The 54,609-nt window shown below is 71.4% G+C and carries 61 protein-coding genes, 1 pseudogene and 1 riboswitch (2 of these 63 only partly in view); of the genes and pseudogenes, 30 read left to right on the top strand and 32 right to left on the bottom strand.

Annotated features, from left to right (window positions below; translation table 11 throughout):
• The 6 genes from O3438_RS25085 to O3438_RS25060 all read left to right on the top strand — a co-directional run.
• Positions 1-275: the end of a maleylpyruvate isomerase family mycothiol-dependent enzyme gene (locus O3438_RS25085; protein ID WP_269682186.1), read on the top strand. Its footprint begins 484 nt before the window's first position; only the last 275 of its 759 coding nucleotides appear in the window; its start codon lies beyond the left edge, outside the window; the stop codon is at positions 273-275.
• Between the two features lie 185 nt (positions 276-460).
• Positions 461-1,768 carry an ABC transporter substrate-binding protein gene (locus O3438_RS25080; protein ID WP_269682185.1) on the top strand — a complete coding sequence of 436 codons (1,308 nt, stop codon included), beginning with the start codon at positions 461-463 and terminating at the stop codon, positions 1,766-1,768.
• Between the two features lie 70 nt (positions 1,769-1,838).
• Positions 1,839-2,828 carry a carbohydrate ABC transporter permease gene (locus O3438_RS25075; protein WP_269682184.1) on the top strand — a complete coding sequence of 330 codons (990 nt, stop codon included), beginning with the start codon at positions 1,839-1,841 and terminating at the stop codon, positions 2,826-2,828.
• Entirely contained in the window at positions 2,825-3,658 is an 834-nt protein-coding gene (locus O3438_RS25070) for a carbohydrate ABC transporter permease (RefSeq protein ID WP_145778754.1), read from the top strand. Before O3438_RS25075 ends, O3438_RS25070 begins: the two co-directional genes overlap by 4 nt.
• On the top strand, positions 3,655-5,034 hold the full coding sequence (locus O3438_RS25065) for a GH1 family beta-glucosidase (RefSeq protein ID WP_269682183.1): 1,380 nt from the start codon (positions 3,655-3,657) through the stop codon (positions 5,032-5,034). The genes O3438_RS25070 and O3438_RS25065 overlap by 4 nt, the downstream gene beginning before the upstream one ends.
• Positions 5,035-5,055: 21 nt before the next feature.
• Complete coding sequence (locus O3438_RS25060; protein ID WP_269682182.1) at positions 5,056-6,063, top strand: LacI family DNA-binding transcriptional regulator; 1,008 nt, start codon at positions 5,056-5,058, stop codon at positions 6,061-6,063.
• 70 nt (positions 6,064-6,133) lie between these two features.
• Here the strand turns inward: O3438_RS25060 and O3438_RS25055 are convergent, their stop codons facing one another.
• Positions 6,134-6,814, bottom strand: a complete 681-nt coding sequence (locus O3438_RS25055; protein ID WP_269682181.1) for a hypothetical protein — start codon at positions 6,812-6,814, stop codon at positions 6,134-6,136.
• 224 nt (positions 6,815-7,038) lie between these two features.
• Here O3438_RS25055 and O3438_RS25050 point away from each other — a divergent pair, with 224 nt between their 5' ends.
• Positions 7,039-7,452, top strand: a complete 414-nt coding sequence (locus O3438_RS25050; protein WP_269682180.1) for a RidA family protein — start codon at positions 7,039-7,041, stop codon at positions 7,450-7,452.
• Between the two features lies 1 nt (position 7,453).
• Positions 7,454-8,350 (top strand): GNAT family N-acetyltransferase, encoded by an 897-nt coding sequence (locus O3438_RS25045; protein WP_269682179.1) that lies wholly within the window; start codon positions 7,454-7,456, stop codon positions 8,348-8,350.
• Positions 8,351-8,357: 7 nt separating this feature from the next.
• Here the strand turns inward: O3438_RS25045 and O3438_RS25040 are convergent, their stop codons facing one another.
• Positions 8,358-8,738, bottom strand: a complete 381-nt coding sequence (locus tag O3438_RS25040) for a hypothetical protein (RefSeq protein WP_269682178.1) — start codon at positions 8,736-8,738, stop codon at positions 8,358-8,360.
• A 46-nt stretch (positions 8,739-8,784) separates the two neighbouring features.
• Here O3438_RS25040 and O3438_RS25035 point away from each other — a divergent pair, with 46 nt between their 5' ends.
• The gene (locus O3438_RS25035) at positions 8,785-9,522 is read left to right on the top strand and encodes a helix-turn-helix domain-containing protein (RefSeq protein WP_269682177.1); all 738 of its coding nucleotides are present in this window, start codon (positions 8,785-8,787) and stop codon (positions 9,520-9,522) included.
• A gap of 118 nt (positions 9,523-9,640) precedes the next feature.
• On the opposite strand, the gene O3438_RS25030 is transcribed toward O3438_RS25035, so the two are convergent.
• Both O3438_RS25030 and O3438_RS25025 read right to left on the bottom strand, forming a co-directional pair.
• Positions 9,641-10,159, bottom strand: a complete 519-nt coding sequence (locus tag O3438_RS25030) for an O-acetyl-ADP-ribose deacetylase (protein WP_269682176.1) — start codon at positions 10,157-10,159, stop codon at positions 9,641-9,643.
• Position 10,160: 1 nt separating this feature from the next.
• Complete coding sequence (locus tag O3438_RS25025) at positions 10,161-10,952, bottom strand: EI24 domain-containing protein (RefSeq protein ID WP_269682175.1); 792 nt, start codon at positions 10,950-10,952, stop codon at positions 10,161-10,163.
• 68 nt (positions 10,953-11,020) lie between these two features.
• Here O3438_RS25025 and O3438_RS25020 point away from each other — a divergent pair, with 68 nt between their 5' ends.
• Positions 11,021-11,989, top strand: a complete 969-nt coding sequence (locus O3438_RS25020; protein ID WP_269682174.1) for a helix-turn-helix transcriptional regulator — start codon at positions 11,021-11,023, stop codon at positions 11,987-11,989.
• Here O3438_RS25020 and O3438_RS25015 read toward each other — a convergent pair.
• The 6 genes from O3438_RS25015 to O3438_RS24990 form a co-directional block, all read right to left on the bottom strand.
• Positions 11,980-12,894, bottom strand: coding sequence for an SDR family oxidoreductase (locus O3438_RS25015; protein ID WP_269682173.1), 915 nt, complete (start codon positions 12,892-12,894; stop codon positions 11,980-11,982). The genes O3438_RS25020 and O3438_RS25015 overlap by 10 nt on opposite strands.
• 53 nt (positions 12,895-12,947) lie before the next feature.
• Positions 12,948-13,685 carry an alanyl-tRNA editing protein gene (locus O3438_RS25010; protein WP_145778745.1) on the bottom strand — a complete coding sequence of 246 codons (738 nt, stop codon included), beginning with the start codon at positions 13,683-13,685 and terminating at the stop codon, positions 12,948-12,950.
• A gap of 11 nt (positions 13,686-13,696) precedes the next feature.
• A complete protein-coding gene (locus O3438_RS25005; RefSeq protein ID WP_269682172.1) occupies positions 13,697-14,584 on the bottom strand; it encodes an alpha/beta fold hydrolase in 888 nt (295 codons plus the stop codon).
• Positions 14,581-14,895: a DUF2516 family protein gene (locus O3438_RS25000; RefSeq protein WP_088950380.1), complete on the bottom strand. Its 315-nt coding sequence runs from the start codon at positions 14,893-14,895 to the stop codon at positions 14,581-14,583. The genes O3438_RS25005 and O3438_RS25000 overlap by 4 nt, the downstream gene beginning before the upstream one ends.
• Positions 14,896-14,966: 71 nt before the next feature.
• Positions 14,967-15,644, bottom strand: coding sequence for a hypothetical protein (locus O3438_RS24995; RefSeq protein ID WP_269682171.1), 678 nt, complete (start codon positions 15,642-15,644; stop codon positions 14,967-14,969).
• Positions 15,641-16,273 carry a helix-turn-helix domain-containing protein gene (locus O3438_RS24990; RefSeq protein ID WP_269682170.1) on the bottom strand — a complete coding sequence of 211 codons (633 nt, stop codon included), beginning with the start codon at positions 16,271-16,273 and terminating at the stop codon, positions 15,641-15,643. The genes O3438_RS24995 and O3438_RS24990 overlap by 4 nt, the downstream gene beginning before the upstream one ends.
• Before the next feature lie 112 nt (positions 16,274-16,385).
• Here O3438_RS24990 and O3438_RS24985 point away from each other — a divergent pair, with 112 nt between their 5' ends.
• Complete coding sequence (locus O3438_RS24985; protein ID WP_269682169.1) at positions 16,386-17,183, top strand: alpha/beta fold hydrolase; 798 nt, start codon at positions 16,386-16,388, stop codon at positions 17,181-17,183.
• A 9-nt stretch (positions 17,184-17,192) separates the two neighbouring features.
• Here the strand turns inward: O3438_RS24985 and O3438_RS24980 are convergent, their stop codons facing one another.
• The 4 genes from O3438_RS24980 to O3438_RS24965 all read right to left on the bottom strand — a co-directional run bounded on the left by O3438_RS24980 (position 17,193) and on the right by O3438_RS24965 (position 20,635).
• Positions 17,193-18,152 carry an asparaginase gene (locus O3438_RS24980; RefSeq protein ID WP_269682168.1) on the bottom strand — a complete coding sequence of 320 codons (960 nt, stop codon included), beginning with the start codon at positions 18,150-18,152 and terminating at the stop codon, positions 17,193-17,195.
• A 94-nt stretch (positions 18,153-18,246) separates the two neighbouring features.
• On the bottom strand, positions 18,247-19,074 hold the full coding sequence (locus O3438_RS24975) for a 3-keto-5-aminohexanoate cleavage protein (protein WP_269682167.1): 828 nt from the start codon (positions 19,072-19,074) through the stop codon (positions 18,247-18,249).
• 23 nt (positions 19,075-19,097) lie between these two features.
• Positions 19,098-20,210, bottom strand: a complete 1,113-nt coding sequence (gene ygfZ, locus O3438_RS24970) for a CAF17-like 4Fe-4S cluster assembly/insertion protein YgfZ (RefSeq protein WP_269682166.1) — start codon at positions 20,208-20,210, stop codon at positions 19,098-19,100.
• A complete protein-coding gene (locus tag O3438_RS24965) occupies positions 20,207-20,635 on the bottom strand; it encodes a Fur family transcriptional regulator (protein WP_088987421.1) in 429 nt (142 codons plus the stop codon). The genes ygfZ and O3438_RS24965 overlap by 4 nt, the downstream gene beginning before the upstream one ends.
• Before the next feature lie 68 nt (positions 20,636-20,703).
• On the opposite strand from O3438_RS24965, the gene O3438_RS24960 reads away from it, so the two are divergent.
• Positions 20,704-21,582: an aminotransferase class IV gene (locus O3438_RS24960; RefSeq protein ID WP_269682165.1), complete on the top strand. Its 879-nt coding sequence runs from the start codon at positions 20,704-20,706 to the stop codon at positions 21,580-21,582.
• Between the two features lie 21 nt (positions 21,583-21,603).
• Here O3438_RS24960 and O3438_RS24955 read toward each other — a convergent pair whose 3' ends face one another.
• Positions 21,604-22,191 (bottom strand): FABP family protein, encoded by a 588-nt coding sequence (locus O3438_RS24955; protein ID WP_269682164.1) that lies wholly within the window; start codon positions 22,189-22,191, stop codon positions 21,604-21,606.
• Positions 22,192-22,255: 64 nt separating this feature from the next.
• Positions 22,256-22,360, bottom strand: a complete 105-nt coding sequence (mtfM, locus tag O3438_RS24950; protein WP_030327764.1) for a small membrane protein MtfM — start codon at positions 22,358-22,360, stop codon at positions 22,256-22,258.
• Positions 22,361-22,372: 12 nt separating this feature from the next.
• Between mtfM and O3438_RS24945 the strand changes: the two genes are divergently transcribed.
• The 3 genes from O3438_RS24945 to O3438_RS24935 are packed head-to-tail and all read left to right on the top strand — an operon-like array spanning position 22,373 to position 25,239.
• On the top strand, positions 22,373-22,747 hold the full coding sequence (locus O3438_RS24945) for a DsrE family protein (RefSeq protein ID WP_269682163.1): 375 nt from the start codon (positions 22,373-22,375) through the stop codon (positions 22,745-22,747).
• Positions 22,748-22,807: 60 nt separating this feature from the next.
• Complete coding sequence (locus O3438_RS24940) at positions 22,808-23,188, top strand: SCP2 sterol-binding domain-containing protein (protein WP_269682162.1); 381 nt, start codon at positions 22,808-22,810, stop codon at positions 23,186-23,188.
• Positions 23,185-25,239: an amylo-alpha-1,6-glucosidase gene (locus tag O3438_RS24935; protein WP_269682161.1), complete on the top strand. Its 2,055-nt coding sequence runs from the start codon at positions 23,185-23,187 to the stop codon at positions 25,237-25,239. The genes O3438_RS24940 and O3438_RS24935 overlap by 4 nt, the downstream gene beginning before the upstream one ends.
• A 19-nt stretch (positions 25,240-25,258) precedes the next feature.
• Here O3438_RS24935 and O3438_RS24930 read toward each other — a convergent pair whose 3' ends face one another.
• From O3438_RS24930 to O3438_RS24905, 7 genes and pseudogenes are all read right to left on the bottom strand, one after another.
• Complete coding sequence (locus O3438_RS24930) at positions 25,259-26,125, bottom strand: hypothetical protein (protein WP_269682160.1); 867 nt, start codon at positions 26,123-26,125, stop codon at positions 25,259-25,261.
• Positions 26,126-26,238: 113 nt separating this feature from the next.
• Positions 26,239-26,361, bottom strand: a pseudogene (locus tag O3438_RS24925) (winged helix-turn-helix domain-containing protein); the annotation flags it as partial.
• Positions 26,362-26,569: 208 nt separating this feature from the next.
• Positions 26,570-26,890: a DUF1416 domain-containing protein gene (locus O3438_RS24920; protein WP_088987414.1), complete on the bottom strand. Its 321-nt coding sequence runs from the start codon at positions 26,888-26,890 to the stop codon at positions 26,570-26,572.
• A 2-nt stretch (positions 26,891-26,892) separates the two neighbouring features.
• Complete coding sequence (locus O3438_RS24915) at positions 26,893-27,741, bottom strand: sulfurtransferase (protein WP_145778729.1); 849 nt, start codon at positions 27,739-27,741, stop codon at positions 26,893-26,895.
• A 205-nt stretch (positions 27,742-27,946) separates the two neighbouring features.
• Positions 27,947-28,024, bottom strand: coding sequence for an Ms5788A family Cys-rich leader peptide (locus tag O3438_RS34210; protein ID WP_310503780.1), 78 nt, complete (start codon positions 28,022-28,024; stop codon positions 27,947-27,949).
• Between the two features lie 94 nt (positions 28,025-28,118).
• Entirely contained in the window at positions 28,119-28,907 is a 789-nt protein-coding gene (locus O3438_RS24910) for an LmeA family phospholipid-binding protein (RefSeq protein ID WP_269682159.1), read from the bottom strand.
• Between the two features lie 104 nt (positions 28,908-29,011).
• A complete protein-coding gene (locus O3438_RS24905) occupies positions 29,012-30,058 on the bottom strand; it encodes a hypothetical protein (protein WP_269682158.1) in 1,047 nt (348 codons plus the stop codon).
• A gap of 242 nt (positions 30,059-30,300) precedes the next feature.
• Between O3438_RS24905 and O3438_RS24900 the strand changes: the two genes are divergently transcribed.
• The 7 genes from O3438_RS24900 to pstB all read left to right on the top strand — a co-directional run bounded on the left by O3438_RS24900 (position 30,301) and on the right by pstB (position 37,494).
• Positions 30,301-31,020 carry a winged helix-turn-helix transcriptional regulator gene (locus tag O3438_RS24900; protein ID WP_181518701.1) on the top strand — a complete coding sequence of 240 codons (720 nt, stop codon included), beginning with the start codon at positions 30,301-30,303 and terminating at the stop codon, positions 31,018-31,020.
• A 225-nt stretch (positions 31,021-31,245) separates the two neighbouring features.
• On the top strand, positions 31,246-32,112 hold the full coding sequence (locus tag O3438_RS24895; protein ID WP_269682157.1) for a polysaccharide deacetylase family protein: 867 nt from the start codon (positions 31,246-31,248) through the stop codon (positions 32,110-32,112).
• Between the two features lie 61 nt (positions 32,113-32,173).
• A complete protein-coding gene (mshD, locus tag O3438_RS24890; RefSeq protein WP_269682156.1) occupies positions 32,174-33,097 on the top strand; it encodes a mycothiol synthase in 924 nt (307 codons plus the stop codon).
• 280 nt (positions 33,098-33,377) lie between these two features.
• Positions 33,378-34,484 (top strand): phosphate ABC transporter substrate-binding protein PstS, encoded by a 1,107-nt coding sequence (gene pstS, locus O3438_RS24885; RefSeq protein ID WP_269682155.1) that lies wholly within the window; start codon positions 33,378-33,380, stop codon positions 34,482-34,484.
• A gap of 39 nt (positions 34,485-34,523) precedes the next feature.
• Positions 34,524-35,615 (top strand): phosphate ABC transporter permease subunit PstC, encoded by a 1,092-nt coding sequence (pstC, locus tag O3438_RS24880; RefSeq protein WP_269682154.1) that lies wholly within the window; start codon positions 34,524-34,526, stop codon positions 35,613-35,615.
• Positions 35,612-36,700, top strand: coding sequence for a phosphate ABC transporter permease PstA (gene pstA, locus O3438_RS24875; protein WP_269682153.1), 1,089 nt, complete (start codon positions 35,612-35,614; stop codon positions 36,698-36,700). The genes pstC and pstA overlap by 4 nt, the downstream gene beginning before the upstream one ends.
• A gap of 17 nt (positions 36,701-36,717) precedes the next feature.
• Positions 36,718-37,494: a phosphate ABC transporter ATP-binding protein PstB gene (gene pstB / locus O3438_RS24870; RefSeq protein ID WP_088987405.1), complete on the top strand. Its 777-nt coding sequence runs from the start codon at positions 36,718-36,720 to the stop codon at positions 37,492-37,494.
• A gap of 195 nt (positions 37,495-37,689) precedes the next feature.
• Here the strand turns inward: pstB and O3438_RS24865 are convergent, their stop codons facing one another.
• A complete protein-coding gene (locus O3438_RS24865; protein ID WP_269682152.1) occupies positions 37,690-38,523 on the bottom strand; it encodes an NUDIX hydrolase in 834 nt (277 codons plus the stop codon).
• A 259-nt stretch (positions 38,524-38,782) separates the two neighbouring features.
• Here O3438_RS24865 and O3438_RS24860 point away from each other — a divergent pair, with 259 nt between their 5' ends.
• Positions 38,783-39,751, top strand: a complete 969-nt coding sequence (locus O3438_RS24860) for a Gfo/Idh/MocA family protein (RefSeq protein ID WP_269682151.1) — start codon at positions 38,783-38,785, stop codon at positions 39,749-39,751.
• Between the two features lie 51 nt (positions 39,752-39,802).
• Here O3438_RS24860 and O3438_RS24855 read toward each other — a convergent pair whose 3' ends face one another.
• The 3 genes from O3438_RS24855 to O3438_RS24845 all read right to left on the bottom strand — a co-directional run bounded on the left by O3438_RS24855 (position 39,803) and on the right by O3438_RS24845 (position 42,517).
• Entirely contained in the window at positions 39,803-40,810 is a 1,008-nt protein-coding gene (locus O3438_RS24855) for an inorganic phosphate transporter (protein ID WP_269683747.1), read from the bottom strand.
• Positions 40,811-40,820: 10 nt separating this feature from the next.
• On the bottom strand, positions 40,821-41,447 hold the full coding sequence (locus O3438_RS24850) for a DUF47 domain-containing protein (RefSeq protein ID WP_074314917.1): 627 nt from the start codon (positions 41,445-41,447) through the stop codon (positions 40,821-40,823).
• A 128-nt stretch (positions 41,448-41,575) separates the two neighbouring features.
• Complete coding sequence (locus O3438_RS24845) at positions 41,576-42,517, bottom strand: PPK2 family polyphosphate kinase (RefSeq protein WP_269682150.1); 942 nt, start codon at positions 42,515-42,517, stop codon at positions 41,576-41,578.
• A gap of 144 nt (positions 42,518-42,661) precedes the next feature.
• On the opposite strand from O3438_RS24845, the gene sigJ reads away from it, so the two are divergent.
• The gene (gene sigJ / locus O3438_RS24840; protein ID WP_269682149.1) at positions 42,662-43,627 is read left to right on the top strand and encodes an RNA polymerase sigma factor SigJ; all 966 of its coding nucleotides are present in this window, start codon (positions 42,662-42,664) and stop codon (positions 43,625-43,627) included.
• A gap of 21 nt (positions 43,628-43,648) precedes the next feature.
• On the opposite strand, the gene O3438_RS24835 is transcribed toward sigJ, so the two are convergent.
• Entirely contained in the window at positions 43,649-44,155 is a 507-nt protein-coding gene (locus tag O3438_RS24835; protein WP_269682148.1) for a DUF402 domain-containing protein, read from the bottom strand.
• 102 nt (positions 44,156-44,257) lie between these two features.
• Here O3438_RS24835 and O3438_RS24830 point away from each other — a divergent pair, with 102 nt between their 5' ends.
• A complete protein-coding gene (locus tag O3438_RS24830; protein WP_269682147.1) occupies positions 44,258-46,465 on the top strand; it encodes an ATP-dependent DNA helicase in 2,208 nt (735 codons plus the stop codon).
• Here the strand turns inward: O3438_RS24830 and O3438_RS24825 are convergent.
• Positions 46,462-47,772, bottom strand: coding sequence for an AI-2E family transporter (locus tag O3438_RS24825; RefSeq protein ID WP_269682146.1), 1,311 nt, complete (start codon positions 47,770-47,772; stop codon positions 46,462-46,464). The two genes, O3438_RS24830 and O3438_RS24825, sit on opposite strands and share 4 nt — an antisense overlap.
• A gap of 160 nt (positions 47,773-47,932) precedes the next feature.
• Between O3438_RS24825 and O3438_RS24820 the strand changes: the two genes are divergently transcribed.
• Together O3438_RS24820 and O3438_RS24815 are read left to right on the top strand one after the other, a co-directional pair.
• Positions 47,933-48,271 carry a GroES family chaperonin gene (locus O3438_RS24820; protein WP_269682145.1) on the top strand — a complete coding sequence of 113 codons (339 nt, stop codon included), beginning with the start codon at positions 47,933-47,935 and terminating at the stop codon, positions 48,269-48,271.
• An 81-nt stretch (positions 48,272-48,352) separates the two neighbouring features.
• The gene (locus O3438_RS24815) at positions 48,353-48,520 is read left to right on the top strand and encodes a hypothetical protein (RefSeq protein ID WP_167393609.1); all 168 of its coding nucleotides are present in this window, start codon (positions 48,353-48,355) and stop codon (positions 48,518-48,520) included.
• 79 nt (positions 48,521-48,599) lie between these two features.
• On the opposite strand, the gene O3438_RS24810 is transcribed toward O3438_RS24815, so the two are convergent.
• Entirely contained in the window at positions 48,600-50,078 is a 1,479-nt protein-coding gene (locus O3438_RS24810) for a PrsW family intramembrane metalloprotease (RefSeq protein ID WP_269682144.1), read from the bottom strand.
• Positions 50,079-50,101: 23 nt separating this feature from the next.
• Positions 50,102-50,222: riboswitch (SAM riboswitch) on the top strand.
• Between the two features lie 46 nt (positions 50,223-50,268).
• On the opposite strand from O3438_RS24810, the gene O3438_RS24805 reads away from it, so the two are divergent.
• Positions 50,269-51,558 carry an aminotransferase class V-fold PLP-dependent enzyme gene (locus O3438_RS24805; RefSeq protein WP_442929651.1) on the top strand — a complete coding sequence of 430 codons (1,290 nt, stop codon included), beginning with the start codon at positions 50,269-50,271 and terminating at the stop codon, positions 51,556-51,558.
• A 4-nt stretch (positions 51,559-51,562) separates the two neighbouring features.
• Here the strand turns inward: O3438_RS24805 and O3438_RS24800 are convergent, their stop codons facing one another.
• Positions 51,563-52,795, bottom strand: coding sequence for an FUSC family protein (locus O3438_RS24800; protein ID WP_269682143.1), 1,233 nt, complete (start codon positions 52,793-52,795; stop codon positions 51,563-51,565).
• 108 nt (positions 52,796-52,903) lie between these two features.
• Between O3438_RS24800 and O3438_RS24795 the strand changes: the two genes are divergently transcribed.
• Positions 52,904-53,560, top strand: coding sequence for an HD domain-containing protein (locus tag O3438_RS24795; RefSeq protein ID WP_269682142.1), 657 nt, complete (start codon positions 52,904-52,906; stop codon positions 53,558-53,560).
• Here the strand turns inward: O3438_RS24795 and O3438_RS24790 are convergent.
• Positions 53,532-53,816 carry a DUF4031 domain-containing protein gene (locus O3438_RS24790; protein ID WP_269682141.1) on the bottom strand — a complete coding sequence of 95 codons (285 nt, stop codon included), beginning with the start codon at positions 53,814-53,816 and terminating at the stop codon, positions 53,532-53,534. The two genes, O3438_RS24795 and O3438_RS24790, sit on opposite strands and share 29 nt — an antisense overlap.
• A 68-nt stretch (positions 53,817-53,884) precedes the next feature.
• Between O3438_RS24790 and O3438_RS24785 the strand changes: the two genes are divergently transcribed.
• On the top strand, positions 53,885-54,609 hold the 5' portion of the coding sequence (locus O3438_RS24785) for an FAD-binding oxidoreductase (RefSeq protein WP_269682140.1). 676 nt of this gene lie beyond the right edge of the window; only the first 725 of its 1,401 coding nucleotides appear in the window; the start codon lies at positions 53,885-53,887; its stop codon lies off the right edge, out of view.

Here is a 54,609-nt window from a genome sequence, read left to right as displayed (position 1 = left end):
TGCCGGCCGGCCGGCGGCAGGTGCCGGGTGACTGGCACGGCGTGGTGCAGCTCTCCGCGACCGACGCGGCCCAGGACTGGTATCTGCGGCTCCGCGGCGAGGGGGTGGCGCTGCTCGACACGGCGACCATCTTCGACCACGACGACCACCACGCCCGCGCGCAGGTCAGCGGCACCGCAAGCGACCTGTTGCTGGCTCTCTGGGGTCGGGTGAGCTTCGAGACGTTGGACGTTGCCGGCGATCCCAACCTGCTGAACGGTCTGCGTACGGGCTGACCGGCTCCACCGCTCCGCGAGGGCGTCACCCATCGACGGGTGGCGCCCTCGCGTACGTCGTCGGTCACGTCGGGATATCAAAGAGAGCGCTCTCTTGACACCGGGTGGAGTGCCCACCACCCTGTCGTGAGAGCGCTCTCTTGCCTATCGATCACCACCGACCACCTTGAGAGAGGTCGAAACCCATGGCTGTCTTCCCGCGCCGCCGCCTCGCCGCGGTGGCCCTCGCCGCGACCACCGCCCTGCTCGTCACCGCCGGCTGCGGCGGCGGTGACGAAGAGGGTGGGGACGGTCCGATCACCCTCACCGTCGACGTCTTCGGCCAGTTCGGCTACGAGCAGCTCTACAAGGACTACATGGCCGCGAACCCCGACGTGAAGATCGTCGAGCGCGGCACGGGCACCAACCTCGACGAGTACTCGCCGAAGCTGACCCAGTGGCTCGCCGCCGGCCGGGGCGCCGGCGACGTCGTGGCCATCGAGGAAGGGCTGATGGTCGAGTACAAGGCGAACCCCGGCAACTTCGTCAACCTGCTGGACCACGGCGCCGCCGACCTCAAGGGCAACTTCCTCGAATGGAAGTGGAACGCCGGGCTGACCGCCGACGGCAAGCAGCTCATCGGCCTCGGCACCGACGTGGGCGGCATCGCCATCTGCTACCGCAAGGACCTCTTCGAGAAGGCCGGCCTGCCCACCGAGCGGGACGCCGTCTCCCAGCTCTGGCCGACCTGGCAGGACTACATCGCCACCGGCGAGAAGTTCGTCGCGGCCAAGACCGGCGCGTCATTCCTCGACGCGGCCACCAACACCTTCAACACCATCCTGCTCCAGACCGCCGGCAACACCACCGGCTACAGCTACTACGACACCAGCGACAACCTCGTCGTCGACAGCAACCCGGCCGTACGGCAGGCGTGGGACACCACGATGGACATCGTCGACTCGGGCCTCTCCGGCAAGTACGGCTCGTGGTCCGAGGAGTGGGTCTCCGCGTTCAAGCAGTCGAAGTTCGCCACCATCGCCTGCCCCGCCTGGATGACCGGGGTGATCGAGGGCAACGCCGGCCCGGCCGCCCAGGGCAAGTGGGACATCGCCCGGGTGCCCGGCAACGGCGGCAACTGGGGTGGGTCACACCTCGCCGTGCCCAAGCAGAGCAAGCACCAGGCCGAGGCGATCGAGCTGGCGAAGTTCCTGACCAGCGCCAAGGGCCAGATCGGGGCGTTCAAGGAGAAGGGCCCGCTGCCCTCCTCGCCGCAGGCGTTGGACGACCCGGCGATCGCCGGCGCGACCAACGCGTACTTCTCCGGGGCACCGGTCGGCACCATCTTCGGAACCGGCGCGAAGAGCCTCAAGCCGGTCTACATGGGCCCGAAGAACCAGGCCGTCCGCACCGAGGTGGAGAACGCCGTCCGGACTGTCGAACTCGGCCAGCGCAACCCGGGGCAGGGCTGGACCGACGCGGTGACCAACGCGAAGAAGGCCGCCGCCAAGTAGCCCAACCCAGCGTGCGGGCGGGCTCCGGTGACCGGAGTCCCGCCCGCACGGCGGAAAGGAGTTCCCGGGCATGACCGTCCAGCTCGACGCCCGTCCGCCGGTCGTACCGGCACCCAAGCGTTCGACGGGTCGCCTCAGCCGGCTCGACACCCGGCTCTCGCCGTACCTCTACATCGCCCCGTTCTTCCTGCTCTTCGCCGTCTTCGGGGCCTACCCGCTGGCGTACACCTTCTGGGTGTCGCTGCACGACTGGGACCTGCTGGGCAGCGACCACCCCTTCGTCGGGATGGAGAACTACACCCGGCTGCTGGCCGACGTCGACTTCTGGCACGCGCTGGTCAACACGCTCGGGATCTTCGTCATCTCGACGGTGCCGCAGTTGCTCGCCGCTCTCTGGCTGGCCAACCTGCTCAACCGGGGCCTGCGGGCGCGTACCGCCTGGCGGATGGCAGTGCTCGTCCCCAACGTCACGTCCACCGCAGCGGTGGCGATCGTGTTCGGGGTGATCTTCGGCCGCGATTTCGGCATGGTCAACTGGCTGCTCGACATGGTCGGGGTGGACGCCATCGGCTGGAAGTCCAACCGGTTCGCCTCCTGGGTGGCCATCTCCGCCATGGTCGACTGGCGGTGGACCGGCTACAACGCGCTGATCCTGCTGGCCGCCATGCAGGCCATCCCCCGCGACCTGTACGAGTCGGCGTCGATCGACGGCGCGAACCGGGCCCGGCAGTTCTGGTCCATCACCGTGCCGCTACTCAAGCCGACGATCATCTTCTGCGCCATCATCGCCACCATCGGCGGGTTGCAGCTCTTCACCGAACCGCGCCTGTTCCACTCCGGCACCAACCCGATCCGGGGCGGACCGATGCGCGAGTCGCAGACGCTGACCATGTACATGTTCGAGAACGCCTTCGCGCCGCACTACAACTTCGGGTACGGCTCGGCCGTGGCCTGGCTGCTCTTCGCGCTCATCGCGATCGTCGCGGCGGTCAACGTCCTGGTCCTCCGCCGCCTCGGCGGCGACTCGGGCCCCGAAACCCGGAAGGGAGCGGCCCGATGAGCCGGCTCTGGCGGGCCAGCCCGCTCACCTACCTCGCTCTGATCGTCGCCGGTGGCCTGTCGGTCTTCCCGATCTGGTGGATGTTCGTGGTCGCCAGCCGGTCCAGCGACGCGATGGGGCAACTGCCGCCACCGATGACGCCCGGCGGCAACCTCGGGGCCAACATCGCCCGACTGTTCGACAACACCGACGCGTACTTCCTGACCGGGCTGATCAACTCGACGATCGTGGCCACCACCGTCACGATCTCCGTGGTCCTGTTCTCCAGCCTGGCCGGGTTCGCCTTCGCCAAGCTGCGGTTCCGGGGGCGCAACGCGCTGCTGCTGGTCATCATCGCGACCATGATGGTGCCGACCCAGCTCGGCGTGATCCCGCTGTATCTGCTGATGACCAAGCTGGAGTGGAACGACCGGCTCCCCGCGGTCATCGTGCCGGCGCTGGTCACCGGTTTCGGGGTGTTCATGATGCGGCAGTACGCCGGCCAGGCGGTCAGCGACGAGCTGATCGAGGCCGCCCGGATGGACGGCTGCGGCACCGCCCGGATCTGGTGGCACGTCGTCCTGCCCGCGCTGCGTCCCGCCGCTGCCGTCCTCGGCCTGCTCACGTTCATGACCACTTGGAACGACTTCCTGTGGCCGTACGCTGTGCTGAACGATCCGGCGAATCCAACAGTGCAACTCTCCCTGCGGGCACTGTCGGACGGGTACTACCAGGACATGTCGCAGGTGTTCACCGGGACAGCCATCGCGACGCTGCCCCTGCTGTTGGTGTTCGTGTTGTTCGGCCGGCAGATCATCGGCGGGATCATGGAAGGTGCGGTCAAGGCGTGAACCAACTCGTTTTCCCTGACAATTTCCTCTGGGGGGCGGCCACCGCCGCATACCAGATCGAGGGCGCGGCCCGCGACGACGGTCGCGGACCGTCCATCTGGGACACCTTCAGCCGTACGCCGGGCCGCGTCTACCAGGGCCACACCGGCGACGTCGCCTGCGACCACTACCACCGGTACGCCGACGACGTGGCGCTGATGGCCGAGCTGGGCCTGCAGGCGTACCGTTTCTCGGTCGCCTGGCCCCGGATCCAACCGGACGGCACCGGCCCGGCCAACCCGCGCGGGCTGGACTTCTACGACCGGCTCACCGACGCGCTGCTCGATCGGGGAATCGACCCGATCGTCACCCTCTACCACTGGGACCTGCCCCAGGCCCTGGGTGACCGGGGCGGCTGGACCAACCGGGACACCGCCGAGCACTTCGCCACGTACGCCACGGCCGTGTACGCCCGCCTCGGTGACCGGATCGACACGTGGACCACCCTCAACGAGCCGTGGTGCTCGGCCTACCTCGGCTACGCCAACGGAATACACGCCCCCGGCGAGCAGGACCCGGGGGCGGCCTTCAGCGCCGTACACCATCTGCTGCTGGGGCACGGCCTCGCGGCGCGGGCGCTGCGCGCGGCCGGCGCGCGCAGCGTCGGCATCACCCTCAACCCCGCCGATGTACGCCCGGCCGACCCGGAGAGCGCGGTGGACGCCGCAGCGGTCCGCCTGGTCGACGGCCTGCACAACCGGATCTTCCTCGACCCGCTGCTGGCCGGCGGCTACCCGGACGACGTTCGCGAGCACGTGGCCCGGATCGTCGAACCGACCTTCGTCCGCGACGGTGACGAGAAGCTGATCGCCGCCCCGATCGACCTGCTCGGCATCAACTACTACGCCCCCGGTTACGTGGCAGGTCGACCCGACGGCGCCGGCAACAGCGCGTACCCCGGCACCGAGGGCACCGTGCACTTCGTGCCGCCGACCGGGCCGCTGACCGACATGGGCTGGATGATCGAGCCGGCCGGGCTGACCCGGCTGCTGGAACGGATCGCCACCGACTACCCCGGCGTGCCGCTGCTCATCACCGAGAACGGTGGGGCGTTCCCCGACAAGCCCGGCGCCGACTCGCCCGACGGGCCGACCCAGGTGATCGACACCGATCGCATCGCCTACCTCGACGGGCATCTGCGCGCGGCGCACGAGGCGATCTCCCGGGGCGTAGACCTGCGCGGTTATCTCGTATGGTCATTACTGGACAACTTCGAGTGGGCGGAGGGTTACCGCAAGCGGTTCGGGATCGTGCACGTCGACTACCTGACCCAGCGGCGCACACCGAAGGCCAGCGCCCGGTGGTACCAGGAGGTGATCTCCCGGAACGGGCTGTGACGAGCGGGGGGGGAAGGCGCGATGACGACGGCGCAGCGGCCGACGCTCGAAGCGGTGGCGGCGCGGGCCGGGGTGTCCCGCGCCACCGTGTCCCGGGTGGTCAACGGCTCCACCACGGTCGCCGAGCCGATCCGGGAAGCGGTCACCCGGGCCGTCGCCGAGTTGGGGTACGTGCCCAACCTCGCCGCCCGCAGCCTGGTCACCCAACGCACCGACTCGGTCGCCCTGGTCATGCCGGAGGCCGCCACCCGGGTCTTCTCCGACGACCAGGTGTTCCCCGGCATCATCAGGGGCGTCAGCCAGGAGTTGGAGGCGGCCGACAAGCAACTGGTGCTGATGCTCGCCGGCTCGCCCGCCGGGCATCAACGGGTCGAGCGCTACACCACCGGCCGGCACGTCGACGGGGTGCTGTTCGCCTCGCTGCACGGCGCCGACCCGCTGCCCGGCACACTGGCCCGCCTCGGCATTCCGGTGGTGGTCAGCGGTCGGCCGCTCGGCGACGTGCCGGTCCCGTACGTCGACGTCGACCACGTGGCCGGCGTGACCGCAGCCGTCCGACACCTGATCGACAGTGGTCGCCGACGCATCGCCACCATCGCCGGGCCGCAGGACATGGTCGCCGGCATCGAACGGCTCAGCGGTTACCGCAGCACGGTCACCGACGCCGGGTTGCCCGAGCTGATCGCCGTCGGCGACTTCACCCGGGAGTCCGGGGCGGCGGCGATGCGGCACCTGCTCACCGAGCACCCCGACCTGGACGGCGTCTTCGCCGCCTCCGACCTGATGGCACACGCCGCCCTGCGAACGCTGCGCGAGGCCGGCCGGCGGGTGCCGGAGGACGTGGCGGTGATCGGCTTCGACGACATCGAGACCGCCGCGTACACCGAGCCGCCGCTGACCACCGTCCGGCAGCCGATCGTGGAACTCGGCCGCGCCATGACCCGCCAACTGCTCCGGCTCGCCGCCGGGGAGACCATCGAGCAGAGGGTCATGCTCCCCACCGAGTTGATCCGCCGAGCCTCGGCGTAGCCCGGGGGCCCTCCTCGTCGAGAAGGGCCCCCGTTGTCCGGTCCGAGGATCGGTGCGGCGCGTCAGCCGATCAGCTCTCCGCGTCCCGGCGGCGTCGTACCGCGATCAGCGTGGCGCCGAGCGCCACCGCGACAGCACCGAGGATGGCCATCGGGATCAGGGTGCCGCCCGCCGACGTGCCGGTGATCGGCAGGTGACTCTTCGTCGGGGTCGCGGTGGGCGGCGCGCTGGTCGGCGGCTGGGTGGTCGGCGGCGGGCTGGTGGGCGGCGGGGTGGTGGGCTGGCCGCTGGCCGCGCAGGTGGCGGTCAGCACGAAGAAGTCCGCCGTACCGGTGATCACCGCGGTGGCGTCGGTCAACGTCCAACCGGCGGGCAGCCGGATCCACGCCTTGCTGGTGCCCATGTCGTTGACGATCGCCCCGCCGTCGGTGGGGATCGTCCGGGTCACGGTGCCGTCGTTCGGGATGCTCCAGGTGCCGGTGACAGTGACGAACTCACCGGAGGTCTCCGGGTTGCCCGGCAGGTTGAACACCCACACGTCCTGGTCCGGGTACGGGCCACCGCCGAGGTTCGGGTCGCAGTCCTGGGTGAACGCCGCCGCGGTCGTGGGGACGTTGCCCGGGTTGATGTCGATGGTGCTGACCTGAGGTGCTGGCTGGGTCGGCTGGGCGAGCGCGCCGCCTGCCGTCCCGATCAGGAGCGCACCGGCTGTGGCGCCGGTTGCGACGAGTCTTACGAGCAGTGCTTGCAACGTTTCCCTCCATGGGCCTTCGGCGATTGCGATTCTCGCTCCGACAGAGGGAGTTAGAACACTCTGCCCCGTTTTAGGCACTTTTACGCCATTCTCCTCCTCGGGAGGTATTCGCAGACACGTCCGCACCGTTGTCTGCGATCACGACCACGAACAGGTCAGGAGGGTTCCCGGCACCGGTTAATCCTTCGCCCCGAGGAAAGATCGTCGCTAGCCTCGCCGGCATGCCGGATCCTGTCGCGCTGCTGCACGTTCCCGCTCTCTCCGACGTCGCCGAGTACGCGTACGCCGCCACCGTGGAGTCGCCCGCCCGGCTCGTCTTCACCGCCGGCGCGTGCCCGCTGGACGCCGACGGACGCACCGTCGCACCGGGCGACCACGCCACGCAGGCCCGGCAGGTGATGGCGAACCTGGAGACCGCCCTCGCGGCGGCCGGCGCGACCCTCACCGACGTGGTCAAGACCACCGTCTACGTGGCGTCGGCCGACCGGGCGGACCTGGTGACGGTCTGGGGGGTGGTCCGCGACTTCTTCGGCGACCACGATCCGCCGAGCACCCTGCTGGGGGTGGCCGTGCTCGGCTATCCCGACCAGCTCGTCGAGGTCGAAGCCGTCGCGGCCGTACGGATGGGGGCCTGACATGCGGATTCGTGTGGCACAGCCGGACGACGCGCCGGCCGTGGTGGCCCTGCGGGCGATCGTCTACCCCTACCTGGTGCGCGGGGTCGAGTCGACCCGGAAGATGCTCGCCGAGCCACCACCCGAGGAGGGCTGGACGGCCTTCGTGGCCGAGGTCGACGCCCAGGTGGTCGGGTGGGTGTCGGCGCAGTGCGCCAGCTGGACGTCCACGCCGGACTTCGGCGACATCTCGATGCTGCACGTACATCCGCAGTACCGGCGACGAGGCGTCGGCACGGCCCTGCTGACCGCCGCCACCGATCATCTCCGCCCGCTGGGAATCCGCCGGGTCCGCGCCACGGTCCTGCCGGACGCGCTGCCGTTCGCCCGCCGGCACGGGTACGAGCCGAGCCGCGAGGTGCGCTACTCAGCACTCGACCTGAACACGGCACCCGCGCTACCCGCGTTGCCCCCGGGCGTGCGGCTGCTCCCGATCGCCGACCTGGACCCGCGCCTGCTGTACGAGGCGGACGTGGCCGCGGCGGCCGACGAGCCGAGCGACGTGCCGGTCGACACGATCAGCTACGAGAGCTGGCAGTACGACGCCTGGGACAACCTCGGTCTGGACAAGGCGTCCAGCGCTGTGGTCGAGGTCGATGGCAGGATCGTGGCCTTCAGTCTGGTGAAGCGGGACGGAGACCGGATGTGGTCGGACTTCACCGGCACCATTCCGACGTACCGGGGACGAGGGCTGGCCCGACTGGCCAAGACGGCGGCGCTGCACCGGGCCGCCGCCAACGGGGTTCGGACCGCGTACACCTCGAACGACGAGGCGAACGGGCCGATGCTCGCGATCAACACCCGGCTGGGCTACCGGCCGGTGGCCTCCCAGTGGACCTGCCTGGCCGACCTGGCCTGATCGTCAATCACCCTGCCGGGCGCGATCGGCGGGCCAGGGACAACCACCCGAGAAATCGGGTGTGCATCACGGCGAGATCGGGGCGACCGCCCAGGGCGTACATGTCGTCGACGGCCTCTTGCATCGACGAGGCCAGGTAGAATGCCAGAGCGATCGAATGACCGTAGAACTCGGCAATGAGGTCGAGTTGAGCTGGACCGCAGGGCCACGGCGCAGCGCAGTTGCGACACAGCCACGCAGGGCGCATCGGCAGGTGCGGCCGGGGACGGGCGTTCATCGGCCGCATCTCGGGCATGTCTTCCTCTCCGATCATCAGCAGAGGCCGCTGTGCGCTTTCAGCAGTGGTACAGATACCTGCACGGTTCCAGCGGGTATCGGACGCCTGCACCGTCCGTGTGCGACCATCGGGGACGTCTAGGAAAGGTCCCCTTGCGATGACGCGAAACGACGTTCTCGGGCACGCCCTCAAATCCGCGGGGCTGACCGTTAATGACCTCGCCGAGAAGTGCAGTGTGGACGCGAAGACGGTTGAGCGGTGGATCAGCAGGGGCCGCGTCCCTCACCCTCGCTCCCGGATGCGGGCCGCTGGGGTGTTGGGTCAGGATGTAGAGGTGCTATGGCCCGAAGCTGTCCGCCGCGCCGTCAAAGTCGGCTCGGACCGTGAGGTGGTTGGCGTGTACGCACGCCGATCCGACCTTCCACGTTCTCTGTTTCGCGAGTTGATCGACAAAGCGGGCACCCGACTGTGGTTCGGCGGATACACGAGTTATTTCGTGTGGCTCGAGGTGCCCAACGCCGCCACCACGCTCGGCAAGAAGGCCCAAGACGGTGCCGATGTGCGTTTCCTGCTAGGCGATCCCAGCAGCGAGGTCACGACGGCGCGAGAGCGCATCGAGGCCACTCCCCTCACGCTCGCGACCCGCATCGCGATGACCCAGGCGGAGATCTCGAAGTCTCCGCAACCGCTTGCCATCCGAATGTCAGAACGACACGTTGCCATGTCCGTCTGGGTCTTCGACGACGAGGCGATCGTGGCTACGCACATAGGTGCGGGACTGGGGCAGGATTCGGTGACGATGCACCTGCGACGCCGAGAGAGTGGCGGCCCGTTCGATCGTTATGTGGAGCACTTCGAGTCCCTGTGGGAAGACGCGCGGGATTCGGGATCGTGATGACGGAACCCCGGCCCTCGGGCGTCGGCGGTGTCGCTCGGGTAAGCGATATACCTCTGAGGCATAAATATGACTCTGAGGTATACGGCTCATCAGCGACTCCCGAAGGGCTGCGCTCCTAGGCTGCGGCGGCGAAGATCCGCCGTGCCCTCTCGTGAGTGTCCGCCCCGAACAGCACCAGGCGCGCCTCGGTGACGGCGGTCGGGGTGGCCGAGCGCAGCACGCCGAGGGCCTGGCGGACCGCGTCGTCGATCGGCCAGCCGAAGATGCCGGCGGAGATCAAAGGAAAGGCCACAGTCGACGCGCCCAGATCGTCGGCAACGCGCAGGCTGTTCGCGTAGCAGTCGCGCAGCAGCGCCGACCGGTCCTCGCTGCCGGACCAGACCGGCCCGACAGTGTGGATCACCCAACGGGCCGGCAGCTCACCGGCAGTGGTCGCCACCGCCTGCCCGGTCGGCAGCCCTCGGCCGTAGTGGGATGCCCGCAACGCCCGGCACTCGGCGAGGATGGCAGGACCGCCGCGCCGGTGGATGGCCCCGTCGACGCCACCGCCACCGAGGAGGGACGAGTTCGCGGCGTTCACGATGGCGTCCACCTGCTGGGTGGTGATGTCGCCCTGGACCAGGGTGATCTCCATGTCAGCTCTCCTCGATCGGCTGACCGAGCGAGCGTCGGGCCAGCAGGGTCGCGCCGGCGACCGCAGCCGGCATGATCAGTACCGCGCCGAGCGGAATGAGGAAGCAGAGGAAGACCGCCACCCCGAAGCCGAGCGAGGTGGGTCGGTCGGCCTTCAGGATCGTCCGGCGCTGCGGCAGCCGCATCCCACGCCGGTAGAACGGTGCCCCGACCAGCTCCACGGCGAGGAACCAGCCGCCGACAGCCGCCCCGATGACCGGGACGACCGTCTGCCCGACGACCGGGATGAAGCCGGCGAGGAAGAGCGGAATCCCGACCAGGGCGGCGAGCGCCACCATGCGTACCGAGTCCGCGGAGCTGCGGCGCAACGACGACCAGAAGGGTACGTCCACAGCGCCGGGCGTGCCGCCGTACCGCTGCTCGACCTGCTCGGAGATCTTCTCGTAGAACGGGTCGCCGATGACCAGGGTGACAGCGGTGAAGCTGACCACCGCGAGCAGGCCGCCGAGCCCCAGGAAGGCCAGCCCGGCGACCACCCGGACCAGGCTGCGGCCGGTCTTCGACCAGTCGTCGGCGAACGGGGTGACCAGCGCGGCGAGGTCGTCCACGAAGTACACCAGGGTGGCGAACGCACCCACGAAAAGGGCACCGGAGATCAACGCCGGCACGATGCCGAGCAGCATCAGCCCCGGGCTGCGCACATAGAGACCGAGCCCCCGCAGGAGCAGCCCCGCCCCGGCGAGGAAGCGGCCGACGGCCCCGGTCACCGGGCTGGCGATTCTGCTGGCGTCCACGATCGAGCAGCCTAACGACCGGTGATCGAATCCGCCGGGCGGCGAGCGGTACGAGGCAGGATGGGCTGGTGCGCGCCTCCCGACTGATCTCACTGCTGCTGCTGTTGCAGGCTCGCGGCTCGATGACGGCGGGCGAGCTGGCACGGGAGCTGGAGGTCTCCGAGCGGACCGTCTACCGGGACGTGCTGGCGCTCTCGGCCGCCGGGGTGCCGGTCTACGCCGACCGGGGTCGGGACGGCGGATACCGGCTGCTCGGCGGTTACCGCACCCGACTGACCGGGCTCACCCGGGACGAGGCGGAAGCGCTCTTCCTCTCCGGGCTGCCCGGGCCGGCTGGTGACATGGGGCTCGCCGACGCGGTCGCCGCCGCCGAGCTGAAGGTGCTCGCCGCCCTGCCGCCGGCCCTGCGGGACGCCCCGACACGTGCGGGGCAGCGGTTCCACCTGGACGTGCCGGGCTGGTTCCGGGAGACCCCGCCGCCACCGTTGTTGACCGAACTGGCCCGCGCGGTCTGGCGCGACCGGGTGGTGGAGTTGCGCTACCGGCGCGGCAACCGGGAGGTGACCAGGCGGGTCCAGCCGTACGGGCTGGTGCTCAAGAGTGGGGCCTGGTATCTGGTCGGTCGGGTCGACGACGACACCCGCACCTACCGGGTGGACCGGGTGACCGGAGTCGAGGTCGGCGAGGAGAGCTTCGCGCGGGACGAGGGCTTCGACCTGGCCGGGCATTGGCGCGAGCAGACCGGGTCGTTCCTGCGGACCATCCTGCGGGCCGAGGCCACCGTCCGGCTCAGCCCGGCGGGCCTGCGCCGGCTCCGGCACCTGGTCGATGCCCCCTTCGTGTACGACGAGGTGGTGGCCGCCGCCGGCGAACCCGACGGGCAGGGCTGGGTGGTGGCCCGGCTGCCCGTCGAGTCCGTCGAGGTGGCGTACCACCAACTGCTGGGGCTCGGCCCCGAGGTGGAGGTCCTCGACCCACCCGCGCTGCGGCAGTTGTTTGCCGAGGCGGCCGGCCGGTTCCAGGCGCTCTACCGGTAGCCGGTGACGTCCGACGGTTTGCCCGCGTCGACCACCTCGGTGATGTAGCGGAAGCCCTCGGGTTGGCTACCGTCGAGGTCGGTGAACCCGTACACCTTGGACAGCGTGCCGGCGTCGACGGACTGGCCGTTCCAGCGGGCCTTCTCCTCGTCGGCGGCGAGCGCGGCCACCGCCCGGCCGACGAAGGCCGGCGTCTCGGAGATGAGGAAGTTCGGGTCGGTGGCGGCTCCGTCGCGCCAGTTGTCCTCGGTCACGCCGAAGTGCTCCAGCATCGCCTCGGAACGGATCCAGCCCGGGGTGAGCGCGACGGCGGTGCAGTCGTGCGGCTTCAGCTCGTGCGCCTGGATGAAGGCGAGCCGGTTGACCGACACCTTGGCCAGGTCGTAGAAGAGCGACAGCCGGTAGTTGTCGTCGTTGTACGCCTTGGTGCCGTCGCCCATCTCCACCACCAGGCCGCCGGGCTTGCGGATCAGCAGCGGCAGGGCGAAGTGGCTGGTGATGATGTGGGTGTCGATGGCCAGTCGAAGGGTTCGGAAGCCGGCGTCCAACGGCTGTTCCCACACCGGCTTTTCCCAGGTGACCAGTGGGTCCCCACCCCAGATGTCGTTGACCAGCACGTCGAGGCGGCCCTGCTCGGCGTCGATCCGGGCGACGAGGTCGCGGACCTGCTCGGGCACCAGGTGGTCGACCTGGACGGCGATGCCGGTGCCTCCGGCCCTGGTGACCAGCTCGGCGGTCTCCTCGATGGTCTCCGGTCGGTCCATCTCCGAGCGGCCCGCCCGGGTGCTGCGGCCGGTGGCGTACACGGTGGCGCCGGCAGCCCCGAGTTGCACGGCGATCTGCCGCCCGGCGCCTCGGGTGGCACCGGCGACGAGCGCGATCTTTCCTGCGAGCGGTTGTGTCATGCCTGCGAGGCTGCCAGCGATACCTGACAGCCGACGTCCGAATTATCGAACTGTCAGTCCACCAGGCGGACGCGGACCCGGCGGTTGGCCCGGCCCTTGCTCTCCACCTTGACCACCTGCACCTTGCCGATCTGCGCGGTGGATGCGACGTGGGTGCCGCCGTCGGCCTGAACGTCCAGCCCGACGATGTCGACGATCCGGACCTCCTGCTCGTCCGGCGGGATCAGGTTGGACTGGGTGCGGATGATGTCCGGCAGGGCCAGCGCCTCGGTGCGCGGCAACACCCGCACGGCGACCGAACGGTCAGCGGCCACCTCGGCGTTGACGAGTTCCTCGATGCGGCTCTTGAAGTCCGGTGGCACCTCGGGGAGGTTGAAGTCCATCCGGGCCTCACCGGGCTCCATCGAGTTGCCGGTCACCAGCGCGCCGAAGTCGCGGAACACCACGCCGCAGAGCACGTGCAACCCGGAGTGGGTACGCATCAGCCGGGTCCGACGCTCGTCCTCCAACGCACCGACGACCTCGGTGCCGACCGGCGGGAGCGGGTCACCCTCGGCGGGGATCAGGTAGAGGTCGTCGCCCTTGCGGGTGCCGACGATCCGGGTCTGCACGCCCTGCCACAGCAGAACGCCGTGGTCCGGCGGCTGACCACCGCCGCCCGGGTAGAAGGCGGAGCGGTCCAGCACGATGCCCTGCTCGGCGTCGGCGTGCAGGACCGTGCACGTCCATTCGCGCAGGGTCGGGTCGGCGAGGTCGAGCCGGTGTGTCCGGCCATGCTGTGTGACGCCCATGACAGGGCACGTTACTCGTTGAGGAAGCCGGCGATGCGGTCCCGCAGGTCGGCGCGTTCCGACCAGAGGACGCCGGGCCGGTCGTACACGTGGAGGGTGGCCTGCGGCAGTGCGGCGGCGAGCCGCTCGGCGACGTCGACCGGGTGCAGCTCGTCGCCCGCGTTGGCGATGACCAGCGCCGGCGCGGTGACCGCCGCGAGGTCGCTCGTGGCGCGCAGCGGCGTCTGGTCCGCGAGGCTGGCCAGGCTGCCGGCGAGTCCGTCGCGGAGCAGCTGGTCGAGTCTCTGCCGCAGGTACGCCCAGCCGGCGGGAGTGTTGCGCACCGCCGCGGGCAGCTCCAGGGTGACGACGTCGGCGACCACCGAGGCGTCTCCGCTCTCCACGGCCTCCAGCAGGTCGGTGATGCGGTCACCAGCCACCGGGCCGCGCGGCTGGTCGAGCACGGCGGGCAGGAAGAAGACCAGCTTCTCGAAACGGTCCGGGCTCTCCGCGAGCAACCGGCAGAGGGCCCCGGCGCCGAGGCTCGCGCCGAAGGCGCGGCTGGCACCGCCCAGGTCGGCGATCGCCCGAAGGTCGCGGGCCAGGTCGGAGTACGTCCACGGCCCGTCCGGCGCCTCGGATCGGCCGTGCCCACGGAACTGGAAGAACACCTTGCGGCCGGTCACCCCACTGCCGAACGGGCGGGTGGTGGCGATGCCGTTGCCCAGCCCGTGCGCGAACACGGTCACCGGGTCACCGGTGCCGGTGACCAGCCGTTCCAGCTGTACGCCGTGCGGGGTGGCGACCAGGTCGGTGTCCGGTTCCGGGAGCGCCGGGCGGCCGGTACGCGGCCCACCCGGGCCGGGCCCCCAGGTGCGGGGCCCGCTGTCCGGTGGAGGGGGCCAGCGAAAACCTCTCACCAGAACCCTTTGCCGTCGCTGAGGTCGCGCAGACCGACCCGAACGTCGAGCAGGTAGATGAGACCGGCGGCGATGCCGATCAGTCCGAAGAGGCTGATCGGCCCGAAGCCGAGCAGGGTCAGCACGAGGCAGACCGCCAGGATGGCGATCCAGCCACCCTTGGGAAGCGTCCCGATGGCGGGAAAGGCGTCGGAGCGCTGCGTGATCGCGTGCACCAGGGCGACGCCCTGAACGATCAGCGCGAAGACGAGCAGGATCAGCTCGATCACGTAGCGGACTTCGAACGCGAAGATCGGCGCGGCGTTGGCCATGCCGGCAAGCTTATGTCGAGGACCCCGGCTTCGTCCGACAAGGACGCCGCCGGGGTCGTCGACAGGGGTTACTACTCGGCCGCCGGGCGGGTCCGCTTGGTGGCCCGGGGCAGCTTGGCCGACGGGGTCGCGGCCGGCTTCGCGGCCTTCGGGGCGCGCGTGGCCTTCTTGACGGCGGCCGGCTTGGCCTCGGCGATCTCGGCCACGTCGGCCGGGGTCGGCACCTCGGCCGGGGTCGGCACCTCGGCCGGGGCGGTGGCGGTGGTGGCCGGGGTGGTCTCCGCCGCCGTCACGGCCTGCGTGGCCTCGATGTCGGCGTTGACAGTGTCGGCGGCTTCCAGCACACCAGCGCCGACAACCCGCTCACCACGGGCGACCAGCGCGCCGTACGCGGCGAAGGCCCGCTCCTGGGCGACCTGGGCCCCGGCGATCACCATGGCGGCGTTGCGGGTCGCGGCGGCCCGCAGCTTGTCCAGGTCGGCAACCTCGCGCAGCTTGGCCAGGTCGGCGGCTTCGCGCAGCTTGGCCAGGTCAGCCGACTCGCGGAGCTTGGCGAGGTCCAACTCGTTGGCCTTCTGACGAAGCTCGTAGCCGGTCAGCACGGCCCGACCACCCAGGTCGGCGACGACGCGGGTGCTGAGGACACCGACCACGGCGGGCAGCTTGCGCAGCTGCTCGATGGCCAACTCACCGGCGCCGGCGGCGGCGTAGATCGGGGCGGGGATGCGGTTGGTCTTCGGCTCGCTCATGACGTCTCCTCTTCGGCCGCCTCGGCGGCCTTGCGTGCCGCCGGACCGGCGGCCTTCTTCTCGGGGGTGTTGGTGGTGCCCGGGGCGGGTGCGGTGCCCGCCTCGGTGACGGCGACCGACTCGATCACGGCTTCGGTCGGGGTGCCGCCCGCGGTGGTGGGACCGGTTGCGGCCAGGTTCGCCAGGTCGGCGGGCTCGTCGCCGACGTCGGTCGGGCTGGTCGCCCCGGGCGTGCCGCCGGTGGGCCCGGTGCCGCCGCCCTCGGCGGCCGCCTGGGCCTCGGCCAGCCGGGTGTTCTCCCGACGGAACGTCTCGTAGATCTGGGTGAGGGACTGCTTCTGGGCCATCGTCAGGTCGGTGTCCACGGCGATGGCGGCGAGCACACCGTGGCCTTCCTTGTCGTCGAGCAGGCCGGCGCGCAGGTACATCGCCGGGGTGGAGACCCGCAGCGCGCTCGCCAGTTGCTGGAGCACCTCGGCGCTGGGCTTGCGCAGGCCGCGCTCGATCTGACTGAGGTACGGGTTGCTGACCCCCGCCTGCTCGGCGAGCTGCCGGAGCGAGATCTTGGCGTTACGCCGTAGATCGCGGATGAACCCGCCGACGTCGGGAAGGTCCTTCGGTGTGGCCATGACTGCGACGTTAACCGGCTCCGCTAGCTCCTGCAAGCAAAATGCTAACCATAGTTAGCAACGTCTCAGCACCGTGGTTGCGCCCCGCTCCACGGGTCCGTACGGTCCGTCCGTGCACAAGATCACAGTCAATGGAGCAAGCATCGCGTACGACGAGGCAGGCACCGGCTCGCCCGTCGTACTCCTGCACGCTGGCATCGCCGACCGGCGGATGTGGCGGGGGCAGATCTCGGCGCTCGCCGCCCGCCACCGGGTGATCGTCCCGGACCTCCGCGGCTACGGGGACTCCGAGCTGCCGCCGACCCCGTTCGCGCACCACGACGACGTGGCGGGACTCCTGGACGCGCTCGACCTGCCCCGGGCCGCCCTGGTCGGCTGCTCCTTCGGCGGGGCCGTCGCCATCGACACCGCGCTCGCCCACCCCGACCGGGTGAGCGCGCTCGCGCTGTTCGACACCGCGGTCTCCGGCAACGAGTGGTCCGACGAGGCGAACGACCTCTGGGACGACCTGGTCGGCGAGGTCGACCCCGACGACTTCGTCGCGGGCGCGGCCGGCGAGGTGCGGTTCTGGGTGGTCGGCCCGGGTCGACAGCCGGATGACGTCGACCCCACGCTGATCACGTTCACCCAGGAGATGGACCAGCGCGCGCTCGCTGCCGAACTGGCGCTCGGCGCGGTCGAGGTCGGAGAACTGACGCCTCCGGCCATCGACCGCCTCGGCGAGCTGACGGTGCCCGTCCTGGTCACCGCCGGGGCTGCCGACGTACCGGACATCCGCCGGCTCGCCGACCGGATCGCCGCCGAGGTCCCCGGCGCGGTACGGCTGCCGGACGTCCCGGACGCCGCGCACCTGTTGCCACTGGAGCGCCCGGAGCCCGTCAACGCCGCCCTTCTCGACTTCCTGGGCTGACCGGCCGGCTCACCAGAGCGGGCGGACTGCCCCCACCGGAACTCCGCCGCCGAAGAGCGGCACCTCGGCGTACTCGGTCAGCACCGGAGCGTCCACCCCGAGCCGCCGCAGCGCGGAGACCAGCACCGGCATCCGCGCCCGGTCGGCGCCGTCGTCGATCTTCAGGGCGACGGCGCCGACGCCCGGCACCGCCACCGCGATCACACCCTCGGCGCCGACCTTGGCCAGCAGACCCGGAACGCCGCGCATCAACCGGGTGTCGTCGGCCTGGGTGCCACCGACGATCTCCGGGTACGCGCGCATGGCGTCGGCCACCGTCCGCGGCACCGAGCCCGGCTCGGCGTCGACCAGCCGCAGGAACGCCCCGGCCAACCCGGTCAGCGACACCGCGAGTACCGGGGCCCCGCAACCGTCCACGCCCACCGCCGCGGCCTGCTCGCCGGTGAACTCCTCGATGGCCGCCCGCAACCGCTGCTGGAGCGGGTGCTCCGGCCGCCAGTACCCCTCCAACGGCCAACCGGCCGCCTCGCAGGTCAGCAGCATTCCGCTGTGCTTGCCGGAGCAGTTCATCTGCACCCTGGTCGGGCCACCCCCGGCCCGCAGCACGGCCTCCCGGGCCGCCGCGCCCACCGGCAGGTCGGGTGGACAGTGCAGGGCCGAGGCGTCCAGTCCGGCCCGGTCCAGCAGCGCGCCGACCCGGGCCAGGTGGAAGTCCTCACCGGCGTGACTCGCCGCGACCAGTGCCACGTCCGCCGGGTCGGTCAACGGCAGGCCGGCGCGGAGCATCCCGATCGCCTGCATCGGCTTGCTGGCCGAGCGGGGGAAGATCGGCGAGGTCACGTCCCCGGCTGACGCCAGCACCGCGCCGGCGGCGTCGAGCACCACCACCGAACCGCGGTGCGCACCCTCCACGAACCCGGAACGGACCACCTCGGCGAGCGGGTCGCCACCCTCGTACGTCTTCGTCACGGGCTGGACGGTACCGACGGTCCAGGGGTGCCCGTCGGCGGGGTGACCTGGTGGTCCACCGCCCGGGTGACAGGAGCGTGAGGCAGGCCCGGCCTTACAGCCCGAGCAGCTCGCGGGCCTCGGTGGTGGTCAACGGCGGGCGCTGCGCGAGCTGGGCGAAACCCACCGCGCGGGCGACCAGTTGCATGTTCGACTCCACCGGGCGGCCCTTGGCGTACGTCACGGTGTCCTCCATACCGACCCGCAGGTGCCCGCCGGTCGACAGCGAGGCCAGCATGACCGGAATCGTGCTGCGGCCGATGCCGGTGGCCGAGAAGGTGGTGCCCTCGGGCAGGTCCCGCAGCATCCGGTGCGCCGCGACCAGCGTCTCGGTGGTGCCCGGCATGCCTCCCGGCACCCCCATCACGAAGTCGACGTGCACGTGCCCGCCGGCCGGCAGCCCGTACTTGCCGAGGAGTCGCTGCAACGCGGACAGGTGCCCGAGGTCGAAGATCTCGTACTCCGGCACGATCCCGCGTTCCTGCATCCGGGTGTGCAGGTCGACGATGAACTCCCAGCGGTTGAGGAAGACGTCGTCGCCGAAGTTGACAGTGCCCATCGTGCAGGAGGCCATGTCCGGCCGGGCGTCGAGGACAGCCAACCGGGCGGCCTCCGGGTCGGTCACCGCGCCGCCGGAGGAGAGCTGCACGATCAGGTCGGTGCTGTCCCGCAACGCCGCCACCGTGTCGGCCAGGCGCACCGGGTCGAGGCTCGGCCGCGCGTCGTCGTCACGGATGTGGACGTGGATCACGGCGGCGCCGAGCGCCTCGCACTCCTTCGCGGTGAGCAGCAGCTCGTCGAGGGTCACCGGCAGCGCCGGCACCTCCGCCTTGGCCGACTCAGCGCCGGTCGGGGCCACCGTGATCAACGTCCCTGTCGTCATGCCGGCGATCCTAGACGCCCGGGTCAGGACGGGTCGATCGCCGCCGCCGTCTCGCCGACCAGCAGTGCCGCGTCGTCCGGGACGTTCCGCTTGACCACCGCGAGCGCCACCTGACCCAGCTCGTGGTGCAGCACCGCGGTGCCGACGAAGCCGACCGCCCGGCCGTCGAGCATCACCGGCGTACCGGCCGTGGGCGGCTGGTCGGTGGTCACCCCGTCCAGGTGCAGCAGTACGAGGCGACGCGGCGGCCGGCCCATGTTGTGCACCCGGGCCACCGTCTCCTGCCCCCGGTAGCAGCCCTTGTCCAGGTGCACGGCGGGACCGATCAGGTCGACCTCCGCCGGGATCGTCCGGTGGTCGGTGTCCACCCCGACCCGGGGCTGACGGGCGGCCACCCGGATCGCCTCGTACGCCCACAGGCCCGCGACCGGCACCCCGGCGCCCCGCAGCTCCGCCACCACCTGGTCCATCGCCGAGCGGGGCACCAGCAGGTCCACCCCGAGGGGCACGCGTCGGGCCCAGCCACCGACGGGCAGCGGCTTCACGTCGTACCGGACGCTGGCGCGCTGCGGCACGGCACCGTGCGGGAACTTCGGACCCGGCACCGCGACCAGGTCCGGCGCGGCCAGCCCGGTCACGCCGAGCGTGCCCAGCGCCTCCGTCGCCGCCGGCCCGACCAGCGACAACAACGCCCGCTCGGCGGTCGCGTCGCGCGGCTCGACCTTGCTGAAGAACCGCATCTTCTCCAGGTAGGCCAGCAGGCCCTCGGTCGCCCCCGGCTCGGTGTCCAGCCAGGCGGTCTCGCCGTCCTCGGCGACCACCGCGTGCTGCTCGATGTGACCGTGCGGGGACAACACCAGCAACTCGGTGCCCTCACCGGCGGCCAGCGCGGTCAGGTGCTGCGAGGTGACGGTGTGCAGCCAACTCGCCCGCTCTTCCCCGGGCACCGCGATGACCCCCCGGTGCGACCTGTCGACCAGGCCGACAGCGGTGTCGAGGGTGCGCTGCTCACGCAACGGGTCGCCGTAGTGGGCGGCCACCCCCCGCACCCCGGCCGCGACATGCGCCGCGTCCGGCTGGTCCCGGCTCGCCTCGTCGATGCTCTCGACGGCCACCGCACCCGCGATGTCGATCATTTGTCGTCCCCGTTCTCGCAGCGTACGCAGACGCCGAAGAGTGACACGTGCCCGATGTCCACCCGGAACCCCCGCTGCGTGGCCAACTGGTCGGCGAGCGGGCGCAGCATCTCCGGATCGATCTCGTCGATGGCGCCGCACTCCCGACAGACCAGGTGGACGTGTTGGTGCTCACCCGCCGCGTGGTACGTCGGCGACCCGTGCGAGAGGTGCGTGTGGGTGACCAGGCCGAGCCGTTCCAGCAGCTCAAGCGTGCGATAGATGGTGGTGATGTTGACGCCGGCGGCGACCTCCCGCACGGCGGTGTGCACCTGCTCCGGGCTGGCGTGCCCCAGATCGAGCACCGCCTGGAGGACGAGCTGCCGTTGGGGCGTCAGCCGCAGCCCACGGGCCCGCAGCATTTCCGCGAGGGAGGATTCGGACATGGTCCGATCATAGTTCGGCAATCGCCGCGACCCCTGCGAGCGGCCGGTCGCCGCTACGCTCGGCGGTCATGGTGACGTCGTCCGTCGGAAACGCCCCGGTCTCTCCGAGCACCCGGATCGCCGTGCTCGGCCGGGGCCTCATCGCGGCCGACGAGCCCGTGCTCCGCGGCGACGACCTGGGCGTCCTGCGCGGCGACGGGCTCTTCGAGTCCATGCACCTGCGCGCGGGCCGGCCGTGGCTGCGCGACGAGCACCTGGCCCGGATGACCACGGCCGCGGCAGCCGTCGACCTGGACCTGCCCCCCACCGCCACGCTCGTCGACCTGCTCGACACGGTGTGCGCCGGCTGGCCCGTCCAGGTGGAGGCCGCGCTACGGCTGGTCTGCACCCGAGGCGCCGAGTCCGGCGGCCCGCCGACCGTCTACGCCACGGTGAGCGAGGTCCCGGCGTCGTCGCGGGCGGCCCGCCACACCGGGATCACAGTGGCGATCCTGCCGCTGGGGGTGCCCGCCGACGCGCGGACCGGGCTCGACTGGTTGCCGGCCGGCATCAAGTCCACCTCGTACGCGGTCAACAGCGCCGCCCGCCGCTGGGCGCACCGCGCCGGGGTGGACGACGTGCTCTGGGTCTCCTCGGACGGGTACGCCCTGGAGGGGCCGATCGCGAACGTGGTGTGGCTCACCGGAGACACACTCTGCACGGTGCCGGCCGCCACCACCGGCATCCTGCCCGGCACGACAGTGGCCTGGCTGCTCGCCCACGCCCCCGAACTGGGCCTGAGCGCCGCCGAACGGATGGTCACGCCGGCCGAGCTGCACGACGCCGACGGGGTGTGGTTCAGCTCCTCGGTACGCGGGCTCGTCGAGGTCCGGACACTGGACGGGGTGCGCCGGGACCACTGCCCGCGCACCCCCGCCCTGCAAGCCCTGCTGGGTTTCCCCGTCTAGCCTGCTGGGTTTCCCGGCTGGTCAGCCGCCGACCCGGACGAGCCGGGCGGACAGGTGCGGGCTGAGCCCGTGCCCCATGGCCGCCATCTCCTGCGCGTAGAGCAGCGCACCCTCGACGATGCCGAAGAGTCGGTGCCCGCCGGTGACCTCCTTGGCGGTCGGGGTCCGGACCACCGCGTCGGTGGCGAACTCCAGCTGCGTGCCGGTGCGCTTGCCCAGGTGCAGCTCCATCACCCCGGTCGGCGTGGTGAGCACCGCCTCCAGCTCGTCGGTAGCGCGCCCGTCCACCACCACCGGTCGCCACCAACCGACCTCCCGGCCAGCGGGGCGGACCGGCTTGCTCTGCTCGTCCAGGATCCAGGCACGCGACTCGTAGTGCAGGAACGGCCGCCCGTCGTGGCTGATCCGGATCTCCTGGGCGTAGTCGAAGTCCTCGATGGTGGGGAAACCGCCCTTGCCCCGGCCACGCCACAGCCCGATGTAGGGCAGCAGGCCGTCCAGGGTGGGGTGCAGCTTCGGCCCGACCCGCAGGTCGTGACTCTCCTCGAACGGGTACTCCTCGACCGGCGGCGCGTTCAGCCACGGCGGCTGCAGCGGATTCTCGCTCACAGGCGTCACCCCGCCTCTTTCGTTCGCGACTGCGGGGCTCGCAGACCCGGCTCACTCCTCGCGCTCACCAGCGTCCTCTCGAAATGCGTACGGCAAGGTAGACCAGGCCACCGGCGAGCCCGCCCAGGCCAGCGACCAACAGGCTGACAAACCCGATCTCGGTAACCATCCCGACCATCCTATGCTGGGCCACATGGCCCGCACTCTCGTCGTCAAGGCCACCGCGGGGGCGGACGCCCCGGAGCGGTGCGCGCAGGCATTCACGGTCGCCGCGACGGCCGTCGCGGCCGGGGCGGACGTGTCGCTCTGGCTGACCGGTGAGTCGACCTGGTTCGCGGTGCCCGGGCGCGCCCAACAGTTCGAGCTGCCGCACTCCGCACCTCTGGCCGAGCTGCTGCACGTCATCCTGACCAGTGGTCGGGTGACCGCCTGCACCCAGTGCGCGGCCCGACGGGAGATCGGCCCGGACGACGTGCTGCCCGGGGTCCGGATCGCGGGCGCCGCCGTCTTCGTCGAGGAGGCGTTGGCCGAGGGCGCGCAGGCACTGGTCTACTGAGCGCCGGGGCGGAGTGCCGATACCGACCCGACAACTCGGGCGGCTGCCTACGATTCGGATGTGACCGAGGCGACGGAGAGGTTCTTCGAATCACTGCCGGCGCGTGCCCCTGGCGTCCTCGGCGGCCTGACCGACGGGACCCTCCAGATCGACCTCGGCAGCGACCACCAGACCGAACACTGGCTGGTACGCATGCGGCCCGGGTCGGTGCAGGTCAGTCGGGAACGCGGCCCTGCCGACGCCATCTGGTACAGCAGCGCGGCCCTCTTCGACCGACTGATCAGCGGTGAGGCCCAGGGTGTCGCGGCGGTGCTGCGCAACGAGAGCACGTTCAGCGGGAACGTGGTCCTCTTCCTCGCCTTCCGCCGGTTCTTCCCCAACCCGCCCGGCACCCGCGACCCCCGCGAGACGGCCCGCAGAGCAGTCGGGCGACCGGTGTGAAGGACCTAGTCAGCATCCTGGACGGCAACACCTTCCTGGTCAGCGACCGCCGGGGGGACATCGAGCCGTCCCACGACTTCCCCACCGGGCTGTTCTCCTTCGACACCCGGTTCCTGTCCAAGTGGATACTCACCCTCGACGGCCAACGGCTGCACGCCCTCTCCATGGACGACGCCGAGTCGTACCGCACCAAGTTCTTCCTCGCCCCCGGCGAGCCCACGCACTACCTGGACGCGAAGGCGTCGGTGATCCGCAGCCGGGCGATAGTGGGCAGCTTCGAGGAGGAGCTGACCGTGCTCAACCACACCGGCGCGGACGTCGAGTTCACCGTCCGGATCGACGTCGAGGCCGACTTCGCCGACCTGTTCGAGATCAAGGACTCCCGCCAGAAGCGGGGCACGACCACCGTCGCGGTCTCGGACGACGAGCTCCGACTCACCTACCGGCGGGACGCGTTCCACCGGGAGACGACTGTCACGACCACCGCGCCGGCACAGGTCGACGCCGGCGGCCTGACCTTCCGCATCCGGATCGCCCGCAACAGCAAGTGGACCACCCGGCTGCACGTGTCCAGCGTCGTCTACGGGGCACGCGGCGAGGACATCCGGGCAACCCTGCCGTACGGGGGCAGCCGCAGCGCGGACGCGATCCGGGCCGAGCAGCAGGAGCTGATCGACCGGGCACCGAAGCTCGGCTGCGACTGCGAGCCACTGGCCGGGGCGTACCGGCGCAGCCTCAACGACCTCGCCGCACTGCGCTACGAGTCGATCGCCCTGGGCGTACGGCTGATCGCCGCCGGGCTGCCCTGGTTCATGACCCTGTTCGGCAGGGACAGCATCATCACGTCGTTGCAGGTGCTGCCGTTCCTGCCGGAGCTGGTCCCGCCGACCATCCAGATGCTGGCCGGCCTACAGGGACACCGGGTGGACGACTTCCGGGACGAGGAGCCCGGCAAGATCCTGCACGAGCTGCGGTACGGGGAGACCGCCGGCTTCGAGGAGCAGCCGCACTCGCCGTACTACGGGTCGGCCGACTCGACACCACTGTTCGTCATCCTGGTCGACGAGTACGAGCGGTGGACCGGCGACGCCGCGCTGGTCCGCCGGCTGGAGCCGCAGGTCCGCGCCGCCCTGGAGTGGATCGACACGTACGGCGACCTGCTCGGCACCGGGTACCTCTGGTATCAGACCCGCAACCCGGAGACCGGTCTGCAGAACCAGTGCTGGAAGGACTCCTGGGACGGCATCTCGTACGCCGACGGTCAGATACCGGGCTTCCCCCGGGCCACCTGCGAGTTGCAGGGGTACGCGTACGACGCGAAGGTCCGTGCCGCCCGGTTGGCTCGGACCTTCTGGAACGACAGGGCGTACGCCGACCGGCTGGAGCGGGAGGCGGCCGATCTCAAGCGACGGTTCGATCGCGACTTCTGGATCGCCGACCGTGGGTACTACGCGCTCGCGTTGGACGCCGACGGGCGGCAGGTGGACGCGCTGACGTCGAACATCGGGCACCTGTTGTGGAGCGGCATCGTGGACGAGTCCCGTGCCGGCAAGGTGGTGGAGCACCTGCTCGGGCCGCGCCTGTTCTCCGGGTGGGGAGTGCGGACGCTCGCCGAGGACGAGGGGCGCTACAACCCGATCGGGTACCACGTGGGCACCGTGTGGCCGTTCGACAACTCGATCATCGCCTGGGGCCTGTGGCGGTACGGCTACCGCGAGGAGGCCGGCCTGATTTGCGACACGATGCTGGCGGCGTCCCGGTACTTCGAGGGGCGGCTGCCGGAGGCGTTCGGCGGCTACACCCGTGATCTCACCGACTACCCGGTGGAGTACCCGACCGCGTGCAGTCCGCAGGCCTGGTCGAGCGGAACCCCGCTGCTGCTGCTCCGGGTGATGCTGGGGTTGGACCCGCAGGGTGAGCATCTGATCATCGACCCGGCGGTGCCTCCGGGGATGGGTCGCGTCGAACTACTGGACATCCCCGGCCGGTGGGGCAAGGTGGACGCGTTGGGCCGCAGTCGGGGCCCGACGGATCAGCCGGACGGCAGCTGATCCGAGCCGGCCGCTCGGCTCAACCCGGGCAGCCGACGGTGGCGGCAACCCGGACGGCGTCGTCCGGGCCGAGCTCGGCCAGCACCGTGACCGGGCCGGTGCGGTACGCGTACACCGGGGGTTCGTCCAGCAGGGGGGCGTCGCCGGCCAGCGCGGCGAGCGCGGCCGTCGAGGCGGCCGGGCCGGGACCGCCCGCGGACCGCACGGTCTGGGCCGACCCGCCACCCGGGCAGGGCGCGGTGACCCGCTCCGGTGTTACGTCGCTCGGCCGGCCGATCGCCCCCAGCGCCGCAGTCAACGCGGCAGCTTCCGGGCCGGTCGCGGTGGCCGTGGCCGGCGTGTAGCCGGAGCCGGTTGGCCGGCAACCGCTGTCGACGACCAGTCGGACCTGACCGTCCACCGTCGGCCGCCCCTCGACGGCCACGAACTCTCCGGCGTCGGCGTACAGCGCCGGGCCGTTCAGCCCGGACCCGACCCGGGCCCGCCAGCTGGTCGGCAGCCGCTCGGCGATCCCGGTCAACACGGTCCGCTCGGTGCCGGTGGGCGCGAGCACGCCCACGTCCCGCCGCAATCTCGCCCCGTCGGCGAACGGGGTGACGCGGCAGCCCTCGGCGACCCTCGCCGGGCCCAGCTCCAGCAGACTGGTCGCCCCCGCCGCACGGACCAGCTCGCCGATCGCCCGGTCGACCACCGGGCCGGCCTGGTCGAGGGTGCGTTGTTCGCGCACTGTCGGCGGATCGTCGCGGACCGACGTCCAGGTGAGTACGGCCAGCAACACGGCCCAGGCCGCCGTCGCGGCCAGCAGCCACCGCCGCCACGGCCGGGCAGGCACCGGCGCGGCGGGACCAGCCGAAGGGGCCCAACCCGTCTGGACAGCACCGCTCACCCGGCCATGGTGTCACGCCTGCGCCGCCGAGCTAGCAGCGGAGGCGTGGGACGGCGGCCACGAGGTCAGGCGGGCTGCGACGGCTCCTGCGGCACTGTCGACGTCGGGTCGTGCGGCGACGGGAACAGCATCGCCCGCAACTCGGCCAGATCCGGGCAGGTCACCACCTGCCCGGTCCCGTCGAGTCGCCGGAGCACCCGCTCGACCACGGCGGCATCCGCGCTCACGCAGACCACGAGCGGAACCTCGTCACCGGACGCACCGCCGTCATTCGCGCCAACCTCGATATCCACAGCTAGATAGTGACGCATACCGATTGATGTGATTGGTCCGCCGAGCCGAGGGTGACACCGAAATTACTTCTCGTCACCAATTCCCCCAGAAGATCGACCGGGGCCGGTTACCCATGGCGGGTGACCGGCCCCGGTCGATCAGAGCGGTGGGTCAGGCGACGGTGACGGCAACCTCGTTGACGCCCCGGCCGGCGGTGACGGCGGTGTCGCCGTTGCCGTGCCGGGACAGTGCCCGCAGCGTCCAGGAACCCGGCGCGGCGAAGAACCGGAACTGGCCGGCGGTCGAGGTCACCACCTCGGCGGTGAACTCACCGGTCGAATCGAGCAGCCGGACGTACGCGCCCGGCACCGGCTCGTCCTCGGCCGACCGGACGATCCCGGTGATGACGGTTTCCTTCTCCAGGTCCAGGCTGGCCGGCAGCGGCGCGGCCTGGTCAGGTGCCGCGCAACCCGCGGCGGTGGGGAGCGTCATGATCAGGCCTCCCCGGGTTCGTCACCGAGGGCAACCGGCACGCCGACCAGCGAGCCGTACTCGGTCCAGGAACCGTCGTAGTTCTTGACGTTGCGGTGGCCGAGCAACTCCTGCAGCACGAACCAGGTGTGCGAGGAGCGCTCGCCGATGCGGCAGTAGGCGATCGTCTCCTTGCCGTCGTCGAGCCCGGCGTCGCCGTAGATCTTGCGCAGCTCGTCGTCGGACCGGAAGGTGCCGTCCTCGTTGGCCGCCTTGGACCACGGGACGCTGATCGCGGTGGGGATGTGACCGGCCCGCTGCGCCTGCTCCTGCGGCAGGTGCGCGGGGGCGAGCAGCCGGCCGGCGAACTCGTCGGGGCTGCGCACGTCGACCAGGTTCTTGGTGCCGATCGCGGCCACTACCTCGTCGCGGAAGGCCCGGATGGAGGTGTCCGGCTCGCTCGCGACGTACTGCGTCGCCGGACGGGTCACCGAGTCGGTGACCAGCGGGCGGGCGTCCAGCTCCCACTTCTTGCGACCGCCGTCGAGCAGCTTCACGTCGCCGTGACCGTAGAGCTTGAAGTACCAGTAGGCGTACGCGGCGAACCAGTTGTTGTTGCCGCCGTAGAGGATGACGGTGTCGTCGTTGCTGATGCCCCGCTCGGAGAGCAGTGCCTCGAACTGGGACTTGTTGACGAAGTCCCGGCGGACCTGGTCCTGAAGGTCGGTCTTCCAGTCGATCTTGATGGCACCGGCGATGTGGCCGGTCTCGTAGGCCGAGGTGTCCTCGTCGACCTCGACGAAGACGACGCCCGGGGCGTCGAGGTTCTTCTCGGCCCACTCGGCCGAAACGAGTGCGGTGTCGCGACTCATCGAATCACTCCCTGGTGAGGATGGATGGTGAGCCAACGCGCGAGTATCGATGGTTTCAACTGTCGCACCACGCGCGGGACCCAGCGGAAGGACGGATCACGGGTTCGTGCGACGGCGCCGCTGCCGGGCGTTCGGTGGGATAACCGGAGGGTGCGAGAACCCTGTGCCGGTGGCCGCCGTCAGGCGGCCGGAGACAGCCCCGCCGTCAGATGACGGGGCGACACAGGCAGGTGGCCACGCGGCACAGGTCGACCGCGCGCCGTTTGGTGAGGTGGGTCCCCATGGCCAGGGAGCCTACCAGCCAGTGACCGTGCTGCCACTCAGCCGACCACCATCCGGGATCGACCGAATGGTGGACGACACCGCTGACCGGGGAGTCAGCCAACGGAATTGATCGGCACGTTCTTCGCGTCGACGGTGACCGCCAGGCCTTCCGGCAGTGGCCGGACCTCGCGCACGGTGAGCTGGAACGGCAGGTCAGGCAGGGGTACGTCGACCGAGATGCCCTTGGCGTAGTTGTTGAGCAGAGCGCGGGCGAGCGGCAGGTTCGGCAGACCGGCCGCGTCCAGGTCGTTGAAACGCAGGGCGACAGCACCGTTGTCGGCGACGGTGACGTCGGCGGTGCCGGCGACGGTCAGCTTCTGACCGAGGATGTCGACGGGCGCGGTGACGGCGAGCTTGCCGTTCTGCTCGCCGAGCTTGAGCCCGGGACGCTTCAGCAGGGCGGCGAGGCTGTCGTAGCTGATCGTGCCGGCGCCGTTGACGGTGTCCGCGACGATGTCCCCCTGACCGGTGCGCAGGGTGTCCAGCGAGGCCCGTACGTTGCGGGCGGTCACATCCAGCACCGGCAACTGCACGGCGTCACCTTCGACCGAAGCCCGCACGTCCCGCAGGTTGATGGTGATCCGCTGGTAGCGGCCGTCGAGCACCTGGGTGAGGAACGGAGTGCCGGCCACCTCCACGTCGGGCCTGGCGGCCTGGGCACCCTGCTTGGCGATCTCCTGGCCGACCCGGTCGGCGATGGTCCGCTCGGCCACCCCGACCGCCACCCGGTCGGCGACCACCAGCAACCCGCCCACCACCAGGAGCAGGACGATCAGGCCGACGAGCAGTTTGCGGCCGCGCCGTCGGGGACGTGCTCCGTCCGCCGGATAGTCCTCCGCCACGCCGCCTCCCGTCTTCGTCCGCCGCGCCGCGACGGATCGTCCACACCGGTGCCGCAGCGCGGCGCACCCGTACGTACCCGACCGGCCCCGGGCTCAACCGTGGCTCAGAGCAAGAGCATGCACATGGCGTACGCGGCCGGCGCCGCCAGGGCGAAGCCACCGAGCGGACCCTGCATGTGCCGGGCCACCCACATCGTGGGCGGCTCCCCGGCCATCAGCCGGCCCGCCTCCGCGTACCCCACCGCGAGGTCGGCGAGCACGGCGGTGACCGCCGCTACCAGGCCGATCACGGCGGCCCGGGTCGGTGTGAACGGGGCCACCAGGTAGCTACCCAGAAGCGCGCTGGTCAGCGTGCCGACCATCGCGCCGGCCACCACCCCGGCCGCGCCCCGGGGCACCTGTGGGGCCAGCCGGGGCCACGGCAGTACGGCGTCGGTGAGCCGGGCGACAGTCAGGGCGACGCCACTGGCCGTCAGGCAGACGGTGATCGCCTGGGTGCCCGCCGGGATGCGACTGAGCACGATCAGGGTGCCGAAGGCCACCACCCCGACCACGATCAGCAGCGTCGCGCCGAGGGAGTCGGTGACCCGCACCCGGTCGACCCGGCGGACCAACTGGCCGAGCACCGCCGCGACGAACCCGCCGACGGCCAGGTAGCCCAGCGGGGCCAGCCCGGCGATGTCGCTCTGCACCGCGGCGACGTCGGCGAGCGCCGCGACCCCGGCGCTGACCCCGGCGACCACCAGCAGCGCGGGCGGACGCATGGCCATCGTCCAGGCGAGCACGAAGAGCAACTGGACGCCGAAGATGATGAAGGCGAACGGCAGCCGGTGGCCGGGGCCGGACGTCTGCGCGCCGAGCACCAAGCCGACGCCGAGCAGCGCGGCGAAGCCGGCGATGGTCAACGCGAGCTGGCGGTGCACCTCGACCGGGGGTACGACCTCCTCCTCCGGCTCGTCGACCTCGTCCTCGGATTTGCGGGCCGGCTCACCGGTGCGACGGGCCCGGCGGGGCCCACCCCGTTCGCGGCGATCGCCATCGGTGGTGGCCGGACCGGTACGCGGCGCGCGGGTCGCCGCGGCGGCCGGGCCCGCTTGGGGCTCGGCGGGCCACGATTCACGGCCGGCCTCGGGCGAGGTGGAGGGAAACACGACCCGATCGTGCCAGACCGACCGCCGGAGGCGGTGGTCCCGGGTTTCGGCAACGTTAAAAACTGCGCCACGATCAGGGGCAAGGTAGACAAACGGGAAATGGCCTGCGGGCGCGGCCGGGGCGATCCGCTACGCTCAACCTCGTTACCCGCCCGTCAGCGACGCCGGGGCCACGCAATTTCTCAGCGCACTCCCCCGCGGGTGTGACTGGTCGCGTGCGGCCGAGCGCCGCCGGGACGGAGGTGATCGTGGAGATCCTGTTGCTGGTGACCGCGCGCGCAGGCGAACCGTCGGCTGTGCTGCCGGCACTCGACCTGCTGCCGCACTCGGTCCGCACCGCGCCACGCGACGTACGCACCCTGGTCGCGGGCCCCAGCCCGGACGCGGTGATGGTGGACGCCCGGTCGGAGTTGAGCGAGGCCCGCGCGACCTGCCGGATGCTGCACGCCACCGGGCTCGGCGTGCCGCTGGTCGCGGTGGTGACCGAGGCCGGCCTGATCGCGCTGAACGCCGACTGGGGCGTCGACGACGTCATCCTCGCCTCGGCCGGTCCCGCCGAGGTGGAGGCACGGTTGCGGTTGGCGGTCGGCCGTCTGAGCAACGCGACGGCGGGCGCCGGTGGCTCGATCCGGGCCGGCGAGCTGACGATCGACCCCGACACGTACGCGGCCAAGCTCAAGGGCCGTCCGCTCGACCTCACCTACAAGGAGTTCGAGCTGCTGAAGTTCCTGGCCCAGCACCCGGGCCGGGTGTTCACCCGGGACCAACTCCTGCGGGAGGTCTGGGGCTACGACTACTTCGGTGGCACCCGCACTGTCGACGTGCATGTCCGGCGACTGCGCGCCAAGCTCGGCTCGGAGTACGAGTCGATGATCGGCACGGTCCGCCAGGTCGGCTACAAGTTCGTCGTGCCGCCGTCGCGTTCGCTGCCCGAGGCGGAGCACGCGCCCCTGCCCGTCTGACCCGCGCCACCCCTGCCCGTATGACCCGCGCCACCCCTGCGCGTCAGACCCGCGTCCCTGCGCGTCCAACCCGGAAGTCGGGCCACCGATTTCCCATATGCCCTTTTTGTGCAGCTTGGCGGTTCTATTCTGACTGCCGGGTTTGCCGGAGAAAGGGGTGACGGTGCGCGCAGTCAGCACGGGGGCGACGGGGCGGCCTGGCCGGCCAGCCGGGCGGAAGCCGTGATGCGGGCCGGTTCGACAGCGAAGGCGACGGGGATCGTGACGCTGGTGCTGGTGGCCCTGCTCGGTTCCGCGTACGCGCTGGGCCGCAGTCTCCTCCTGGATCCAGCCCCCCGGCACCCCACCAACGTCACCACGAACGCCGACGGGCCGCACTACGCCGACCAGCCCAGCGACGGCGACCCGGACGGCGCGCCGCGCCCCGGCGGCAGCGACGGCCCCGCCGAGACCGGCCAGGACGGTTCCGGCCGCGACGCCGGCGGGGACAAGCTGTTCGGCGCGCACGAGACCACCGGCTCCCCCCGGCTCGCGCTGACCTTCGACGACGGTCCGGACCCCCGGTACACCCCGCAGGTTCTCGCCACGCTGCGCGAATTCAACGTGCGAGCCACGTTCTGCGTGGTCGGGGAGAACGCCCAGAACCATCCCGACCTGATCCAGGCGATCGTCGACGACGGCCACACCCTGTGCAACCACTCGTGGCACCACGACGTCAGCCTGGGCACCCGATCGGCCGACGCGATCCGCGCCGACCTGCTGCGCACCAACGACGCGATCCGGGCGGCAGTGCCGAACGCGCCCATCGTCTGGTACCGCCAGCCCGGCGGGGCCTGGACGTACCCGGTGGTGTCGGTGGCGCGGCAGCTCGGCATGACCCCACTGCACTGGTCGGTCGACCCGTCGGACTGGGACCTGCCCGGCGCCAACAAGATCACCGCAACGGTGGTGACCCAGGCCGCGCCGGGGTCGGTGGTGCTGCTGCACGACGCCGGCGGCGACCGGCAGGGCACGGTGGACGCTCTGCGTCGCATCCTGCCCGACCTGACCGCGCGCTTCGAGCTGGAGGCACTACCCACCGAACCGACCTGAACCGCGGCCTTTGCGCGGCGACGGTCCGGGCGGCACGACACGCAACGGATACGGTGACGGGATGAGCAGCGCGGAGCCGACCAGCGACCAGGTGACCCGGACCGACCGACTGGCACCTGGGGAGGTCGCCGACGTGCTGGCCCTGGCCAGCACCGCGGCTGACACCGACGGCGCGAACCCGCTCGACGAGCACGTCCTGCTCCGACTGCGCGACCCGGACGCCCCGGCCCTGCACCTGATCGCCCGTGCCGACGACGGCACCCTGACCGGGTACGCGCACCTGGACACCACCGATCCGGTCGGCGGAATCGGCGTCGAACTGGTGGTGCACCCCGCGTACCGGCGGCGGGGCACCGGTCGCGCGTTGGCCCGGGGCGTACTCGCGTCGGCCACCGGGCCGTTGCGGGCGTGGGCGCACGGCGACCACCCCTCGGCTGCGGCGCTCGGCGTCGACCTCGGCTTCACCCGGGCACGGGTGCTGTGGCAACTGCGCCGATCCCTGGCCGCCCCGCTCGGCGAGCCGCGCCTGCCCGACGGGGTGGCCCTGCGCGCGTTCCGGCCCGGGGCGGACGACGCGGCGTGGCTGACTCTCAACGCGCGCGCCTTCGCCGAGCACCCCGAGCAGGGACGCTGGACCTCGGACGACCTGCGGGTCCGGCTGACCGAACCGTGGTTCGACCCGGACGGCTTCCTGCTCGCCGAGACCGGGACCGGTCGGCTGCTCGGTTTCCATTGGACCAAGGTGCACGAGCGGCCGGGCACGGCCCGGATCGGCGAGGTGTACGTGCTGGGGGTGGAGCCGACCGCGCACGGTGGCGGGTTGGGCCGGGCGTTGACCACGGCCGGGCTGGCGTACCTGCGGGACAGGCGTGGCCTCGACCGGGTGATGCTCTACGTGGACGACTCGAACACCGGAGCCGTCGCGCTCTACGAGCGGATGGGCTTCGCCCGCTGGTCCGCGCACATCAACTACCACCTGGGCTGACCGACGAGCTGGGTCACCGGTGAGTAACGGCCGGGCGTCGGCGACATAACAGCGAACCGGAAATATACCCATACATCCGACAGGTGTACCCGGGTTCACTTAACGGACAACTCACCCTCAGCGAGCGGTCACCTCGACGGCCGTACGTGTTCACCTTGCGTTCACTTGCGACCGGCGAACCGGCTACCTACCACTTCTAACTTTCGTGTCAGCCGGTCAATGCCGGTCCTCGGGCCCCGAGATCGGGGCGCCAAGTCAGACGCGAAGGGAAACCCCTCAGGTGAAGCTCCAGCGGTACGGCGCTATTGCCGGCCTCGCTCTTGCCGCGACGCTCGGTCTCAGCGCATGCGGCTCGGACAACAACGAGCCCGCCTCCGGCGCGAGCGCCTCGGGCTCGGCCGCCGCGGTCGACTGCGCTACCGGCACGGTGAACGCCCAGGGCTCGTCGGCGCAGAAGAACGCCATGGCCGAATGGATCAAGGCGTACCAGCAGAAGTGCCAGGGCACCACGATCAACTACGAGCCGACCGGCTCGGGTGCGGGCATCCAGGCGTTCATCGCCGGGACTGCCGACTTCGCCGGCTCCGACTCCGCCCTCAAGCCGGAGGAGCAGCCGCAGGCCGACGCCAAGTGCGCCGGTGGCAAGGCCATCCATCTGCCGATGGTGATCGGCCCGGTGGCCGTCGCCTACAACGTCAGCGGCGTGGACAACCTCCAGCTCAAGCCGGCCACCCTGGCGAAGATCTTCGCCGGCAAGGTCACCAAGTGGGACGACGCGGCGATCAAGGCCGACAACCCGGACGCCAAGCTCCCGTCGACCACCATCCAGACCGTCCACCGCTCGGACGAGTCGGGCACCACTGACAACTTCACCAACTACCTCTCCAAGACCGCCGAGGCGGACTGGACCCTGGGCAAGGCCAAGGCGTGGAAGGCCCCGGGCGGCACCGGCGCCAAGGGCTCGGACGGCGTGGCCAGCTCGGTCAAGGGCGCCGACGGCTCTATCGGTTACATGGAGTGGTCGTTCGCCGAGAACGCCGGCCTGAAGATGGCCAAGATCGGTAACGGTGCCGGCGAGTTCGCCGCGCTGACCGCCGAGGCGGCCGGCAAGACCATCGCCGGTGCCGCGATCGAGGGCCAGGGCGACGACCTCAAGCTGAAGATCGACTACAACACCAAGGAGGCCGGGGCCTACCCGATCGTCCTGGCAACGTACGAGATCGTCTGCAGCAAGGGCCTCGCGGCCGACAAGCTCGCGCTGGTCAAGGGTCTGCTGGGCTACGCGGCCAGCGCCGAGGGCCAGAACTCGCTGACCGACCTGGGCTACGCCCCGCTGCCGGAGACGGTCCGCACCAAGGTCGAGACCGCGGTCAAGAACCTCTCCTGACCCGAACCCACCACCTCCGCAACCGAATCGAGCGAGCAGATGGGTGAAACCCCTCACCGCTCGGCCGACGCCGGCACCGGCGGGACGCGCGTGACCCAGAGTCACGAGTGGCCCGCCGGTGCCTCGGCGCGTGTGGCCGAGGCACCAGTCAGCACCCGTTCCCCGGGCGGCACCGGGCTGGGCGGCGGCGGCGCGCTGCCGCGCAGCCGTAAGTTCGGTGCCGAGCGGGCCTTCCGCGGTCTCACAATGGCCGCCGGCACCGCGGTTCTGGTCATCATCGCCGCCATCGCGATCTTCCTGATCGCCAAGGCGGTGCCGGCCCTGCGCGCCAACACCGAGAACTTCTGGACCTACGAGGGCTGGTCCCCCAACGAGACAGAGCCGAAGTTCGGCATCGGCACCCTCGCCTTCGGCACCGTCCTCAGCGCGGCGCTGGCTCTGCTCATGGCGGTGCCGGTGGCGCTGGGCATCGCGCTCTACCTCTCGCACTACGCACCCCGCCGGCTGGGCACCGCGCTCGGCTTCCTGATCGACCTGCTCGCCGCCGTACCGAGCGTGGTCTTCGGCCTCTGGGGGCGGGACATCTTCATCAACCCGGTCCGCGACTTCTCGGTCTGGCTGAACGAGTACTTCGGTTGGATCCCGATCTTCGGCGGTGACGGGCCCTTCGGTAAGTCGATCATGCTGGGTGCACTGGTGCTCGCCATCATGGTGCTGCCGATCATCACCTCGCTCTCCCGCGAGGTGTTCCTCCAGACGCCGACCGCCAACGAGGAGGCCGCCCTCGCCCTGGGCGCCACCCGGTGGGAGATGCTCCGCACCGCGGTCCTCCCCTACGGCCGCCCCGGCATCATCGCCGCGGTGATGCTCGGCCTCGGTCGGGCCCTGGGCGAGACCATCGCCCTGGCACTGACCCTCGGCATCACCTTCGGCATCTCGTTCAACCTGATCCAGAACGGCGGCAACACCATCGCCGCCAACATCGCCAACGCGTTCGGCGAGGCGAACGAGACCGGCCGGGGCGCGCTCATCGCCTCCGGCCTGGTGCTGTTCACCATCACGCTGATCGTCAACATCACGGCGCGGGCGATCATCTACCGCCGCCGGGAGTTCACGGAGTCGGCCGCATGACCACAACCGTCACCTCCCACCGCACCCGCCCGCCGGCCCAGCCGGAGTCGCTGCGGGCGAAGCGGCTGCCCGCGTACGCCGCTGCGGTCATCGCCGCGGTGGCCCTGGCGCTCTCCGCCGCGATCGTCTACGGCGCCGGCATCGGCGGCCCGGTCCTCGTGGTCGCCCTCGGCGCGATCCTCTACCTGGCCGGACTCTTCGCCGCGGCCAACGCGGTCGAGGGGCGCCGGTCGGCTCGTAACCGCACCTGGAGCGCGCTGATCCACTCCGCCTTCGTGCTGGCGGTGCTGCCCCTCGTGTCCGTGGTCTGGACGCTGGTCAGCAAGGGCGCCGATCGGCTGGACGTCAACTTCTTCCAGACCTCGATGAACAACATCGGGGCCCGCGACGCCAACGGTGGCGCCTACCACGCAATCGTCGGCACGCTGGAGCAGGTCGGCATCGCCACCCTGATCACCGTGCCGCTCGGCGTCCTCTGCGCGATCTACATCGTCGAGTACGGCCGGGGTAAGTTCGCCTTCGCGATCCGGTTCTTCGTGGACGTGATGACGGGTATCCCGTCGATCGTCTCCGGCCTGTTCGTGCTGGCCTTCTGGGTGCTGGTCGTGTCCCCGTGGTTCAACGACGGCCGACCGAGCTTCTCCGGTTTCGCCGCCGCGCTCGCGCTGAGCGTGCTCATGTTGCCGACCATCGTCCGGTCCACCGAGGAGATGCTCCGCCTCGTCCCGGCCCCTCTGCGCGAGGGCGCCTACGCGCTCGGCGTCCCCAAGTGGAAGACCATCCTGCGGGTGGTGGTGCCGACGGCGCTGCCCGGCATCATCACCGGTGTCATGCTGGCCATCGCCCGCGCGGCCGGCGAGACCGCGCCGGTCCTGCTGGTCGCCGGAGGCGGCGCGGCGATCAACACCAACCCGTTCGAGAACAACCAGTCGTCGCTGTCCCTCTTCGTCTACCAGCAGGCCGGTGACGCGTCGAAGTACGCACCGGCACGGGCGTGGACCGCGGCACTCACCCTGGTCGCCCTCGTGCTCATCCTGACGATCGCGGCGAAGCTGCTGGCCCGTCGCAACAGGCTCAGCCGATGAACCCCGGAGGTACCACCATGGCCAAGCGCGTCTCCGCCTCGAACGTCACCGCGTACTACGGCGGCTTCAAGGCGATCGAGAACATCAACCTGACGGTCGAGCCGAAGACGGTCACCGCCCTCATCGGGCCGTCCGGTTGCGGCAAGTCGACGTTCCTGCGGTCCATCAACCGGATGCACGAGGTGCTGCCGGGGGCCCGCGTCGAGGGCAGCCTGACCATCGACGACCAGGACATCTACCACCGGGACGTCGACGTCACGGCGGTCCGCCGCACGATCGGCATGGTCTTCCAGCGGCCGAACCCGTTCCCCACCATGAGCATCTTCGAGAACGTGGTGGCCGGGCTGAAGCTCAACGGGGTCCGGAAGAAGTCGATCCTGGACGAGGCCGCCGAGAAGGCGCTGCGCTCGGCGAACCTCTGGGACGAGGTCAAGGACCGGCTGGGCAAGCCCGGCGCGGGTCTCTCCGGCGGTCAGCAGCAGCGACTGTGCATCGCCCGGACCATCGCGGTCGAGCCGCAGGTCGTCCTGATGGACGAGCCGTGCTCGGCGCTGGACCCGATCTCCACGCTGGCGATCGAGGACCTGATGTTCCAGCTCAAGGACAAGTTCACGATCATCATCGTGACGCACAACATGCAGCAAGCGGCGCGGGTCTCGGACCGGACCGCCTTCTTCTCCATCGAGAAGACCGGCGACCCGGGCCGTCTGATCGAGTACGACAACACCCAGAAGATCTTCAGCAACCCGAGCGTGAAGAAGACCGAGGACTACATCACCGGCCGCTTCGGCTGAGCCCACCGCGACCGGTCATCGGCGCCCCGCCCTCCGGCGTGGGCGCCGGTGCCGTTTCCGGAGCTGTTCGCACCGGCCCCGTGAGGCGGGGCTGGCAGAGCACCCCGCCCCACGCACGATCCACACGACTTCATTGATGTGGGTATCCGCGAGGGGTTGATACCGCGACATCGGCGAAGTCGAGTCGATCATGGGTTAGCCCAGGACGAAGCGGGGTTCGCCGTCAGGGGGTAGGTCCAGGCGTGGGGTGACCGGGGTGGCGGCGTCCCGATCGGCCGCCGCCCGGGCCACTCCGGCCAGGTCGCCGGCCGCCGCCACCTGGGCCAGCGTGACCAGGGTCGGCGGCAGCATGGTCAACTCCCCGGCCCTGGCCCGGGCCAACGCGTCCGCAGGCCGGATCCACAGGGTGTGGTCGGCCTCGCCGGAGACGTCGCGGGTCCGTTGGCCGGCCGGCAGCAGGGCGACGAAGAAGTACGTGTCGAAGCGGCGCGGCTCGAACTCCGGGGTGATCCAGCGGCTCCACGGCAGCAGCAGGTCCGACCGGAGGGTGAGCCGACGGTCGGCGAGCAGCGCGGCGAAGCCCAGCCGGCGACCCTCCAGGTCCTGACGGGCCGCCTCCCAGTCGTCGCCACTGACGTCGCCCACCACCGTCGCCGGGTCCGGGCCGGCGAGCAGCACACCCGCCTCCTCGAAGACCTCCCGCGCGGCGGCGCAGACGACCGCCTGGGCCGCGCCCGGGGCCACCCCCAGCCGCCCGGCCCACTCATCCGGCGTGGGCCCGGCCCAGTCCAGGTGTGTCTCGGAGTCGGAGCGGTCCACCCCACCGCCGGGGAAGGCGTACATGCCCCCGAAGGTCATGGCGGCGACCCGGCGGATGACGTACACCTCGAAGTCGGTGTCGGTCGGGCGCAGCAGCAGCACGGTGGCCGCGACCCGGGGCACCGCCGGGGTGCCGCCCTCGGCCTGGAACCGGCGGGCGTGCTCGACCAGGGCGGCCGGGGCGGCGAAGCCGTCACTGTCGATCGTCATGCCGCGAGCCTAGTTCCCCCGTCGGGAGCCCCGACCCGGCCGATGCGCCGGTCCAGGGAGCCGCACCGGGCCGGACGTCCTTTGCTCTGCATACGCGGGCGCACCACCTCCGGCCGTGACGTGGTGCGTCGGCATAAGCAGAGCAAAGGACGTAGGCGAGGTGGGCGGGGGCGGGACGGCGAGGCGACCGGGCCGCACCGCGATGTCCGACAGCTGAGCCGGCGGCGAACAGTTCACCCAGCTCGGTTAGCGTTCCGGCATGACTCGTTGGGGCATCCTGGCCACCGGCCACATCGCCAGCCGTTTCGCCGAAGACCTCCGGCTGGTGCCGGACGCCGAGCTGGTCGCGGTTGGTTCCCGTTCCGTGGAGAGCGCGCGGCGTTTCGCCGACACGTACGGCGCGAAGCGCGCGCACGGCTCCTGGGTGGAGCTGGCCGCCGACCCGGAGGTGGACGCGATCTACGTGGCGACCCCGCACTCCGCGCACTACGAGGCGGCGATGACCTGCCTGACCGCCGGGCGGGCGGTGCTGTTGGAGAAGCCGTTCACCCTCGACCTGGCGACCAGCACCGAGTTGGTGGACACCGCCCGCGCCGCCGGGGTCTTCCTGATGGAAGCCATGTGGATGCGGACGAACCCGCTGATCCTGCGAATGGTCGAGCTGATCTCGGAGGGGGCGATCGGCACGGTCAGCAGTGTCCGCGCGGACTTCGGGGTGGCCGGGCCGTTCCCGCCGGACCACCGGATGCGCAACGCCGCACTGGGCGGGGGCGCCCTGCTGGACCTGGGCATCTACCCGATCAGTCTGGCCCACCTGCTGCTCGGGGTGCCGCAGCACATCCGGTCCTGGGCGCAGATCGGCCCGGAGGGCACCGACGAGAACACCGGCATGCTGTTGGGCTACGACACCGGCGCGCTGGCGACGCTGAGCTGCGGCATGGTCGGGGCGACCAGCCTGTCCGCCTCGATCACCGGCAGCACGGGCCGGATCGACCTGCCGGAGCCGTTCTTCCGGCCGGGTTCCCTCACTGTGCACCGGGACGGCGCCGAGCCGGAGACGATCACCGCCGACACGGCGGGCAACGGCTACCAGTACGAGGCGATCGAGGTGCAGCGCTGCCTGGCCGCCGGTCTGACCGAGAGCCCGCTGGTGCCGCACACCACCACCCTTGAGGTGATGACCCTGCTGGACACGGTCCGCGAGCAGATCGGCGTGCGGTACGAGTGAGACGACGGAGGCCCCCGGGTGACCGGGGGCCTCCGACGCCAAGCGGAACGGTCAGCCGAAGAGCGGCCGGACCAGCAGGTAGGTGACGCAGGCGATCAACGCGGCGGCCGGGAACGTGATGATCCAGGCGATCACGATGTTGCCGGCGACGTTCCAGCGGACCGCTGACAGCCGCTTGGTCGCGCCCACACCCATGATCGCCGAGGTGATCGTGTGGGTGGTGGAGATGGGCGCCTTGAGCACCAGGGCGTTGAAGTAGAGCACCGCGCTGGCCACCGTCTCGGCCGCGAAGCCCTCCGGCGGCCCCAGGTCGATGATCTTCCGGCCCAGCGTCCGGATGATCCGCCAACCACCGGCGTACGTGCCCAGGGCCAGCATCGTCGCCGACGTCCAGAACACCCAGCCCGGGATGTGCGTCTTGCTCTCCTGGAAACCACCGGTGTACAGCGCCAGCACCACGATGCCCATGGTCTTGGCGGCGTCCTGCATGCCGTGGCCGACGGACATGGCGGCCGCCGAGGCGGTCTGCGCCCACCGGAAGCCCCGGTTGAGCTTGCCCGGCTGACCCTTCCGGAACAGCCACAGGATGGCGAGCATCACGAGGTAACCGAGGGTGAGACCGACGATCGGCGAGAGCACCATCGGCAGCAGCACCTTCTCGCCGATGTTGACCCACTGCACGATGCCGCCGGTGGACAGCAGGGTCGCGCCGACCAGGCCGCCGAAGAGCGCGTGCGAGGACGACGAGGGCAGACCGAAGTACCAGGTGATCAGGTTCCAGGCGATGGCGCCGAGCACCCCGGCGAAGACCACCCCCAGGCTGCTCACCCCGGTGGGCAGAGTGACCAGGCCGTCGCCGACGGTCTTGGCGACTCCGGCGCCGAAGTGAGCGCCGATGAAGTTGCCGACTGCGGCGAGCCCGAGGGCGATCCGAGGTGTCAGCGCCCGCGTGGAGACGCTGGTCGCGATCGCGTTGGCGGCGTCGTGGAAGCCGTTGGTGTAGTCGAACGCCAGGGCTACCCCGATCACCGCCAGCACGGCGATGAGTTCGGGTGTCACGGTCACAGGATCAGGACTCCTTGACCGCGATGGTCTCGACGGTGTTGGCCACGTGCTCGAAGGCGTCGCAGGCGGCCTCCAACTCGTCGGCGACCTCCTTCATCTTCAGCACCGTCAGCGCGTCGTACTCACCGGAGAAGAGCCGGACGAGCAACTGCCGGTTGATCCGGTCGCCCTCGTTCTCCAGGCGGTTGCACTCGATCCAGTAGTCCTCGAGATCCTTCATCGACTTCAGCCGGGGCATCGCCTCGGCGGTCAGCTTGGCCTGCTGGTCGAGCACGTTGACCATCTCGTGCAGCTCGCGGGGCAGCGCCGGCAGCTCGGTCAGCCCGTACAGGTAGAGCAGGTCACCGACCGCTTCCAGGTGGTCCATCACGTCGTCCAGCAGCGAGCCGAGCCGGTAGATGTCCTCCCGGTCGAACGGGGTGATGAAGGTCGAGTTGATCTTCTTGTACAGCTCGTGGGTGATCTGGTCGCTGTCGTGCTCGACCTCGGTCAACCGCTCGCTGACCGACTGCACGTCCACGCCGGGCAGGGCCAGCTCGTTGAGCAGTTCCGTGCCCCGGACCAGGTTCTGCGCGGCCCTGGTGAAGAGCTCGTAGAAGGCGCCCTCGGTGGGGCGGAAGGAAAACTTCACAGCACAGACCTCGTCGCGTCGGTGGAAGGGTGGCGGCGCCCGAAGAGCGACCGCTCGGTGAATGCTAGGAAACGGCTGAACCGGGAATTCGCCGGCCCACCCCTGGCCAGGCCTCATTCACCGGTCGTTTACCTACTGTTCATCTCGGCTGTCCCACGCGTACCCGGCCCCCCAGCACACAGCCGTTCCCGCTCCTCGTCCACGTCGAAATCGGCAGCCGGGTACCCCAGGTCGAGAGTGTCGAACGTCTCACGCAGCAGGTGGGCCACCGCCCAGTCCCTGTACCACTTGCGGTCCGCCGGCACCACGAACCAGGGCGCGGCGTCCGTGCCACACCGGCTGAGGGCCTCGGCGTACGCGGCCTGGTAGTGATCCCAGTGCCCCCGGGAGTCGATGTCGGACGGGTTGTACTTCCAGTGCTTACGGGGGTCCGTGAGGCGTTCCAGCAGGCGCTTGCCCTGCTCCTCGTACGAGATGTGCAACATGACCTTCACCAGGGTCATTCCACCCTCGGCGAGCTCCCGTTCGAACGAGTTGATCTCGTCGTAGCGGGCCCGCCAGGTCGCCTCCGGCACCAGCGAACCGACCCGGGCGATCAACACGTCCTCGTAGTGCGAACGGTTGAACATCCCCACGTACCCCGGCGGAGGCAGCTCGCGACGGATCCGCCAGAGGAAGTCGTGCCGCAGCTCCTGGCGGGTCGGCGGCCCGAACGAGCGGATGTGCAGACCCAACGGGTTCATCGCACCGGCCACCCGCTTGATCGTGCCGTCCTTGCCACCGCAGTCCATCGCCTGGAGCACCAGCAGCACCCGGTGCGCCGGCCGCTCCGACCCGGTCTTGGCCATCGCGAAGAGCATCTCCTGCTGCTGGGCCAGCTCGCCGCCGACCAGCTCCACCTGCGCTCGCGCCCAGGTCTTGCGGTGCTCGCCGCGCCCGGCCGTCTCCGGCAGGCCGGGCGTGGAACGGGGGTCGATGGCACTGAGGTCCACCGGCGCGGTGACCCGCAGCAACTCCCGCACGGAGCCGCCAGAGGGTGCCACGATCTGCCGTTGCTGGGGTGCGCTCATGCACGGATCATCGCCCACCCGCAGGCCATCCGCCCGCCAAGGGCCCCTCCCCCGGACGGCCGCCCGACCGTCCGGGGCAGCCGGTACGTGCGCTTGCCGCGAGGATGTACGCCAGGACGGTGCCGACCGGGAGGATGGTGGGTCGTGCGGAACCTGGCGACGGAGTTCGAGGCCGAACGGGGTCGGCTGCTCGCGGTGGCCCACCGGATGCTGGGAAGCCGCGCCGAGGCGGAGGACGCGGTGCAGGAGACCTGGCTGCGCTACGCCGGTGCGCTCGCCGACCCGGGCGCCCGCGCCGAGATCCGTGACCTGTCCGCGTGGCTGACCACCACCTGCGCCCGGATCTGCCTCGACGTGCTCCGCTCGGCCCGGGTCCGTCGGGAGGCGTACCCCGGTCAGTGGCTTCCGGAGCCGGTGGTGAGCCCGGTGGGCGGCGGACCGTCCTCGGACGGGTACGCACCCGATCCGGCGGACCGGGCGGTCCGCACCGAGCAGATCGGCGCGGCGTTGCTGGTGGTGCTGGAGCGACTCGCACCGGAGCAGCGGGTCGCTCTCGTGCTGCACGACGTGTTCGCGGTGCCGTTCGCCGGGGTCGCCGAGGTGCTCGGCACCAGCGAGGTGTCGGCCCGACAGCTCGCCTCCCGGGCACGCCGGGCGGTCGCCGCGCCGGACGTTCCCCGGCACACCGCCGACCTGGCCGAGCAGCGTCGGGTGCTCGAAGCGTTCGTCGTCGCGACCGAGTCCGGTGAGTTGGACCAGCTGCTCCGGGTACTCGCCCCGGACGTGGTGTTCGTCGGCGACTCCGGCGGGCACTTCCCGGCGGCACGGCGGCCGGTGCTCGGCGCGGACGCCGTCGGCCGTCTCACGCTCGGTCTGTTCGGCCGGACCGGCCGGTACGCCCGACGCGTCCGGTCCCGGCCGGTGCTGGTCGACGGCGTACTCGGCCTGCAGATGGAGACGACGCACAGCGACGGTCGGCCCATCCGCCTGGTCACCGCGTTCGCGGTGCACGAGGGGCGGATCACCGCCATCTACAACCAGCTCAATCCGGAGAAGCTCGCCGCTCTGGTGGCGTTGGGCGACGACGACACCTGGCCGCCGCGCTGGTGAACCGACCCGCCGTGGGCGGTGTCAGACCACGAGAGCCAACCACTTGCGGTACGCCCCGGCGAACGGCTCGGTGCCGTCGCCGAGGGCCCCGAACAGCCGCTGGGCAGCCGCCTCGGCCTCGGCCACCACGTCGTCCGGGTAGCCGAACCGGGCCCGGTGCTCGGCGAACTCGTCCTCGTCGAGCAACTCCACCAGGCCGGTGGCCCGACGCCGCACCACGTCCAGATCCAGGTCGATGAGGTGCACTGTGTCGTCGGATTCCCAGCGGGCCGGGGTGGTGATGTCGCAGTAGACCTCGCTGGTGCGCGGTGGGGGGTTGAACATGGCCGTCCACCAGGCGCGATGGGGCACCAGCAACACGAACGGAATCTTCTCCACGGAGGGCCGGCCGTGGTAGACCGACTCGGTGCCCTCGGGCACGCCGAGCCAGACGCCGAGATCGTCCTCGGTGAGCCGGCGGGCCGGGTAGTCGCGGTGGGCGCTGCCGTCGTACTTGCGGTAGATCACTCGGACCATGTCGCTCGGCATGATTCGCACCCTAACCGATACTGCCCACGCGTCGTAGCGCGGCGGTAACCGGATGGCAGGGCCGACGTCGACCGGCCCGGCCGGCTTCGCGCCACGCGACGGATGGGCGCGGCCGGTGTCGGCGGCGACGGGTACCGTCGCACGGTGACTCCGCCCCGCACCGCCACCGGTTCCGCCACCCCGTCGGCCCGTGCCAAGGGCCGGCGGCGGGGTGCCCGACCCAGCGGCACGGAGCTGCTGGCGGCGGCGGTCGGTGCGGTGCCCGGCGGCGCGGAACGACCCGGCCAGCTACAGATGACCACGGCCATCGAGGAGTGCGTGGCCGACGGCGAGCACCTTCTCGTGCAGGCGGGCACCGGCACCGGCAAGTCGTTGGCCTACCTCGCACCGGCGCTGACCGTGGACGGCCCGGTGGTGGTCTCCACCGCCACCCTGGCGTTGCAGTCCCAACTCGTCGACCACGACCTGCCCCGACTGGCCGACGCGGTCGAGCCGGTGCTCGGTCGTCGGCCCACCTTCGCGGTGCTGAAAGGCCGCCACCACTACCTGTGCCTCGCCCGACTCGACAACTCCACCGAGGAGGAGCCGGAGGACACCCTCTTCGACGCCCCCGCCGCTCGCCCCGGCGGCGGGACGAAGTGGCTCGGTGAGGCGGGCCGGCTGGGCAAGCAGATCGAGCGGCTACGCGACTGGGCCGAGAAGACCGCCACCGGCGACCGCGACGAGCTGGACCCGGGCGTCGACGACCAGGCCTGGCGGCTGGTGTCGATGCCCGCCCGGGAGTGCGTCGGTGCGAGCCGCTGCCCGTTCGGGCAGGAGTGCTTCGCCGAGGCGTCGCGGGCCCGGGCCCGCGAGGCGGACATCGTGGTGACCAACCACAGCCTGCTCGCTGTCGACATGCTCGCCGACCGGCACATCGTTCCGCCGCACAAGCTGCTCATCGTCGACGAGGCGCACGAGCTGGCCGACCGGGTCTCCTCGGCGGCCCAGGCGGAGCTGGTGCCGGAGCTGATCGACCGCACCACCCGCCGGGCGCGCACACTGCTGCGACCGGAGACCGCCGAAGCGCTCACCGCGGCCGGTGACGCCCTCGCGGTGGGTTTGGCCGAGGCACCGGCCGGGCGCATCACCGCCGGGTTGCCCACACCCCTACGGGAGGCGTGCACGCTGCTCGACGCGGCGACCCGCTCCGCCCTGGACGCCATCGGCGACATCAAGTCCGACGACCCCGATCCGGTCCGCAAGCAGCAGGCCAAGGCCGCGCTGGACGAACTCTCCACCACCGCGCAGCGGCTGCTGGAGGAGGGCGACCACGACGTGGCCTGGATCGAGAAGAACGACAGCGGCAGTCGCCGGGCCCTGGTGGTCGCGCCGCTCTCGGTGGCCGGCACCCTCGCCACCCACCTGTACGACGAGCGCACAGTCGTCGCCACCTCGGCGACCCTGGCGTTGGGCGGCCGGTTCGACACGGTGGCCCGCGCCCTCGGGCTGGACGCTCCCCCACCCGCGCCGCCGTCCCCCGCGTCGGCCGCGCTGGCTGCCCGCACCGGCCCCGGTCGTCCGGTGGCCGAGACACCGGGCCGTCGACTGGCCGGAGACGTGACCCCCAGTGCCGTCGTACCGGCCACCGAGGGCCCCGGATGGCGGTCACTCGACGTCGGCTCGCCGTTCGACTATGCCCGGCAGGGCATCCTGTACGTCGCCGCGCACCTGCCCCGCCCCAGCGTCTCCGGGCTGCCCGAGGCTGCCGGAGAGGAGTTGCTCGGGCTGGTCGGAGCACTCGGTGGTCGTACCCTCGGGCTCTTCTCCTCCCGGCGGGCCGCGCAGCAGGCCGCGGAGCTGCTGCGCGCGCGGACCGACCTGCCTGTGCTGTTGCAGGGCGAGGAGGCCCTGCCGTTGCTGGTCCGTCGGTTCCGCGAGGAGCGGGCCAGCTGCCTGTTCGGCGTGATGTCGCTGTGGCAGGGCGTGGACGTGCCGGGTGACGCGTGTCAGCTCGTCGTCATCGACCGGCTGCCCTTCCCGCGCCCGGACGAGCCGCTGGCGGCGGCCCGCGCGGCTGCCGTGGACGCGGGCGGCGGCTCCGGCTTCGCCGCGGTCAGCGTGCCGATCGCGGCGGTGCGGCTGGCTCAGGGTGTGGGCCGGCTGATCCGCGCGACCGGCGACAAGGGCGTGGTCGCGGTGCTCGATTCCCGGTTGGAGACGGCTCGCGGTTACGGGCCGTTCCTGCGGCGGTCGTTGCCCCCGTTCTGGTACACGACGCGCCCCGAGGTGGCTCGCGGCGCCCTGGAACGCCTCGCCGGCACCAGCTAGGGTGCCTGGGAGGCGACGACCACGGCGTCGGGTGGGGTGTCCGGGACCCTTCGGGCGGCGAGCCGACGGACGGCGGTGTTCAGCACCGCGATGAGCGGCACGGAGACCAGCGCGCCGGTGATGCCGGCGAGGACGACACCTGCGGCGATACCGATGATCACCGCGAGCGGGTGGAGGGCGACGGCCCGTCCCATGATCAGCGGCTGGAGGACGTGCCCCTCGATCTGCTGCACACCGATCACCGCGCCCAGGATGATCAGGGCGGTGACCGGGCCGCTGTCGACGAGCGCGACGAGCACCGCGACGCCGCCGGACAGCGCCGCACCGACGATCGGGATGAACGCGCCGAGGAAGACAAGCGCGGCCAGCGGGAAGGCGAACGGGATGTCGAAGATGACCAGGAAGATGCCGATGCCGACCGCGTCGATGAAGGCGACCAGGACTGTCGCGCGGACGTAGGCGACAAGCGTCTGCCAGGAGGCCCGGCCCGCGTCGTCGACCTTCCACCGGGCGGCCACCGGCAGCAGGCGGACCAGGAAACGCCAGATCCGGGTGCCGTCGCGCAGGAAGAAGAACGTCGCGAAGAGCACGAGCAGCGTGCCGGTCAGCACCTCGGCCAGCGTCGCCGCAGTGCTCAGCGCCCCGCTGGTGAACTTCGAGGTGTTGTTGTTGATCCAGCCCTGCGCCTCGTCGATGTAGCGGTCGAGCTGGGTGTCGGAGAGGTGCAGCGGGCCCGTCTTCAGCCAGTTCTGGATCTGCCGGACGCCCTCCGAGGACTTCGCGCTCAACTCCGGCACGCCCCGGATGAACTCGTTGACCACGAGCGTCAGCGTGCCGATGACCGCTGCCAGGCCGCCGACCAGCACCACCGCCGTCGCCAGCGACCGGGGCAGTCGGGCTCGCAGCAGCCAGCCCACCGCCGGCGCGAGCAGCGCGGACAGCAGCAGCGCGATGGCCAACGGGATGATCACGATCTTGATCGTGCCGACGATCCGGAGCAGGGCCCAGGCCACCACGCCGATCACGATCAGCCGCCAGCACCACGCGGCGGCGATCCGCAGCCCGTGCGGGACGTCGGCGTCGTCCCGGCTGGAGGTCGAACTGTGCAGATCCACAGGAGGCTCAGCACCGTAGACCGAGGCGGTCGGCGGCGCGGTCGGCCCCGGTACGGCCGGGGACGCCACCCGGGCACCCGACGACACGTCGCTCAACTCGTCGCTCGACGTGCCCTCGTCGGCACGAGCCGACTCCTGTCGCGACTGGTAGGCGCGGCGAAGCCGCCCGCGTACCCGCTCGAAGCGGCTCAAGCGCACCTCCTGGCAGAAGAGACCGGTCCACCCACGGCGACAGGTCGGACAGCATACGTCCGTTGCCGACACCGTAGGGCAGTTCCGCCACACAGTGCCCCCGCCACCACCGGCGTAACCACCGGCGGCCCGCCGTCGGCCACACGGTAGCGTCTGCGGCGTGACCGCCGACAACGATCTCGACGCCGGCCTGCCGATCCGTCTGCTGCACGACCGCGTGCTGGTGCGGATGGAGGGCAGCGAGGGCGAACGCCGCTCCACCGCCGGCATCGTCATCCCGGCGACCGCCGCGGTCGGCAAACGCCTCGCCTGGGCCACCGCCGTGGGTGTGGGCCCGAACGTGCGAGCCATCGTCTCCGGCGACCGGGTGCTCTTCGACCCGGACGACCGTTCCGAGGTCGAGCTGCACGGCCGCGGGTACGTGTTGCTGCGCGAACGCGACGTGCACGCCGTGGCCGCCGAGCGGATCGAGAACAACTCCACCGGCCTCTACCTCTGACCCACCCTCCCCCCGCCGCGCACCGTTTGCCCGGCCGCACGACGGGAAGCCATCCGGCGACCGTGGCCCTGGGGAGGGACGATGCCGGTATTCGTGAAGAAGCTGTTGACCTGGGGCTTCGTCGCGTTCCTGATCTACTTCGTGGCCTTCCGGCCGGACGGCGCCGCGCAGATGTTCCGAGCGATCGGGGCCGCGTTGATCGCGATGTTCCAGGGTTTCGGCGACTTCCTCACCTCGCTGATGACCTGAGCCGGCGGTCTGACCGAGGCGCCGTTCTGACTGAGGCGCCGGTCCGATCACCTGAGCCGCCGGCCGGCGGTGCCAGCCGTCAGTGGTGACCCGGGGGCCAGGGCGCGGGCGGGCGCAGACCGGGCCAGCCGGGCGGGGCGTACCCGACCGGGGGCGGCGCGGGCGCCAACACCACCGGAATCGGCACCACCGGCTCGTCCGGCGCGTCGACCGGGCGCTGGTGGCCGTCCGGGAAGCGCAGGTGGTATCGGCTGCCGTCCCAGAGCCCGGCCGGGGCCTGCGGATCCCGGCCGACGAAGACCGACCGGTACGCGCTGATCGCGTCCAGCAGCTCCCGCTCCTCTCGTGCGGTCCGTTCCTGGTCGGCGGCCTTCCGGTCCAGGCCCCGCAGGGTGCCGTCGCGCAGCAGGGCCAGCCGGGTGGCGGCGGACTGGTAGCCACGCATCGCCCGGACCCCGGCGTCACCGGCCACCCGGCGCGCCCAACTGCGGGCCGCGTGCCGTCGCCCCAGGCTGCTCAACGCGGCCACCTCGGGCGGGCTCAGCCAACCGGCGCGTACGTAGTCCGGCAGGACGCGTTCGGTGAGCCGCCCCTCCCAGGCGCGCAGCCACACCGCCAGCCCCACGGTGCCGAAGAAGACAGGCACCATCAGGCCCAGGAAGCCGTACAGCATGATCACGGCCTCGCCCGTGGCCTGGGTGAGCGTGGGCAGCAGGTTCCACGTGCCGTGCAACATCATCGCCAGCAGCAGGCCGGCGATCGGGGCGAGCACCCGGACCCGGCGGTCCGCCGTCCGCGCGGCGATGCCCAGGCCGAAACCCGTCATCGAGGTGAAGAGCGGATGGGCGAACCCGAACAGCAGGATCCGCAGGATGAAGATCGCGATGACCTGCTGGATGCCGGTGGCGGGGCCATACCTGTCGACACCGGACGCGTAACCCAACCCGCCCAGGTAGAGGATGTTCTCCACCATGGCGAAACCGACCGCCGACAGCCCGCAGTAGACCAGGCCGTCGGTGATCCCGGACCACTCGCGTCGGCGGAACACCAGCAGCAGGATCGGGCCGAGAGCCTTCGTCGACTCCTCGATGAACGGTGCCACCAGCACTCCGGTCAGCGCGGCCGGCAGACCCCAGTCGGCGAAGCGGCCGGCGGCGAAGTCGTTCACCGTCAGCGATGCGGCGGTGGAGACGAACGCGCCCCAGGCGAAGCAGAAGATCAGATACTTCAGCGGCTCGGGTTCGTACCGGTCCAGCCAGAGGAAACAGGCGACCAGCACCGGCACCGGCAGGATGGCGGCGGCCACCCCGATGAGCAGGGCCTGCACGCCGAGCGACTGGCCGAGCGTGAAGACCATGAACACCGCGCAGGCGGCGATGAGCAGCACCACCCCGGCCAGCGCCAGGAACCGCCGCCAGCCCAGTCGGCGCCGCGGCATCGGGGGCGCCTCGACGGCGGACGGGGCCGTGGATGCGGGCGGCGACGGCAGCTGTGAACCGGGCGGGGTGTCGGCCATGCGGTCAGCGTAGCCATCCGCCGCCGGCTGGTCCGGTCGCATCGGTAGCCGCTATGCTGCCGGCAGGTCACGAGTGCCAGCGCGAAGCCCCGGCTTGCTGGCCGGCAACCCTCGTCGAGTTCGCGGTGGGGTGCCCCGGGTGATGACCGGGCCCAGCCCGATCGGTGTGCTGGGCAAGCGCGGACCCCGTCCCGACAGTGCACCCGGGGTCCCTGACCCCGGAGGTTCCGGCGTGCCCGTCACCCTTCTCCCCTCGCTGCCCACCCGCTTCGACACCGCGCCCGAGCCGACCGCGCCCGAGCCGACATCGTCGGGGCCGCTCGACGTCCTCGGTGTACCGGGCGAGATCAACCTGGACTACGCCGCCAGCGCGCCGTGCGCGCGGGCCGCCGCCGACGCCGTGGCCGAGCTGCTGCCCTGGTACGCGAGCGTCCACCGTGGGGCGGGAGCGTTGTCCCGACGCTGCACCCTCGCGTACGAGCAGGCCCGGCAGACGGTCGGTGACTTCTTCGGCGCCCGAGCCGACGATCACGTGATCTTCACCCGCAACACCACCGACGCGCTGAACCTGCTGGCGAGGGCCCTGCCGGCCGGCACGACTGTGGTCACCTTCGCCGGTGAACATCACGCCAACCTGCTGCCCTGGCCGCGCGGCTCGGTGCGGCTGCCCGTGCCCACCGACCCGGACGCTGCGGTACGCGACCTCGCCGCCGCCCTCACCGAACTGCGCCGGGGCAGCAACCCGGCGCTGCCGGTGCTGGTCGCCGTGACCGGTGCGAGCAACGTGACCGGGGAGCTGTGGCCGGTCACCGAGCTGGCCCGGGTGGCCCACCGACATGGCGCCCGGATCGTGCTGGACGCCGCGCAGCTCGCCCCGCACGCCCCGGTCGACCTGCTCGCGCTGGACGTCGACTACCTGGCGGTGTCCGGTCACAAGCTGTACGCGCCGTTCGGTGCGGGTGTGCTGATCGGCCGGGCGGACTGGCTGGACGCCGCACCGCCGTACCTGGCCGGCGGGGGTGCCACCAGCCACGTCGGACCAGCCACCCACGACGTGAACTGGACGACCGGGCCGGCACGGCACGAGGGCGGCACCCCGAACCTGCTCGGCGCGGTGGCGCTGGCGGCCGTATGTACGGCGCTCGACGACGCCGACCGGGCCGCGCTGGCCGCCCACGAGCAGGCGCTGCTGACCCGACTGCGGACCGGCATCGCCGCTCTGCCGCACGTCGTGGAGCTGCGCACCTTCGGCCCCGACGCGCCCCGCGTCGGGATCGTCTCGTTCGTGGTCGTCGGCTGGGACTCCAGCGACGTGGCCGCACGGTTGGCCGTCGAACACCACATCGGCGTACGCGACGGGTTGTTCTGCGCCCACCCGCTGGCGCGACGTCTGCTCAGCGAGGCGGCGGCGCGCACCGGCCGGCGGGACCTGCCGCCCACGGCGCTGCGGGCCAGCATCGGCCTGGGCACCACGGAGGAGCAGGTGGACAAACTGCTCGCCGCACTCGCCGACCTGGGGTGAGGGCTCAGCCGACGGGTGGGGCGGTGGGCGGTTTCGGTGTCTCGTCGGGTTTGGCCGGCTCGGCGACCGGCCGCTCCTGCTCCCCGAAGGCGGTGCGGATCCACCGGTTCGCCTCCTCCTGCTCGACCCCGGAGGCCACCAACAGGTCGCTCGCTGTGGTGCGGATCTGGGCGACCACCACGCTGCCGGAGAAGCCGACGCCGTCACCGTACGCCCGGCCGGCCTCGCTGACCGCCCGCAGGGACCGCTCCCGGGCCTTCTCCGGCTCCTCCCCGGCAGCGAACTCGTGCTTGAGCAGCCGGACCGACTCGGCGAGGTGACCGACCGCGTCCGGCATCGATTCGGGCACCGGCTCCTCGTCCTCGATGAGGGTCACCGATCGACGGATCAGGGTGCCGCTGTTGCGCATCGCCCGGTCGATCGGGTCGGCCGCCTCCGCGTAGTGGGTCAGTTCGTCGCGGCGGTGCCAGCGGGCCGGGGAGAGGGTGGCCGTCTCCTTCGCGCCCTCGATCGCCTCGCCCAACGTGGCCAGCTCCTCCTTGTTGTCGCGCAGCCTCTCCAGTGCGCCCTGGATGATGGCCCGATCCCGACGGCGTAGACCGTCCGCCGTGACGTCGAGCTGGGTGGCGAGCAGGTCGAGCGCCGGCCGGGCGGCTCGGTTGATCACCCGCAGTGGGTTCAGCGGGAGCAGCAGTGCCGTGACCACCAGGGCGACCCCGCCACCGAGGAACGCGTCGACGAAGCGGGGGATCTCCAGGTTCTGGGTCGACGGGCTCAGTGTCACGATCAGCACCGCCGTGGCCGCAGCCTGGATGACGATGGCCACGCTCGCCCCGGCGAAGATGGTGAGCAGGATCGCGACAGTGACCACCAGGCCGAGTTGCCAGGCCCCGGTTCCGAGCAGGTAGATCAAGAGGTCGCCGACGGCCACCCCGACCCCCACCCCGACGATCAACTCGATGGTCCGGCGGAACCGCTGGCCCACCGACGCGGCGAGGGTGCCGACCGCGGAGATCGGCGCGAACACCGGCTGCGGGTTGCCGAGCACCTTGTGCGAGATGAGGTACGCGATTCCGGCGGCCAGCCCGGCCTGGACGGCCAGCCCGCCGGCCATGCGTACCCGGTGCAGACGGTCGTGCAGGGTGGCTCGGCTCCGATGGCGCAGTTGCTCGGTAGCCTCGGCGATCCGGGCGCCGTCGATGTCCACCAGCCCGTCACGCAGCGCGGTACGTCGCATTATCGGCTGTCGCTTGTCCCGGGCCACGGCCATGGGCGCGACTACCCGTGGTGGGCCCGCTGAATCCTCCCTTCGCCGCGTCGTGGGCGGATGCGGCAGACTCGGGCGGTGGTTGATCTGCTTGATCGGTGGCGGACGGCGGTCCGGGGCGCCGGCGCGAGCCCAGACGTGTCGTCGGGCGGTGCCGGGAAGCAGTTGCTCGGTCGGTGGCGGGAGCCGCACCGGCACTACCACACTCCGGTCCACCTGACGGCTGTGCTCGACGTGGTGGACGAGCACGCCGACCTCGCCGCCCAGGTCGACCTGGTGCGGTTGGCGGCCTGGTTCCACGACGCCGTCTACGACCCGAGAGCCTCCGGGTACGCCAACGAGCACGACAGCGCCGCGCTTGCCGACGAGGTGCTCACCGGGCTCGGGGTGCCGGCGTCGTCCGTCTCCGAGGTGCACCGGCTGGTGCTGCTCACCGCCGGGCACACCGTGGCACCGGGCGACGCTGACGGCGCGCTGCTCTGCGACGCGGACCTCGCCGTGCTGGCCGCGCCGGCGGCCACGTACGAGCGGTACGCGGCGGCGATCCGGCGGGAGTACGCCCACGTGCCGGAGCCGGCCTTCCGGGCCGGGCGGGCGGCGGTGCTGACCGGCCTGCTGGCGCTGCCCGCGCTGTTCCGGCTGCCGCCGCTGGCCAGCCGGTGGGAGGAGCCCGCCCGGGACAACATGCGCCGCGAGCTGGCCGCGCTCAGCGAGGAGTCGAAGGACGCGGGCTGACCAGGTGCTTCGGGCGACGCAGTCCGGCCGTGCGGAGCAGCCGGACCAGTTCCCGGCTCGGCACCACCTGGGCGCCGAGCCACACCGCCGCAGCGAACCGGTCGGCCGGAATGTCGTAGTGGTCCCGGTCGAAGCCGCGCCGGGGTGCACCGAGCGTCTCGGCGAAGGCGTGCAGCTCGGCGTACGAGACGTCGCTGATCAGGTGCGACCAGAGCCGACCGCGCCACGGCCAGGCAGGCCGGTCCAGGTAGAGCATGGTGCCCAAGCTATCCCGCGCAGTCGATCATGTTGATGATCGCCGGCCGGCGACCTAGCCTCGGCTGCATGGCCCCCACCGATCTCCTCGACGACCTGCGCGACGCGCTCGGCGACGACGCCGTGCTCACCGACCCGGACCTGCTGCGGATGCACCAACGGGACGAGGCCGACCTGTGCGCCGCCGGCACCCCGCTCGTGGTGACCCGCCCGCGCAGCACCGAACAGGTGGTCGCCGTGGTGCGGGCGGCGGCGCGGCACGGCGTACCGGTGGTGCCGCAGGGCGCGCGGACCGGGCTGGCCGGCGCGGCCAACGCGGTGGACGGCGCGGTGGTCATCAGCACCGTCGCGATGGACGAGATCCGGGAGATCGACAGGGTGAGCCGCATCGCCGTGGTCCAACCCGGAGTGGTCAACGCGGCGCTCGCCGGGGCGGTCGCCAAGCAGGGGCTCTGGTACCCGCCGGACCCCGGTTCCTGGGAGTCGTCGACCATCGGCGGCAACGTGGCCACCAACGCCGGTGGCATGTGCTGCGTGAAGTACGGCGTGACCACCGAGTACGTCCTCGGCCTGGAGGTGGTGCTCGCCTCCGGTGAGGTGCTGCGCACCGGTCGGCGTACGGCCAAGGGGGTGGCGGGTTACGACCTGACCCGGCTCTTCGTCGGCTCGGAGGGCACCCTCGGCGTGATCACCGAGGTGACCGTGGCGCTGCGACCCGCACCGGCCGACTCGCTGACCCTGGTGGCGGTCTTCCCGTCCACCGCGGCGGCCGGCGCCGCGGTGGCCGAGATCGC

This window comes from Micromonospora sp. WMMC250 (assembly GCF_027460215.1).
Classification (GTDB): domain Bacteria; phylum Actinomycetota; class Actinomycetes; order Mycobacteriales; family Micromonosporaceae; genus Micromonospora; species Micromonospora taraxaci.
This window is presented reverse-complemented; position numbering and strand designations above follow the sequence as displayed.

Bases quoted from the DNA above. Each gene is read 5' to 3' on its own strand.
- O3438_RS25080 (WP_269682185.1), top strand. From the start codon at position 461: ATGGCTGTCTTCCCGCGCCGCCGCCTCGCCGCGGTGGCCCTCGCCGCG.
- O3438_RS25075 (WP_269682184.1), top strand. From the start codon at position 1,839: ATGACCGTCCAGCTCGACGCCCGTCCGCCGGTCGTACCGGCACCCAAG.
- O3438_RS25070 (WP_145778754.1), top strand. From the start codon at position 2,825: ATGAGCCGGCTCTGGCGGGCCAGCCCGCTCACCTACCTCGCTCTGATC.
- O3438_RS25060 (WP_269682182.1), top strand. From the start codon at position 5,056: ATGACGACGGCGCAGCGGCCGACGCTCGAAGCGGTGGCGGCGCGGGCC.
- O3438_RS25050 (WP_269682180.1), top strand. From the start codon at position 7,039: ATGCCGGATCCTGTCGCGCTGCTGCACGTTCCCGCTCTCTCCGACGTC.
- O3438_RS25045 (WP_269682179.1), top strand. From the start codon at position 7,454: ATGCGGATTCGTGTGGCACAGCCGGACGACGCGCCGGCCGTGGTGGCC.
- O3438_RS25035 (WP_269682177.1), top strand. From the start codon at position 8,785: ATGACGCGAAACGACGTTCTCGGGCACGCCCTCAAATCCGCGGGGCTG.
- O3438_RS25030 (WP_269682176.1), bottom strand. From the start codon at position 10,159: ATGGAGATCACCCTGGTCCAGGGCGACATCACCACCCAGCAGGTGGAC.
- O3438_RS25015 (WP_269682173.1), bottom strand. From the start codon at position 12,894: ATGACACAACCGCTCGCAGGAAAGATCGCGCTCGTCGCCGGTGCCACC.
- O3438_RS25010 (WP_145778745.1), bottom strand. From the start codon at position 13,685: ATGGGCGTCACACAGCATGGCCGGACACACCGGCTCGACCTCGCCGAC.
- O3438_RS25000 (WP_088950380.1), bottom strand. From the start codon at position 14,895: ATGGCCAACGCCGCGCCGATCTTCGCGTTCGAAGTCCGCTACGTGATC.
- O3438_RS24995 (WP_269682171.1), bottom strand. From the start codon at position 15,644: ATGAGCGAGCCGAAGACCAACCGCATCCCCGCCCCGATCTACGCCGCC.
- O3438_RS24990 (WP_269682170.1), bottom strand. From the start codon at position 16,273: ATGGCCACACCGAAGGACCTTCCCGACGTCGGCGGGTTCATCCGCGAT.
- O3438_RS24975 (WP_269682167.1), bottom strand. From the start codon at position 19,074: ATGACGACAGGGACGTTGATCACGGTGGCCCCGACCGGCGCTGAGTCG.
- ygfZ (WP_269682166.1), bottom strand. From the start codon at position 20,210: ATGATCGACATCGCGGGTGCGGTGGCCGTCGAGAGCATCGACGAGGCG.
- O3438_RS24965 (WP_088987421.1), bottom strand. From the start codon at position 20,635: ATGTCCGAATCCTCCCTCGCGGAAATGCTGCGGGCCCGTGGGCTGCGG.
- O3438_RS24960 (WP_269682165.1), top strand. From the start codon at position 20,704: ATGGTGACGTCGTCCGTCGGAAACGCCCCGGTCTCTCCGAGCACCCGG.
- mtfM (WP_030327764.1), bottom strand. From the start codon at position 22,360: ATGGTTACCGAGATCGGGTTTGTCAGCCTGTTGGTCGCTGGCCTGGGC.
- O3438_RS24945 (WP_269682163.1), top strand. From the start codon at position 22,373: ATGCTGGGCCACATGGCCCGCACTCTCGTCGTCAAGGCCACCGCGGGG.
- O3438_RS24920 (WP_088987414.1), bottom strand. From the start codon at position 26,890: ATGACGCTCCCCACCGCCGCGGGTTGCGCGGCACCTGACCAGGCCGCG.
- O3438_RS24915 (WP_145778729.1), bottom strand. From the start codon at position 27,741: ATGAGTCGCGACACCGCACTCGTTTCGGCCGAGTGGGCCGAGAAGAAC.
- O3438_RS34210 (WP_310503780.1), bottom strand. From the start codon at position 28,024: ATGGGGACCCACCTCACCAAACGGCGCGCGGTCGACCTGTGCCGCGTG.
- O3438_RS24895 (WP_269682157.1), top strand. From the start codon at position 31,246: ATGCGGGCCGGTTCGACAGCGAAGGCGACGGGGATCGTGACGCTGGTG.
- mshD (WP_269682156.1), top strand. From the start codon at position 32,174: ATGAGCAGCGCGGAGCCGACCAGCGACCAGGTGACCCGGACCGACCGA.
- pstC (WP_269682154.1), top strand. From the start codon at position 34,524: ATGGGTGAAACCCCTCACCGCTCGGCCGACGCCGGCACCGGCGGGACG.
- pstA (WP_269682153.1), top strand. From the start codon at position 35,612: ATGACCACAACCGTCACCTCCCACCGCACCCGCCCGCCGGCCCAGCCG.
- pstB (WP_088987405.1), top strand. From the start codon at position 36,718: ATGGCCAAGCGCGTCTCCGCCTCGAACGTCACCGCGTACTACGGCGGC.
- O3438_RS24865 (WP_269682152.1), bottom strand. From the start codon at position 38,523: ATGACGATCGACAGTGACGGCTTCGCCGCCCCGGCCGCCCTGGTCGAG.
- O3438_RS24860 (WP_269682151.1), top strand. From the start codon at position 38,783: ATGACTCGTTGGGGCATCCTGGCCACCGGCCACATCGCCAGCCGTTTC.
- O3438_RS24845 (WP_269682150.1), bottom strand. From the start codon at position 42,517: ATGAGCGCACCCCAGCAACGGCAGATCGTGGCACCCTCTGGCGGCTCC.
- O3438_RS24835 (WP_269682148.1), bottom strand. From the start codon at position 44,155: ATGCCGAGCGACATGGTCCGAGTGATCTACCGCAAGTACGACGGCAGC.
- O3438_RS24830 (WP_269682147.1), top strand. From the start codon at position 44,258: ATGGGCGCGGCCGGTGTCGGCGGCGACGGGTACCGTCGCACGGTGACT.
- O3438_RS24815 (WP_167393609.1), top strand. From the start codon at position 48,353: ATGCCGGTATTCGTGAAGAAGCTGTTGACCTGGGGCTTCGTCGCGTTC.
- O3438_RS24810 (WP_269682144.1), bottom strand. From the start codon at position 50,078: ATGCGACCGGACCAGCCGGCGGCGGATGGCTACGCTGACCGCATGGCC.
- O3438_RS24800 (WP_269682143.1), bottom strand. From the start codon at position 52,795: ATGCGACGTACCGCGCTGCGTGACGGGCTGGTGGACATCGACGGCGCC.
- O3438_RS24790 (WP_269682141.1), bottom strand. From the start codon at position 53,816: ATGCTCTACCTGGACCGGCCTGCCTGGCCGTGGCGCGGTCGGCTCTGG.